Origin of the sequence: Oxalicibacterium faecigallinarum (genome assembly GCF_014635705.1) — a bacterium.
GTDB lineage: Bacteria > Pseudomonadota > Gammaproteobacteria > Burkholderiales > Burkholderiaceae_D > Oxalicibacterium > Oxalicibacterium faecigallinarum.
The window spans coordinates 112,245-168,487 of the sequence record NZ_BMDI01000002.1 but is presented as its reverse complement, the minus strand read 5'-3'; the positions used below and the strand labels follow the sequence as shown (position 1 = coordinate 168,487).

Below are 56,243 nucleotides of genomic sequence, written 5' to 3'. Positions count from 1 at the left end.
CATGGGTCTGTATTACCGCATGAACAATGCGGCAATCAGCAAATAACTGACTTACCTCTACATTTGCCCATGTTTCACGCTCGCCCATCCATTGCACACACACCGGCATGCCTGATCGCATTGCTGGTGTTGGCACTGCTTTGTGCCCAATGGGCTGGGCTGCACCATCGCATCGAACATGCGGGACTGATTTCACCACACGTTCTGCAAACAATCGAGGCTGAAGACAATCATCAACCGGAAGCAACCCACTCGTGCATCCTGTTCGATGGCATTTCTCTGGCGGATGCAACACCCCTCTTGCCGGTCAGCCTGCCGCTGCTTCCCGGCGCACGCGTTCTCGCCTTGTGGCACGCGTTCGCCTCATGGGATGCCCCCCTGCTCTGCCATTTTTCTTCTCGCGCCCCACCCGCTCGACGCAACTGACTTACCGCCGTATTGCGCACACCGCCTCGTTTGATCGAGCGGTCGCTGCCGCACTTTGTCATTGTTATTCGAGGATTCTCCATGATTGCCCAACGTACCCTGCTGGCGAGCGCCGTATTGTCCGCGCTTGCCACCATGTCTGCCCCTGTTCTTTCACAGCAAACAAGCCAGACCCTGCCTGCCGTAACGGTTACCGCCACACCTTTCAATGATGGTGTCGAAAACCAGATTCTGGCACCAGCCACCGTCCTGCGCGGCGATGAGCTGCGCAACAAACTCGGCAATACCCTCGGCGACACGCTATCGCAAGAACTCGGTGTTTCTGCCTCGTCATTCGGCCCGGGTGCATCCCGCCCGATCATTCGCGGCATGGAAGGCCCACGCGTCAAGATTCTGCAAAACGGCATGTCGGTACTGGATGCCTCCACGTTCTCCAACGATCATGCGGTTGCCGGTGAAGGAGCCACGGCTCGCCAGATCGAGATCCTGCGCGGCCCGGCTGCCTTGCTGTATGGTTCGGGCGCGATCGGCGGTGTGGTCAACATTGTCAACGACCGCATTCCGACCACGCTGGTTGGCAAACCGACCGGCGAAGCCGAAGTGCGTTACAGCAGCGTCGATCATGGCAAACAGGTATCGACCTCGGTCGATGGCTCCACCGGCAACATCGGCCTGCATCTGGATGGCAACTTCCGCGATGCCGACGATTACAGGATTCCGGGCAATGTCGTCTTGGGCGATGCTTCCAGCGGATCCGGCACCTTGCCGAACTCGTTTACACGTGCCGGCAGCCTTGGCTTTGGCGGCAGCTACATCCAGAATTGGGGACACATCGGTGCATCGGTCGGTGTCAATGACGATCGCTATGGCATTCCTACCGAAGAACGTTCCTACATCAAACTCAAGCAGACACGTTTCGACATCGATGGCCTGATCAAGGAGCCGTTTGCCAATTTCGAATCCTTGCGCTTCAAAATCGGCAATACCGATTACGAGCACGCCGAGCATCACGAAGATGGCGATACCGCCGTGACCTTCAAGAATCGCGCGCTGGAATCAAGACTCGAACTGACCCACAAACCATTCGCCGGCTGGCACGGCACATTCGGTCTGCAAACCGAGAATTCGGAGTTCTCTGCGTTGCCTGCCGATGATCACGGCCATGGTCACAGCCATGCCACGGTTCCGCTGACCAAGACAGAATCGATCGCTGCCTTTCTGGTAGAGCAAAAGGATTTTGGCCCGGTACGTGCCAGTGCAGGAGCGCGTGTCGAATCGATCAAACGCAAGCCGGATGCAGCGTCCGGCAACACGAATCGCGACTTTACGCTGGGCTCGTACTCGGTTGGTGGCCTGTGGACCTTCACACCGGGCTATGGTCTTGGCCTGACCGGATCGATCGCGCAACGTGCACCTTCGGTAGAAGAACTGTATTCCGATGGTGCGCACGAAGCGACCGCCACGTTTGATATCGGCGATGCCAATCTGCGCAAGGAAACCTCGCGTAATATCGAGCTCAGTCTGCAAAAGACCGAAGGACTGTTCCGCTGGAAAGCCAACGTCTTTCACAACAGCGTCAAGAATTACGTTTATGGCGAAATGGGCGGACTGGTCGACGATCATGGCGATCCGGATCCAATCGGAGGTGAATATAGAGAACGCACTTGGTCGCAAAACGATGCGCGTATTCGTGGCGCGGAAGTCGAAGTCAGCTACAACCGCTTTGGCGAAGGCATTGGCCTGCGCGCGTTTGCCGACACCTCGCGCGGCAAGCTGACGGACGGACTTGGAAACCTGCCCTTGCAACCCGTCACGCGTTACGGCGGCGAAGTCAGCTATCGCCAGGGCAACTGGCAATCCGGCGTAAGCGTCCTGCATGCAGACAAGCAGCGTCGTCGGGCCAGCTTCGAGGACTTTGCAACGCCGTCTTACACCAAGGTTGACGCCAGCCTGTCCTACACGCAACGCACGAACAGCATGCCGATCACCTGGTTTGCAATGGTGAAAAACCTGCTGGATGAAGATATTCGTCTGTCAACATCCGTGCTGAGTGAGGTCGCCCCCCAATCCGGCCGCAATCTGATTGTCGGTATGCGTACACGCTTCTAATGCTTGTTCACAAAATTTGGGAAATTCCCGACACGCGTGTTTAATTCCTGTCACGTCTTTGTGTTACCTTTTAGCAGTTAAAGGGCTGGCCTGTATTTTGCTGCAGGTCAGCAATCATTCTGGCCCGTTGCCCACTGCGAACGGTGCCATCGCTGATCAGGAAACACGTGGGAATTTTTTCGTTATTCCGCAAAAAGGACAACAAGGCTCCGGTTCGCAAGACCGCCGGAGCCGCGTCGCGTAGCGAAGCACCTGTCGTGCGCAAGCCATCGCGCGTCACTGCCGACAAGATCGACGCCATCGAATCGGAAATGTCGTCCGAATTCGTGCAACCTTTGCCATTCAGCGGCAACACTCTGCCACTTTCGCCCGATCAGCTGTTCGGCAACACCAATCCTGCCAGCAGACCGCTGACACCACCCATTTCCGCTGCACGCACAACCGCACTGGATCAGGCAACCCTGACACAAGGCTCGACTACCGCGCTGCTGATGAGCAGCGAAACGAAACCCGGCCCGATTGCCTTGTCGGAAGCCGCCCCTGTCGTCGAAGAAGCAGCCATCCTGTTCGCCAACGGGCAGACCGACATGATCGAGCCGATTTTGCGGCATGCCATCGAAGACGACATGCTGGGCAGCATGCCACTGGCCGTTTGGGGCATGCTGTTCGATCTATACCAGATCACCGGTGAACGCGACAAGTTCGAAAATCTGGCCATCGAATATGCCAGCCGCTTTGAACGCTCGCCTCCCGCATGGCTTGATCGCGAACAAAACATCGAGCAAAACAACCTGCCATTACGCAAAGGGCTGCCACCAAGCGTTGCCTTCACAGACAAACTCGACAGCAGCATCGTCAAGCAGATCGAACGATTGCAAAATCTGTCCGGCATGAGCGAAACCCTGCGCCTCGACTTTACCCGAGTCACCGACGTCGATCCGGTGGGCTGTGGCCTGTTGTTCAACATCCTGATGCGCCTGCAAAAATCCGGACACCGACTGGCGCTGCTGGGCGCGGAGGAACTAACGGAAAAAATCCGGGCGATCCTCGCTGTCGGACGACGCGATGAAACCGAGGCACCCTGGTTATTGCTGCTTGAACTGCTGCGCCTGCTCAATCGTGAAGCAGACTTCGAGGAAACCAGCATCGATTACTGCATCACGTTTGAAGTCTCACCACCGGCCTTTACCGCACCACGCGATGCGGTCCTCGAGGAAACCGACGCATCAGTCGATATGCTGCACGATGATGAAGCAACAACGCGTTTCATGATGCCAGCCATCGTCGGCAACAAAACCGACTCCCTGTTGCCACAGATCATTGCTTTTGCGGAAATCCATCAGCCAGCCATCCTCGATTGCACCCAGCTGGTGCGCATGGATTTTTCTGCGGCCAGCCAGTTATTCGGCGGTCTCATGCCTGTGATCGCAGGCGGAAAAATCATCGAACTCCACAACGCCAATCATTTCGTGGCGGCACTCTGTCACGTCATGGGATTTCACGAAGTCATCCGCATCCTGCCACGCAAGACCTGACAAACCCCACGTTTTATCGGATCATCGCACGACGGCTTCGATCTTGCCGATTCTGATCTTGCATTTCGGCGCCTTGTCCCCACTTGCTCAGAAAAATCACGTCGTCACCTCAAAGTGATGCACTCGGGCGGATCGTCCAACGATCCGCCACTCCAATTCACAAACTGATTACAGAGACACGCATGGAACAATTTCACGGCACTACCATCCTGTCCGTTCGGCGCGGAAACAGCGTCGCACTTGGTGGCGATGGTCAGGTCACGCTCGGCAACATCGTCATGAAGGGCACCGCACGCAAGGTACGCAAGGTCTACAACGGCAAGGTACTGGTCGGCTTTGCCGGCGGCACCGCCGACGCGTTTACCTTGCTGGAACGCTTTGAGGCCAAACTGGAAAAACATCAGGGCAATCTGATGCGCGCCTCGGTCGAACTCGCCAAGGACTGGCGCACTGATCGCATGTTGCGCCGGCTGGAAGCCATGCTCCTTGTCGCCGATCGCGAGACCACACTGGTCATTACCGGCAACGGCGACGTGCTGGAACCGAACGACGGGATTGGTGCCATAGGCTCCGGCGGCACCTACGCGCAATCGGCCGCCAAGGCGCTGCAAGAGAATACCGATCTGTCGCCTGCGGAAGTCGTCAAGAAATCGCTGACCATCGCCGGCGAACTCTGCATCTATACCAATCTTTCGCACATCATCGAAACGCTCGACTGAGCGCGGCGATTTCAACCAAGACAAACATACGCCATGAACATGACTCCACAGGAAATCGTTTCCGAACTCGACAAGCACGTCGTCGGCCAGGGCAAGGCCAAGCGTGCCGTTGCCATCGCCCTGCGCAACCGCTGGCGCCGGCAGCAAGTGGCAGAGCCGCTGCGTCATGAGATCACCCCTAAAAACATCCTGATGATCGGCCCGACAGGTGTCGGCAAAACCGAAATCGCACGGCGCCTCGCCAAACTTGCCGACGCGCCCTTCATCAAGATCGAAGCGACCAAGTTCACCGAGGTCGGCTACGTCGGTCGCGATGTCGACACTATCATTCGTGATCTGGTCGATATCGGCATCAAACAAACCCGCGAGGTAGAAACCCGCAAGGTACGCGCACGCGCAGAAGACGCGGCAGAAGACCGCATCATTGACATTCTGGTACCGCCCGCACGCGATTTTGGTTTTACCAACGGACAGAACAATGCTGCGGCCGACGAAAAGAATGGCAACAGCACGCGCCAGACCTTCCGCAAGCGTTTGCGCGAAGGCAGCATGGACGACACAGAAATTGAAATCGAAGTGGCCGAAGCCGGCCCGACGATGGAAATCATGGCGCCTCCCGGCATGGAAGAAATGACCGAACAGATCAAGAGCATGTTTTCGGGCGTTAGCGGCAATCGCAAGAAACCGCGCAAGGTCAAGATCAAAGAGGCGATGAAGCTGCTGATCGACGAGGAAGCTGCCAAGCTCGTCAACGAAGATGAACTCAAGCAAAAGGCGATCGCCAACGTCGAGCAGAACGGCATCGTGTTTCTGGATGAAATCGACAAGATCGCCACGCGTTCGGAACACGGTGGCGGCGATGTCTCGCGTGCCGGTGTGCAGCGCGATCTGTTACCGCTGGTAGAGGGCACGACGGTCAATACCAAGTACGGCATGATCAAGACCGATCACATCCTGTTCATCGCATCGGGCGCTTTCCATTTGTCCAAGCCATCGGATCTGATCCCGGAGCTGCAAGGTCGCTTTCCGATTCGTGTCGAACTGGAGTCACTGTCGATTGCCGATTTTGAGCGCATTCTGACCAGCACGGACGCCTGTCTGACACGCCAGTATGAAGCCTTGCTGAATACCGAAGGGATTCAACTCGTGTTTGAAAAAGAAGGCATTCAGCGCATGGCCGAGATCGCCTACTCCGTCAACGAGAAGACGGAAAACATTGGCGCGCGCCGTCTGTACACCGTCATGGAAAAATTGCTGGAAGAGATTTCGTTCTCCGCCAGCGAAGGGAGTGAGAAGGAACTGCGCATCACCGCCAATTATGTGGATGAACGTCTCGGCGCCCTGGCCGTCGACGAGGATTTGTCGCGCTACGTACTGTAGTTCTTATCGCATTTCGTACGGCAACCGTCACAAGGAAGGCGCGTGTTTCTGACAGAAGCACACGCCTGATCACATGGCAAACAAGGCACTCGCAAAACGTCAGAGAATGACGATCCGACAGGAGCCTTCACAAAAGGCACCACGCAATCCGTTTGCGCTTGCCGCCAAACAACGGGCGGCAGGGCCGCATCAACCCGCAAAGCTGTCACAACGACCTGGCAAGAAACAATTGCTGGATCTGCTGCTGCAAAATAGCAAAGACGATTGACGTCGCCCTCTCGGTCAGGTGTATGCTACCGGCATGCCGACGCGTTATGGCACCCATGTACATCGTTGAGGAGAACATGATGGCGCTACCACATGCAACATCCGGACAATTGATCGACATCCTGCCACTTGGCCCGCGTATGGAGGAAGCCCATTCCAACGCCCTGTTCAAAACATCCCAGCTCGAACTGATGCGTCTGGTCCTGCCACGCGGCAAGGGCTTGCCCGAACACAAGGTGCCCGGGGCCGTGACGATCCAGTGTATTGAAGGTGAAATCGAACTTTGCGCGCACGGCAAGTCGCAGACCATGCAACCAGGACAACTGGTTTATCTGGCAGGTGGCGAACCGCATTCTTTGCACGCGCTGCAAGATGCCTCCGTGCTGCTGACCTTGCTTTTCCCCAGCCAGTCGCAGGACGCTGCGCGCAGTTAGGCGTCAGCCGTTTTCCACACGCGGATCGCGTGACAGCAGATGGGTAAGAATGTCACGCGGCGACTCCCCGTCAAACAGCACGGCAGCCACGGCATGCGCAATGGGCATGTCGACGCCCAGTCTGTCCGACAGGGCGCGTACAGCCTGGGCACAACGCACGCCTTCGGCCACATGCCCCAGCTCTGACACGATTTGCTGCAAAGGCTTGCCTTGTGCCAGCCCCAACCCGACCCGACGATTACGTGACAAGTCGCCGGTACAAGTCAGAATCAGATCGCCCATGCCAGTGAGACCGGTAAAGGTTTCTGCACGCCCGCCAAGCGCAACACCGAGCCGCATGATTTCAGCCAAGCCACGCGTCATCAGCGCTGCACGCGCATTGAGGCCAAGGCCAAGTCCGTCGCTCACGCCGGTTGCAATCGCCAGAATGTTTTTGACCGCCCCGCCCACTTCCACGCCGACCAGATCGTCGGTTGAATAGATGCGCAAACTACGACCATGCAAAGCGTCCACAACCCGCTGGCACAGCGCCGCGTCGCTGGAGGCAATGGTCAGCGCGCACGGCAAACCTTGCGCCACTTCCTGTGCGAACGAGGGGCCGGACAAGGCGCCGGAAGGAATGGCATCGCCCATTACTTCGCGCACGATCTGATGCGGCAGCAGATAGGTGTCTTCTTCAAAGCCTTTGCACAGCCAGACGATATTGGGAATCGCACAGGCCTTCAATCGCGCTGCCATCGGTCGCAGCCCCGACAGGGACGTGGCAATGATCAGCAAACCATCCTGCCCCACATGCTGAACGGCCATCTCGAAGTCGGCCGTCATGGTCACACCATCCGGCAAGGCAAATCCGGGGAGGTAGGCCGGATTTTCGCGCCTGGCCTGCGCCTCGCGCATGACGTCGGCTTCGCGGCCCCACAACACGACAGCATGAGAGGACGCAAGCGAAATCGCCAGCGCGGTACCCCATGCGCCCGCGCCAAGAATGGTGATATTCATGAAAGGATTCTACTCACAGAAGAAAAACGATGATTCGATCATGGGATGTCTACCGCGCATTCTAGTCGCCCCAGACTTCGGCCGTACGCACATAACCGCCGGTGCCATCCTCATGCATGACCTTGACCCATCCGCCGGACGCTGGTGCCTGCATCGCAAACAGTACGCCTTTGTCAGCGGTTGCCACAATCGGTGCTGCATCGGCATTGGCAGACAGCACACTGGCTCTAACGGCGGTCACCACCACCGTTCGTCTGTCCGACAAGGCGCCACTTTGCACCCAAGACAAGTCGCCGTCGGCGTCGCGGATCTTGCTCCAGCCTTCCTGATTGAGGATCAGCTCGACCGGCATGCCGCGCGGCGCGATGAACACCTTGCGCGCACGCTCGGTCGGGGCATTGTAGAGAATCGCCGCCTCACTACCGACGGACTTGTACTCCGCCGCCTGAGCCGTGCCATGGAGCAGCCAGCAGACAAACAGGGCAACCACACGTAGCATGGCTGCCCTGCTGCAGGGAAAAACAGAATGCGGCGGATTGCACACGCCGCGTTGCATTAGTGTTTGGCGGTCGATGCCGTCGAACCGTCCGCCATCACCAGACCGGCGCCTGCTTCTTTTTGCTGTTCGGCAAATGCCTGCAGACGCTGTTGGTAGAACAGTTCGAAATTGATCTCGCTCAGATGCACAGGCGGGAAGCCGGCACGCGTGATCATGTCGGCGATGTTAGCGCGCAGGTACGGATAGATCACGTTCGGGCAACCGATGCCGAGCAACGGGTCGAACTGCTCATCCGGAATGTTACGGATTTCGAAAATACCAGCCTGCTTGCCTTCCACCAGAAACGCGGTTTTTTCCTTGACCTTGGCAGTCACCGTGATCGTCACGGTCGATTCAAAAATGCCTTCTGCCAATGGGCGTGCACCCACATCCACGGCCACTTCGATAGCTGGCGCTTCCTGCTCGAGGAAAATTTCCGGAGAATTTGGTTGTTCCAGCGACAGGTCTTTCAGATAAACACGTTGAATCTGGAATACGGGTTGGAGATTTTCGTCAGCCATGAAGCTCTTTCAAATAATGATTGTGATTAAAAGGAAGGCGGACATACGTCCGCCTGAGTATTGCCAAACCTTGGATGCTGCCTGATTCTTCGACCTGATCTTTCGCGTATCAGGCACCTTGCAGCAGGCTATCCAGCTTGCCTGCGCGCTCCAGCGCGTTGAGATCGTCAAAGCCACCTACATGGGTGTCGCCGATATAAATCTGCGGCACGGTACGACGACCGGTTTTCTCCATCATCAAGGCGCGTTGCTGCGGATCGAGATCGACACGGATTTTCTGGACGTCGTCGATGCCTTTTGCCTTCAGCAGACGCTCTGCCATCACACAATAAGGGCAAACGCCCGTGCTGTACATCGTTACCGTGGCTGTCATGCTGCCTCCTTCTTCTTGCTGACCGGCAGGCCGGCGGCCCGCCATGCTTCCATTCCGCCCAGAAGGCTGCTGCTTTCAAAGCCTTCTTTACCCAAAAGTGAGGCCGCCTTGTTTGATTGCAAGCCCCGGTCGCACACCGTCACAACCGTGCGGCCCTTGGCCTTGTCCAACTCGCCGACGCGCTCTTTCAATGCCGACAAAGGAATATTTTTTGCATCTTTGATATGTCCGGCAGCGAACTCTTCTTCGCTACGCACGTCAAGGATAAAGCCCTTGTTCTGATTGAGCAGTTGGGTAGCTTGCAAAGGAGAAACCTTTGCACCGACCTGTCGCAAGGTATGCGCAACCAATGCACCGCCAGACAGGAAGACAATCGCCAAAAGGACCAGATTATTGATGTCAGAAAAGAAATTCACAGCGTTCCAGTGGGTAGAAAGAATGTTCGCATTATAAAATAGACGGCCGAAACCGATCCGGATTCGGCATTTTGCATCAAAAACTCATTACCACCTATCTGACTCATGTACAAAATCGTATTGATGCGCCATGGCGAGTCCACATGGAATCTCGAAAACCGTTTCACAGGCTGGGCCGACGTTGACCTGACCGAAAAAGGTTGCGCTGAAGCAAAAAAGGCAGGGGTCCTGCTGCGTGAGGCCGGTTTTACCTTTGACCTTGCCTACTCTTCCATGCTCAAACGTGCGATCCGCACGCTGTGGATCACGCTGGACGAAATGGATTTGATGTGGATTCCGATTGTCTGCGACTGGCACCTCAACGAGCGTCACTACGGCGCCTTGCAAGGCATGAACAAGGCAGAGACCGCGGAAAAATACGGTCAGGACAAAGTCATGCAGTGGCGTCGCAGTTTTGACATTCCGCCTAGCCTGCTGGAGGAAAATGACGAACGCACGTCCTATGGCGATCCACGCTACGTCGGTCTGAAGCGTGAAGAAATTCCACTCGGCGAATGCCTGAAGGATACGGTGGAACGCGTTGTTCCCTACTGGAATGACACAATCGCGCCGCAAATCCGTGCCGGCCGCAATATCATCATTTCAGCCCATGGCAACAGTCTGCGCGCGCTGATCAAAATGCTGGACGAGATCAACGATCAGGACATCATCACATTGAATATTCCAAACGGCCGCCCGATCGTGTACGAGCTGGATGCCGATCTGAAGCCGATTCGTCATTACTATCTCGGCGATGAGGGCGCCACTGCGCATTCGAAATAAACGTGCCGTTCGTCTTGCTGCCCACCCGCCTCTTCCGTCGCATGTCCATCATCGATCACAAGGGTCTGCTGCGTTTTGCTGTCGCCGGCTTGTGCGCTGCCACGCTGCTGGCGGGGCCTTTAGCACATGCGCAAAAACAGACCGACCGCAGCAAGCAGAAGCAGGCTGCGGAATCCGAGCGTGCCGAACTGCGCCGCAAGCTGAGTACGCTGAAAAGGGATATCGATCGTACCGAAAGCGCGAAAAGCACCGCGGCCGATGCCCTGTCCGAATCCGAGGCAGCCATTTCCGATGCCAAACGCAATCTGCGTGATCTCGCTAGCGAACAACGCGATACGGAAGCCAAGCTGGCAGAGTTGGCCCGGAAGATGGCGGCCTTGGAGAAAGTCGTCCATACACAGCAGAATCAATTGGCCAAACTGCTGCGCGATCATTACGTCGCCGGCAACGAGGATCGCATCAAACTGCTGCTTTCGGGCGACAACCCGAACCGCATCAACCGCGAGTTGCAATACATGGGCTACGTGTCGCGTGCCCAGGCCGCGCTCATCGAGTCCTTGCGCGCCAACCTGAAAACGCTGGAAGAAAATCAGGAAGACATCCAGAACGCCAAGGCGGAACTGGATGAAATCGCCGCGGAAGCGCGCGAACAACATGCGGTGCTGCAAAAGGAAAAAGCGCAACGCGCCAACCTGCTGGCACAACTTTCCAGCAAACTGGCCAGTCAGCGTAAAGAAGTCGGCAATATCGAGCGCGATGATCGTCGCCTTGGCACGCTGGTCAATCGACTCAATGTGCTGATAGAAGAACAACGCAAGGCCGAAGCCGCTGCTGCGGAGAAACGTCGTCAGGAACAACTGGCACGCGCCAAGGCAGAACGCGAGCGTCGTGCGGCAGCCGCCGCAGCAGCACAAGCAGGCAAAACACCGCCATCGGGCAGCGCCAGCAACCGCATGCGCAATCCGGATGCCATCGAGGATGACGAGCCACCACCGGCACAAAGCGTGGCGCGTAACAGTCTGACACCGCAGCCGGGCATGCCGGATGGCGCTTTCGCCGCCCTTCGCGGGAAGCTGCGCCTGCCAATTGCCGGCGACCTGACCGCACGCTATGGCAGCAAGCGCGGCGATGGCCCGACCTGGAAAGGCCTGTTCATCCGCGCACCCGAAGGAACGGAAGTCAAAGCAATTGCCGGCGGCCGGGTCGTGTTTGCCGACTGGTTGCGCGGTTTTGGCAATCTGATCATCGTCGATCATGGCAGTCAGTACATGACGATTTATGGCAATAATCAGTCGGTTCTGAAACGGCCGGGAGACATAGTCAAATCGGGCGATATCATTGCCAGCACAGGCAATAGCGGCGGCAACGATCAATCAGGTTTATACTTCGAAATGCGACATCAGGGTCGCGCGTTTGACCCGCTCGGGTGGGTAACTATCAGGTGAACATGGGAACGAAACTCAAAAATATCGCTTTGGTTGGTCTGGGCATGATCGCCGGCGCAATCGGCATGGGCACTCAGCTCGACGCGGTTGCACAAAAGAACACCGCCGGTTCACCGTTACCGCTTGAAGAATTGCGTCAGCTAGCCGATGTGTTCGGCCTGATCAAATCGGATTACGTCGAGCCCGTAGAAGACAAGAAGCTGTTGACCGAAGCCATCTCCGGCATGGTCTCCTCACTCGATCCGCACTCTGCCTATCTCGACAAGAAAGCCTTCAAGGAACTGCGTGAAGGCACGCAAGGCAAGTTTGTCGGCCTCGGCATCGAAGTCGGCATGGAAGACGGCTACGTCAAAGTGATCTCGCCGATCGAGGATTCGCCAGCCCACAAGGCAGGCGTCAAGGCCGGCGATCTGATCACGCGTCTCGATTCCACGCCGGTCAAAGGCATGACGCTGGACGAAGCCGTCAAGCGCATGCGCGGCGAACCCAACACCAAGATCACCCTGACCATCGCCCGCAAGGATGAAGACAAGCCTGTGATCGTGACCATCACGCGCCAGGAAATCCGCGTACAGAGCGTCAAGTCCAAGATTGTCGAACCCGGCTATGCATGGCTGCGTATCGCCCAGTTCCAGGAACCGACCGTGGATGACATGGCCAAGAAGATCGCCGCTCTCTATGCGGAAGATCCAAACCTGAAAGGTCTGGTGCTCGATCTGCGTAACGATCCGGGTGGCGTCTTGCCGGGCGCCATCGGCGTATCGGCGGCGTTCCTGCCGAAGGATGTCGTGATCACGTCGACCAATGGTCAGTTGCCGGACTCGAAGCAAACCTTCTATGCACGTCGCGAGTTCTACGCGACGCGTGCCGTCGGTGATCCGCTGGCCAAACTGCCGGAAGCGCTGAAGAAAATCCCGATGGTCGTTCTGGTCAACTCCGGTTCGGCGTCGGCTTCCGAGATCGTGGCTGGCGCGCTGCAGGATCACAAACGCGCCATCATCATGGGTACGCAAACCTTTGGCAAAGGCTCGGTACAGACGATCCGTCAATTGTCGGCCGATACCGCCGTCAAGCTGACGACCGCACGTTATTACACGCCAAGCGGCCGCTCGATTCAGGCGCGCGGCATCGTGCCGGACATGCTGGTCGATGAAACAGCAGAAGGCGACGGCCTCAATGGTCTGCGTCTGCGTGAAGCCGATCTGCAAAAGCATCTGATGAACGACAAGGACAAGTCGCCTGAAGTGCATGCCAATACCGTGGATGAGCTGGAAGAAGAGCAGCGTCTGATCGCATTGGAGAAGAAACGCAAACCGCTGGAATTCGGCAGCAAGGATGACTTCCAGTTGCAACAGGCACTGAATCAGTTGAAGGGTCTGCCAGTCACGCTGTCGAAATCGGCCAAGGTAGAAAACAAGAAGGAACCAACCATCAACGAGCCGAAAGCCGGTGAGAAGAATGGTGAAAAACCGGGCGACAAGAAATAAGGCGGTTTCGCCCGTAAAAAAGCCGCAGTGATGCGGCTTTTTTAATAGGCACACAGGCATTCATTGCCCGCACGTATGTTGAAGCATTACCCTGAATGAACATGTCATGAACGACCAACAGCTGCTCCGCTATTCACGTCATATCCTGCTTGATGAGATCGACATCGAAGGACAGGAAAAACTGCTGGCCGGTCACGCCCTGATCATCGGTGCCGGCGGCCTCGGCTCGCCTGCTGCGCTCTATCTCGCGTCAGCCGGTGTCGGCACGCTGACGCTGGTGGATAACGACACGGTTGATCTGACCAATCTGCAACGGCAAATTCTGCACACGACGTCGCGTGTCGGCCAGAACAAGGTGGACTCCGGCAAGGAAGCGCTGGCGCAGATCAATCCGGATGTGCGTGTCATCGCACTCAACGAAAGAGTGGAAGGAGCGCGCTTGTCCGAGCTGGTCGCGCAAGCGTCGGTCGTACTCGATTGCAGCGACAACTTTGCCACGCGCCATGCCGTCAATCGCGCCTGTGTCGCACATCGCGTGCCACTGGTTTCCGGTGCTGCAATTCGCTTCGATGGTCAGATCAGCGTATTCGATTCCCGCACTGATACGCCATGCTACTCGTGCCTGTTTCCGGAAGATCAGCAATTCGATGAAATCAACTGCGGCACGATGGGTGTTTTCGCACCGCTGGTCGGCATCATTGGCAGCATGCAGGCCGCCGAAGCGTTGCGACTGATTGCCGGCATCGGCGAATCGCTGGCCGGGCGGTTGCTACTGCTGGATGCGCGCTCCATGGACTGGAGCAGCATCAAGGTTGCACGCAATCCAGGCTGCGCCGTGTGCGGCAAGGCGCACTAGACCAGGCGCTCAGACAGGACGTTAACCGACCTGTTCGTACATGCCGGTAATGCGATCCATGGTTTCCAGAATGCGCTCACTGGTCGTCGCCACATTGGTGGCAAAGCGCTTCTTGCTTTCGACGGTGGTGGCGCTCGAACGTAATGCCTGATCGAAGAAGAACCACTGCTGCTGCGCCAGCTCGAGCTCTGAAGCGATCGTCCGAGTGTTCTTGGGCGAATCCGACAATTCCTTCATTGCCGTCAAAAACTCGGTGCGCGACTGGGCCAGTTTTCCCAGCGCATCTGTCGGTGCCACGCCCCAGCTGACCGCCTGATAAAACTTGGCCATGCGCTGCGACAGCATGCGCTGACGCCCCGCCACATTGACCAGATGACCGGCTGCCGTGCCGGAGACTGCTTCCAGCTGTGTTGTCGACGCATGTGCAAGCACCAGCACTTCCTCACTGAGCGCCATGACAGACCTGGCGTCACGCGCGTTGGGTTTGCCGGTCAGCAGCACTTCGCGGTAACCCAGCCAGGCCTTGCGCAGCTCGGCCAGCGTCGCCTTGTTCTCTGCGTTGGGTGCAAAATTCTGCAACTCATTCAACTGGCGCTCGAACAGACTGATGGAGTCGGTAAAGATCTTGTCGGAGCGTGGCTGATCAATCGCCTGTCCGATCTGCAAATAGCTCTTCGCCATGCGTTGCGACAGCATGCGCTGGCGCCCCGATTTGTTGATGGCATCGTTGATGTGGCCAACCTGTGCCCATGCCGGGCCCAGTATCAGCAGAGATCCGCCTGCTGCGGTCATATGAAGAAAATGGCGCCTGTCCATGGAAATGTCCTTGCTCAACATGCGATCGGAACTGACACCTACCGGCACACTGCACGGGTCCGTCAGCACCGCACTTTGCAGCAAAAAACATACCAATAAGCAATACAGGTAATCCGTCGAACGCCGTTGGCGCAAGCCCATTCCGGTGCGAAAGTTGGCAAACCTGCACCGACCAACGACAGAACGCCGCTTTACATTACTTTACCGCGTCAAAGCGATCACGCAACAGTGGACGCCTACAGTGACACCATGCCAGCACCACTTAGCGGGCACCACTGAAAGGAGTTCACATGAACAACCAACAAGCACGCAACAACGCCGTCACCATTGCAGACCAGACTTCCGCCTCCGCGCGCGGTCGCCGCCTTCTGATCGCCGGCGCAACCGCTGCCATCGTCGGCAGCATGTCGCTGATCGGTGTCAGTCATGCACAGGTAGATCAAAAGCCTGTGCCGACGGCGCAGCAAAAACAGGAGCGTCATGGTGATAGAGATGAACGCATGAGCCCGGAAAAGGCAGAGAAGCGCTTTGATCGCATGCTCGAGCGTCTGGTGCCGGACGCCTCGGCAGAGCAGAAAACCAAACTGAAAGCGATATCGCAATCCGCTTTTAAAGAGCTGCATCCGCTGCATGAAAAAGCCCGTGATGCACGTGAACAGCGCATGAAGCTGTTGTCGGCACCAACGATTGATCGTGCGGCAATTGAAAAGGCACGTGCAGCCGAACAACAACTCGCGGATCAGCGTTCGCGCATTGTCACCAAGGCATTCACCGATGCTGCCGAAGTCCTGACGCCAGCACAACGCGTCAAGGCGGCCGAGCAGATGAAAAAACATCGCAAGCATTTTGGTGAGCACGGCCTGCGTCATGGCGGCAAGTTCAAACCGGGTTCCGACCAAGCACCGCCAGCTGCACCAAAAGCGCCTTAACACCGGCGATCAGGCAGCATCAAGGCAAGTTGACTTGAACGAGGCGATCGACACGGAGAAATCCGTTCGGTCGCCCTCGCACTTGCAGATACGCACGCAAATCGACACACTACGCACATGACACAACATCTCCTCATGATCGAAGATGACCAGCGGCTTGCCACCATGGTCGCGACTTATCTGCGCCAGAATGGCTTCGATGTACAGCATTGCGACACCGCAGCAGCCGGTCTCGACAAACTACGTCATGGCGACAGCCAGGCATTCTCGATCGTCTTGCTGGACCTCATGCTGCCGGATGCCGATGGTCTGGATGTCTGCCGCCAGATTCGCGCCTTTGCACCGCCACTGAATGCCATACCGATCGTCATGCTAACTGCAAAAGGTGATCCGATGGATCGCGTCGTCGGCCTTGAACTAGGCGCCGATGATTACGTACCCAAGCCATTTGAACCACGTGAACTGCTGGCCCGTCTGCGCGCCGTACTGCGTCGTCAGCAAGGTGGCATTCCGTCATCGGAAGATCGCGTCCTGCGCTTTGGCCGATTGGAAGTGGATCTGGATGCACGCATGCTGCGGCTGGACGATCAGGAGCGCCCTGTCACTGCCTATCAGTTCAATCTGCTGGCCGCGATGGCCGAACGCGCCGGACGCGTGCTCTCGCGCGAACAATTGATGGATATGGTCAAAGGTGAACCCCTAGAAGCGTTTGATCGCTCCATTGACGTCCATATTGGTCGCCTGCGCGCTGCCATTGAAGATGACCCGAAGCAGCCAAAGCGCATCATCACCGTACGCGGTGCGGGTTACGTTTTCGCAAAAGCACAAGATGTCTGACGCAAAGAAAAGCTGGTTTGCATGGCCGAACCGCTTGTATGTCCGCATCTATCTGGCGGTCATCATCAGTCTGGTCATTGGCGGCCTGCTGGTTGTGACTGCATGGCGCTGGAACGCCGAGTATCGTCAGATCGGCCCAAGCCTCGAATCCTTTGCGGCCATTGCTGCCGATGTGCTGCCGCCCGCTTACGCCACCAACGAAGAACAGTATCGTGCATTGCGTCGGTGGCAATCGCGCATGCGTGCCGACCTCACGCTGTATTCTGCCGAACGCGAAGTAATTGCCTCCATCGGCAAACCATTGCCGCCGCTCGACGATGAACAGACAACGAGTGGCTGGCTAGGCGGCACACCACCTTTTTATGCTGTGAAACTGCCTGACGGTCGCTGGCTGGTCGGTGAACGCTCGGAACGCGGCGAAGGTCGTCGTCGCCCACCACCTTTCGGCTTTGTCACGACGCTGGCACTGATCGGTCTGGTGATCGGCATTGGCTGTTACCCGATCGTTCGTCGCCTGACACGCCGGCTTGAGCGCCTGCAAACCAGTGTCGAAGCGCTCGGCGCCGGTCAGCTTTCCACACGTATCGCTGTTGAAGGACGCGATGAAGTTGCCAGCCTGGCCGCCAGCTTCAATCGCTCTGCGACGCGCATTGAAGCCTTGGTCAATGCGCAAAAGACTCTGCTGGCCAACGCTTCGCATGAACTACGCTCGCCGCTGGCACGCATTCGCATGGCGGTCGAACTGACGGCTTCCGATGCTCAGCCGGAAATCCGTGATGAACTCAAACGCAACATTGCCGAACTGGATCAGTTGATCGATGAAATTCTGCTAGCCAGCCGCCTCGACGCCACAGCCGATACCGCACAAGCCTTTACGCCAGTGGATCTGACCGCACTGGTTGCCGAGGAATGCGCGCGTATTTCAGCCGAATTCGATGCAGAACTGGATAGCGACACACTGGAATTGCCAGGCGATGCACGTCTGTTGCGACGCATGGTGCGCAACCTGCTGGAGAATGCACGGCGTTATGGCAATGGCACGCCGATCAACGTGCGTCTTACCCGCGCTGCCGGCAACAAGATCGTATTGCAGGTGTGTGATGGCGGTCCCGGCGTGCCGGCAGGCGAACGCGAAAACATCTTCGAACCTTTCTATCGCCTGTCAGGTGCCAGCGAGCGCGAAGGGGGCGTTGGCCTGGGCCTGAGTCTGGTTCGTCAGATTGCGCGTCGCCATGGTGGCGAAGTGATCTGCGTCGGTCGGGATGAGCCGGGCAGTTGCTTTGAAGTGACCTTGCCAGCCTAGGCGCAGAAAGACTGTACTCAGCCGTCTTTCTGCAAGATGGCAGGCATCACGCCGCGCAAGGCATTGCACACCATGATTTCTTCCGCCTGCAGGAGGTCTTCTCGCGTCAAGGTTTGTTCGGTAGCCTGCCATGCGGGATCCTCCAAGACGATGGCACGCATGACACCGGGCAGCAAGCCATCACGCAAAGGCGGTGTCACCCATTTGCCGCGCAAGCGCAGGAACACGCTGCTGCGCCCGCCCTCAGTCAATGCGCCTTCTGTATTGAAGAACAACTGATCGAACGCACCATACGCTTCCGCCTCGCGCCATGCCTTGTCGTAGTGCGCTCTGACCGTGGTCTTGTGTCGCGAGAACAGGTCATCCGCATCGGTTACCTCCGCCGACAACATCAATTTGACGGGATAAGACAGAGGTGCCAACGGCGCCCAGCCGATCTCCAGCCTGCCATCTTGCGACAATGCCAGACGTACACGATGCAAGGCCCCCTCGGCAAAATCGGCACACTGCTGCATCACTTCTGCACGAATACGCGTTTCATCAAAGACGAAACCGAAGTAGTTTGCCGACGCTTGCAACCGCTGCAGATGTCGCGTCAGATGCGGCACGTTGGTACCGACACTTCGCATGGTTTCAAACAGCTGAAAGTCTGTCGGCAGCCCTGTCAGAAAGCGAGCCTTGAGCAGACATTCCGCGTATTCATCAGCCGCCACACTATCATGCACGATACCCGCACCGACACCCATTTCTCCGTGCCTGACACCATGAACCGGCGCTTGCAGTTCCAAAGTTCGAATCGGCACTGACAGACAGAAACTGGCCATTGCCGAAGATGTCACGGGATCGAACCAGCCAATCGCGCCGGTGTAAACACCACGGGGACTGGCTTCCAGCTCCCGAATGATCTGCATGGTGCGACGCTTGGGCGCGCCTGTAATCGATCCGCAAGGATAAAGTGCGGCAAACAGATTCGCCAAAGTCGCATCGCCGCGTAAAGCGGCATGCACGGTGGATGTCATCTGCAACACGCTTTGATAACGCTGCACTTCGAAAAGTCGCTCGACCTGTACGGAACCGACCTCCGCAACACGACCGAGATCATTACGCAGCAGATCCACGATCATCAGGTTCTCAGCCCGATTCTTCACATCCTGTGCAAGCGTCTGCGCGGTCGCCCCATCCTGTACGACATCACCCGTTGCGGCAGCTGTGCCCTTCATCGGCTGCACCGTCAGTCGTCCCGCATCATGGCGCACGAACAATTCGGGCGACAAGGACAAAATGCCGGCACCATCCGGCATGCCGATCAGCGCGCCATACGGCACCGGCTGACGTGCGCGCAAACGTGCATACAATGCTGCGAGCGAACCAAATGCATCGAAGCGCAAACGATAGGTGTAGTTGACCTGGTAGGTGTCGCCCGCCTCGATATAGGCATGAATCCGCTGCATTGCCTCATCAAAAGCCGCCTGATCGATATCGGCATGCAGATTGGCGATGCCGGCGGCTTGTGATTCTCCAGCAGTCGCCTCGACCAGCCATTTTGTGACAGCCTGTGAATCCAGTCGCTCACACCGTTCAAACAGAAGAACACTGGCAAGTGCAGAACCCGTCGCCTGTGGTGCGATGCCATGCATGACCGCGCCCAGCTCGTAATTGAAAACGGCGACGGCAAATCGGCCATGCGACAAGGCCTGCTGCAAGGCATCAAGGAAATCCGCAAACTGCGCCACACCCGTGCAGGTCAGTTTGCCGACATAGCGGGAGTACAGGCGGGAACGTGGCGTGTCCGCATCCGCATTGCAATCATCCAGCAATGCGAAACAGGCGTCGGCAGAATCGGCAGGAAAAAACATGAGAAAAAAGACGCCAGCAGGCTGATCAGACGCTATTGTACGTCGCCCGCACGCACAGCGGGCAGCATCGCCGTGCCAACCGATCAGCTCAGCAAGATGGCGATCTGCCCCTGCACATTGACGGAAGGGTTGTGTGCAAAGCCGGTCTTGGCGTAGCGCTGCCAATGCCCGACAACTGCACTGACGATCAGATTGGCACGCAAGGCAATCTCCACATCGCCTGGCGCGGTTTGTTGCTGGCTGGCGGCGATACGCAGCGATTGCTTCACAGCCAGCTCAACCCGTTCCACAAACTGGTTCATGCGTGCCTGCAAGCGGTCATCCTCGTTGACGAGCGCATCACCGATCATTACACGCGTCATGCCCGGATTACGTTCGGCAAAGTTGAGCAGCATGACGACCGTGGCCTGTACCTGCGCCAGACCATTGTCTTCCTGCTCGGTGATTTTGTTGATCAGACCAAATACCGTGGATTCGATGAACTCGATCAGTCCCTCGAACATCTGCGCCTTGCTGGCGAAATGCCGATACAAGGCGGCCTCCGACACGTCCAGACGTGCCGCCAGTGCCGCGGTCGTGATCTTCTCCCCCTTAGGCTGTTCCAGCATCGTTGCCAACATCTGCAGGATCTGGAGCTTGCGTTCGCCAGTTTTTGTGGTTGCCATGAATTTTTATAGAAAGATAAGCAATCGAACTAACGCAATCGGTGCAACTGTCTGAATAGTTGCCCAACGGATTTTACTTTGACATCGACGTAAATTGGGCGTTTTGTGCTTTTGGTTGTTGCGCGCACGCCCGCAATCGCCTGTCGGCTGGAATCCATGCTCAGATACTGCGTGATCCAGGCCGTCCGCAAACCCAGCGTTTTCGCGCCCTTCAGATTTTCAACCGTATCTTCAATCAGGATGCAATCCCGTGGCCTCAATCCCTCGGCCGCCATGAGTTTTTTCAGCATCAACTTCGATGGCTTGGGACGCAAACGACCATGTACGCGCATCGCCTCAATCGGCACATGCCGCGCAAAATGTCGATGCAAGCCCAGATGACGCATCACATCATGCGAATAAATGCGTGGTGCATTCGTCAACAAAATCTTGCGGCCCGGCAGCTTATGCAGAATGCGCGCCAGATTACGCTCGGCACGGATCATGTCGTGCAGATTGTCGAAACGATGCGCTTCGCGCAAAAAATCATCCGCCTTGACCTGATGGTGATGCACCATGCCAAGCAGGGTCGCGCCATAGCGCTGCCAATAACCGATCCGCGCCTCGTCCACCGCTGCGGTATCGCAAGGCAACCCGCAGGACTGCAGCACCTTGGCGATATAGACATTCATGTTTTGATGAATCGCGGGAAAAATCGCATGCGATGCATCGTGCAAGGTATTATCGAGATCGAACAGCCAGGTCAGCCGCTTTGCCTTTTGTCGCATCGTCATTCGTCTATCAATCTGGAAAATCACCACTTGGCGACCATTCTACCTACTCCATTGATTCATCCGACTTCATCTGGCGAATCGGGACAGGTAAGATAACTGTTTGCATCCATGCATTCCGGCGTCGCATCCACGCTCAATGAACAGAAAACGGATTGCGCCAACCCATTCATCAGGACTTTCATGACGTTCACACGTAACTCGGCTGCCTTCTTTCGGACACGATTTTTTGCACTGATTGTCACTGTGCTGGTCGCGCTATTCATGTGGGCGCAGGCACCGAATGCACATACTCAGAACACGAGCAGTCAAAACAAGGTCACCGGCAATGTCGCCCCATTACGCGGGACGTTGTACCGGATCGACCATCAGAATCATTCCGCGTGGCTGTTTGGCACGATCCATGTCGGCCATACCGGCTTTTATCCGCTGGAACCACAGGTCATGCGGGCATTGCACGAAGCGGATACGCTGGTGATCGAAGTCGATATCCGCAAGGTTGATGCACTGCAGAAAGCCATGAAGGAGTACGCCTTCTATCGCGATGGCAAAAATCTGAGCAATCAACTTTCGCATGATGCGCTGCAGAAGCTCAAGGATGGTTTGCGCGAGGCAGGCGTTCCCTTCGATGCGGTCATGACCATGAAACCGTGGATGATCGCCAACGTCCTGATCATCCAGTCCATGGCGCAAAGCGGTTATCCAGCCGAGCAGGGAATCGAGCAGTATTTCCTCTCGATTGCCACCCAAGAGAAAAAAAGCGTACTAGAACTGGAGACCGCCGATTACCAGCTCGCGCTATTCGACAGGATGACGCCAGCGCAGCAGGAAGCGTATCTGCTCGACACGCTCAAGGATTTGAAGAGCGGTACAGGCGTACAAAAAGGCGTGAGTCTGATTCAGGCATGGTCTCGCGCCGACGGCCCGGCGATGGAATTGCAGAAACGTCAGATGGTGGAAGAAGATTCGGCCTCGGCCAGATTCACGGAAAATGTTTTGCTGAATGAACGCAATCCCGACATGGCAAACGGCATCGAAAGATTAATCAGGAACAAACAAAAGATATTCATGGCGGTTGGCACCCTGCACCTGCTCGGTGACAACAGCGTGCCCGCCCTGCTCAAACAGCGTGGCTATCGTGTCACCAAAATCTACTGACAATCGACCAACACCCCAGAATCAACAACATGACAACGCTCGCCATTCGTCCGGCGCACAGCACGGATATCGACCGCATCATGGAACTGGAAAGGCATGGCTTTCCGGCGCCGATTCGTGAAAGTCGCGCCGTCATGCAACACCGGCAAGAACATTTTCCTGCAGGATTTCTGGTGCTTGAAAGCGATGCCGGCGAGGTGATCGGCTATTTCTGTTCCGAGCTGTGGGATCGCGACGCTGGCATTGATGCAAACAATTTTGCGGTCGGTCACGATATTCGTGACGTGCATCGCGCAGACGGCAACCGGCTCTATGTATCCTCCATGACCATCGATCCGCATCATCGTGGCAATGGCATGGGACGACAATTCTTTACGCAATGTCTTGCACACGTGCGCTGCGCCATGCCGCAAATACGGCATTCGACCCTGATGCTGAGTGCCGAATGGACCGGCGCACATCGCATCTATCGGCAAGCAGGTTATGCCGAAGCGATCCGACTCCCCAACTTCTTTTCCAGTATTGCGCATCACGATGCCGATGCCATTGTGATGCATAGGGACTTTGCATGATACGTTCGCTCTGGCTGATCTTGATCGTTGCATGGGGTATTGCCCACGCCGCGGACGTACGCGTCGTGCCCATCACCATCCTTGATAAGCAGCAGGATGGTCCGCTTTATCCACGCTCATTGCGCATGCCATTCATCACTCTGCCTGATGCGGCAGTCGCTGCCGACATCAATGACAGACTGTTTATTGGGCAGCTCAACGGCCTGGCACCGGCAAAACTAACCGACACACTCGACAGCATCAACCTGCGACTGGATGGATTGGCCGAACAGGATTTCGAACTGGTGCGACTGGACAGACGCATCCTGTCCTTGCGTTTTGATGCAGAAGGTTGTGGTGCGTATTGCGAAAGCTATAGCGTCGCCTACAGCTTCGATCTGAAAACAGGACGCAAACTGAATCACACGGATTTATTCACGCCCTCCGGCATGCACATGGTCGCCGAAAAAATGCGCAGGGAAAAACAGCGCTTGTACAGGAATCAGATTGCCGCCCTGCAAAAAACATTCAAAGCAGAACAGAGGAAATCGACGCCCAATCCTGACGAACTTGCCGATTTGCAGGAGCGACTGGAACTGAACAGGGAATGTGCAGAACGCATCCACGAACAAAGCGATGATCGCGCTGCATTTCACTATAGATGGAGCTTTTTGCCGCAACACGCCAGTCTCCACGCCGGACGTTGCAGCAACCACGCCAGCCGTGCACTGGATGATGTCGGCGATATCGAATTGCCTTTACACTACGCCACGCTGCGGCCGTATATGACGGCCTATGGAAAAAGCATTTTGCTAGACGAAGGCACTGTCGATATCCATAACGTCTACGGACAAGTCTTGCGTGGCAATCTGGGGAAACAACCGGTTGTGATGCTGCTGGAAAGACACGAAGATAGTTCGATTTCCGGCACTTACTTCTATAGCAAATACCGCAAAGCCATTGATCTGTATGGGCGCGTCAACGGCAAACGGATTGAACTGGATGAGCGTGATCCCGAAGGCAAGATCATCGCCCGCATGCAACTGCACATGGACGGCAATCGCCTGCGTGGAACATGGCAGCAACACGACCTGCTGCCCATCGATTTGCATGCGCCCTGACATCGGCTGATACTGGCATCGCGACATCAAATAAAAAAGCGCATCGCCTTGCGGCCGATGCGCCTTTAACTAGTCTTTGCTGAATTAGTGCGAACGGATCATCGTGCCAAAAGCCTGTTCGGTCAGCACTTCCAGCAGCAGCGAATGTTCGATACGGCCATCGATGATGTGGACGGTATTGACGCCGGATTTTGCCGCATCCAGTGCCGAAGAAATCTTTGGCAACATGCCACCGGAAATCGTGCCGTCGGCAAACATCTCGTCAATTTCACGCGCCGACAGATCGGTCAGCAATTCGCCCGCCTTGTTCTGCACGCCGGCAATATTGGTCATCATGATCAGCTTTTCGGCTTTCAGGATTTCTGCAATCTTGCCTGCGACCAGATCGGCATTGATGTTGTATGCCTGACCATCATCGCCAAAGCCGATCGGCGAAATGATCGGAATGAACGCATCGTCCTGCAAGGCTTTGACAACCGCCGGATTGATCGCCTCGATCTCGCCGACAAAACCGATATCGAGAAATTGACCTGGCTTTTCCTTGTCCGGCATCTGCATCTTGCGTGCACGGATCAGACCACCGTCCTTACCAGTCAGACCAACGGCCTGGCCGCCGTAGTGATTGATCAGCATGACGATGTCCTGCTGCACCTCGCCCCCCAGAACCCACTCGACCACTTCCATCGTTTCTTCATCGGTGATACGCATGCCCTGCACGAACGTACCTTGCTTGCCGATTTTCTTGAGTGCGTTATCGATCTGCGGACCGCCACCATGGACGACCACCGGATTCATGCCAACCAGCTTGAGCAGAATCACGTCGCGTGCGAAACCATGTTTGAGGTGCTCCTCGGTCATCGCATTGCCGCCGTACTTGACGACAATCGTTTTGCCGTGAAACTTGCGGATATACGGCAGCGCTTCGGCCAGAATTTCCGCCTTGCTTTGCGGTGAAACGCCAGTGAGATCAACGGTAGAATCGGTCATGTCAGGTCCTGAAAAACAATGCCCGCGATTTTACAGGGAATGCCGATTGTTTTCTGTACGCTGCGGTAAATTACCGATTATTGCGCGACGATGTTGCACAAAAGTCATAAGCCGCGCTCATCACCCCCAACCCATTCACCTGTCTCATGAGTATTTGCCCGCAATGCCATACCGCCTTTCTTTGCGGTGTGGTCGATACCGACAAGCCGGCGGCCTGCTGGTGCATGGACTCGCCACGCCAGCCGCCTGCGGATACAACAATCGTCAGTGAAAATCTGGCCGGAAAAAGCTGCCTTTGTCAGGCATGTCTTGGCGCCTTGCGCGCCACCCGTCCTGCTACCGTACCGACAGAGAGCAAGTAAGACTCAGGCACACTCGCGCCATTGCTGACGCGGGAACGCCTCTTTAATACGATCGATATTCTGCTTGAGGGGCGCATCCATGCTGCGCAACTGAAACGCTACGCGCACAGCGCCGGTGCCATGCATGCCGACACGTGCCGTACGTACGCCCTTTTGCGTTAATGCGGCAAGATGATTGCGCGCCGATTCTTCGGTGCGGAACACGCCAAGGGAGATGCCCCACTGCAAAGGAGAATTGTCCTGAATCACAAAATAATCCGTCACGCCCAGCTTGGTCAGCTCGCTGCCTTTGCGGTCGGCCGCATCCTTGTTGCCCAGCGGCGGGATATACACAATGTGACGCATGTTGTCTTGCACCTCGCGCCGCACCAACCTCTCCCCCAGTGCCAGCGAGGCAAGACGTGACTCAAACCGTTGTGCTTCTGCCGTATCGAAAGTGCCGATTTCAGTACAGGCCACGACTGCCGACGGCGTCGCGGCATTGGCTGCAGTTGGTGCTGCAGTCACTGCTTCGGGTCCCGGCTCGGCGGGCGCATCCGTCGCCGGCACCTCCGTTTTTTGCACCGGCGGCGTCGGTGCAATGATAGTCAGTCGCTCCGGATGCAATTGCTGGGACAGGCGTGTCGGCTCGTGATTTTTCTTCACGCCTTCAAACCAGCCCTGCTGATACGCCAGCAAGCCGCCATTGATCACCAACAAGAGCCCGAACAGAATTTTCAGCATGAGGAAGTCGCTACCGTTTGCAGACCAATCAAAACCAGATTATCGATGCGTTCGAACGGAATCGACAATTGGGGGGCGATCAAGTCTGCCGCGCCGCCCGCCAGAATGCAAGTCACGTTCTCTGCGCGCGTCTCATTGCGCAGCGCCGTCACTGCGCGCTCAATCGCACCAGTTTGCGCCATCAGGCAGCCACTGACGATCGCCGCATCCGTATGATCGGCAAAAGGCTGGGCATGCGTTTGCAAGGCAACTTGCGGCAACTGCGCCGTATGCTGTGCCAATGACGCGGTCATCAAAGCGATCCCCGGCAAAATCATGCCACCAACGAACACACCATCTGCGGACACCGCATCGATCGTCGTTGCCGTCCCGCAAGTCGCCACGATCAGGGATTCATCCGGCCGCATTGCCCGCGCTCCGATGGCTGCGGCAAACCGATCACAACCCAGTTGCGCGGGATTGCGATAACGATTGCGCACACCTGCACGCTCAGCGGAAGAAGCAAACCACTCAACCGGCACGTGCGGCTCCAACACTGTATTCAGCACTTCCTGCAAGGCCTGTCGCAAGGCTGTGCCAGCCACATTGGCGATCAGTACGCGCCCGATCGCCGCATGCGCCCAGATCGCTTGCACGGAAGGCAGTTCAGCATGCGACACACTGCCTGCGGCGTCCCATTTTCCTGGCTGATCAGAAAGCGAAGCATCCACCAGCGCCCATTTCACACGGGTATTACCGGCATCGATCAGTAACAACATGCTCTCAATCCTCCGCCATGCGCAACGAGACATCGCCAGCGATCACGGCCACTTGACCCTCTGGCGTATCCAGCAGCAGACGTCCTTCCGCATCGACACCCGCTGCCTGCCCCTGATATAAGACACGGCCCTGATCCACGATCTTCACATCCTGTCCGGCATACGCATCCAGTGCATTCCACCGCGCCACGAATGCAGCAAACCCGTCACGTTCAAACTGTTGCAGCATCGCGCTCAAACCACCCAGCAACGCGCCCATCCATTCTTCCCTGTCGTAATCAACATCGCTGGCATCGGCCACGGCACGGGAAAGTGTCTGACTCAGCTCGCCCGAACGCGCCAGATTGATACCAACACCGATCACGACCCACACTGCATTGCGATCATTGCGATCGACCGCCGTTTCGATCAGCACGCCGCCCAGTTTCGCACCATGACGCAATACATCGTTAGGCCATTTCAATCGGGTATCAAGACCAAATGTATTCAATTGTTGCGACACCACGCAGCCAATTGCCAACGACAAGCCGCTCAACGCCTGCAAAGGCAAGGCCAGTTTCCATGCCAGTGAAAAGGTCAATGCACCGTTTTCGGGCGCAAGCCATGCGCGCCCCGCACGACCTTTGCCCGCCGTCTGCTGCAGGGCCCAACGCACTGTCGGCTGTGCGAGTGTCGTGGCACGCGCCAACAGATCCGCGTTGGTGGAACCGGTTTCGGCAACGATTTCGATCGCGACATCGCGTGCCGCCAGTCCGGCCAGCGTGGCCACGCGCACAGAATCAGGGAGAGCTTGCATGTGCGCATTGTAGCCGAGCGGCCTGATGACACAACGCAGACAGATGCGTCCGTGCGGCAACGCACGTGACGAAGAAATGTTTCTCCCTTACACTTGGCCGCATGCCCGATCACGTTGCCCCTTCCCTTGGCCTTAGTCAGGACGACCACGCCACTGCGACCGCCAGTGGGTCGTGGCATGTGCGTGCGCTGACAGAACCGCAAACCATGGCGCGCATCAACCTCGCGTTGAAGACCGCTGGCTCGTCCAAAACGCAACACTGGGATCTATCGCAGATCGAGGCGCTGGATTACATCGGTGCGCAATTGCTGTGGAACGCATGGGGCAAGCAACGTCCGACCGATTTGAAACTGGCACCGCAACACGAGGATTTTTTCGAACGTCTGGAAGAAACCGGCACGCTCGATATGCGCAAGGCGCAGAAGAAGCATTGGTATTCGCTGGACGCCATACTGCAGCGCAAGCTGAATCTGGTCGATCACCTGCTTGGCTTCGTGACACTGATCGGTCAACTGACCATCGATTTCGGCCGCTTCTTGCGTCAGCCGCAACGCGGACCATGGAAAGAAATTTCCGCCAACATCTTTCATACCGGTTATCAGGCACTCGGCATCACGGCACTGGTCGGCTTTCTGATTGGCGTGGTGCTCTCCTATCTGTCAGCACAGCAACTGCACCAGTTTGGCGGCGACATCTATCTGGTCAATATTCTTGGCATGGCAGTCATCCGTGAACTCGGGCCGCTGCTGGCAGCGATTCTGGTGGCCGGCCGCTCCGGATCTTCGATTACGGCGCAACTTGGCGTGATGCGTGTGACGGAAGAACTGGATGCCATGCTGGTAATGGGCATGCCACACGGTTTCCGGCTGATCCTGCCCAAGGTCATCGCGCTGGCGATATCGATGCCGCTGTTGGTCGTCTGGACCGACGCAATGGCCCTGATCGGTGGCATGGTGGCCGCCAATCTGGAACTCGGCATGAGCTACAAATATTTTCTGCGCGAACTGCCGGACGCTGTGCCGCTTGCCAATTACTGGATCGGCCTTGGCAAAGGCGTAGTCTTTGGCGGTCTGATCGCGTTGGTGGCCTGTCACTTTGGTCTGCGCATCAAGGCCAATACCGAAAGTCTGGGGCAGGGCACCACGATCTCGGTTGTCACGGCCATCACAATCGTGATTCTGGCCGACGCTGTGTTTGCCATCATTTTCACGGGGGTCGGATTTTGAACGAATGCGATCCGATTGAGCCCAAGGAAGGGAAAGAGCCGATCATCGAGATCGAGAACCTGCGTACGCAATTTGGCGATACGGTTGTGCATCAGGATTTGAACCTGACCATTCATCGCGGCGAGATCGTTTCGTTGGTAGGCGGTTCAGGCTCCGGCAAGACAGTCCTGCTGCGTCAGATGCTGGGGCTGACGCGACCCGCAGCCGGCTCGGTGCGCGTGTTTGGCGAAGAGATCAATCGCATCAGTAGCGACCACCTGCAACAATTGCGCGCGCGCTGGGGCATGCTGTTTCAGCACGGTGCCTTGTTCTCGGCGCTGACCGTATTCGATAACGTGGCACAGCCATTGCGCGAACTGCGCGTGCTGCCCAAGGAAGTGGTGCGCGACGCGGCGTTGCTGAAATTGCAGATGGCAGGGATCGGCCCCGAACATGCGCGCAAGATGCCGTCCGATCTGTCTGGCGGCATGATCAAGCGTGTCGCATTGGCACGTGCTCTGGCGCTCGATCCGGACCTCGTTTTTCTGGACGAACCGACCGCTGGTCTGGATCCGAATGCCTCGGAAAGCTTTGTCGATCTGATCCGCGAACTGCACCACGAAATGAAGCTGACCGTGGTCATGGTGACGCACGATCTCGATACGCTGTTTGCGCTGTCATCGCGCGTCGCGGTACTGGCTGACAAGCATATCATCGCGTATTGCGCGCCGGACAAGGTGGTGGAGTTCAAGCATCCGTTCATTGAAACCTTCTTCCGCGGTGAACGCGGGCAGCGCGCATTTGAGGCGTTGCCGGAGAATCAGGAATATAAGAAAGAGCACGAATAACTGGCAGCGCATTATGGAAACGCATCATGGAAAATAAAGCTCATGCACTGATGGCCGGGATCTTTACGATCGCGCTGCTGATTGCCGCCGCGCTGATTGCGATGTGGTTCAACCGCGATCGCGAAGAACGCATTCCCTACGAAATCGCCACCAATCTGTCTGTTCCCGGACTCAATCCGCAAGCCGCCGTGCGGTATCGCGGACTGGATGTCGGACGCGTCAACGAGGTTCTGTTCGATCCGGAACAACCGGGCCGCATCCTGATCCGCTTTGGCGTCTCCAAGAACACGCCGATTACCAATTCGACTTTTGCCACCCTGAGTTACCAGGGCGTCACCGGTCTGGCGTACGTCCAACTGGATGACACCGGCAGGGATCCCACCTTGCTGCCATCATCGAAAAACAAGGTGGCACGCATTGAATTGCGCCCCGGCCTGCTCGACACGCTGCAGTTGCGGGGACTGGCGATCCTGAGACAGACAGAGGAAGTTGCACAGAAACTCAACACCTTCCTCTCCGATGACAACCAGAAGAAGATGATTGCCGCCTTTACGGATGTCAGCGAAGCTGCCGACAAAATCGCTACCATCCCGGATAAATTGCAACCGGCACTGGATGAATTCCCGGCGCTGACGCGCAATGCGAATCAAATGGTCATTTCGCTCAACAAACTGTCGGATGACGCTACCGTCCTGACCGGCAACCTGAATACCTTTGCAACCAGACTGAACGCCGAGGATGGTCCGCTGGCCGGCTTCAGCGGCGCGGTCGACAATGTCGGCTCGGCTGCTTCGGTCATCGAATATCAGGCCGTGCCGCTCATCAATGAAACCAAGACCTCGATGCGCGCCCTCAATCGCACTCTGGAAAATTTCAATCAGCGGCCGCAAAGCATTCTGTTCGGCAACGGTGCGCCACAACCGGGACCGGGCGAACCCGGCTTCAGGGCTCCATAACATGTACGGTCATCTGGGAAGGATCTCGACGATGTTTTCAACACACACCACGATGCAGTTACGCCGCCTGTCGATTGTCTGTCTGCTGAGCGCTGCACTGGCTGGTTGCGCCAGTGATGTGCCACGCACCACACTGCTTGACCTGGGCCCTGTCCGTACACAAGCGACGACGGCCACAACCCTGCCGGCCATCAGTCTGGCCGATGTGCAGGCACCGGCATGGCTTGATAGCCAGATGATGTTCTATCGCCTTGACTATGCCAACGATCTGCAACCACGCGCGTACTCGGCCAGTCGCTGGAGCATGCCGCCCGCCCAGTTGTTTGCACAACGCTTGAAAGCCAGCCTGAGTCGCGCCGGCGGTACCGTGATCGCGGCCTCCGACGGTGCGATCAACCTGCCGACGCTTCGGCTGGACATCGATGAGTTTTCGCAGCGTTTCGACAGCGCGTCGAAGAATCATGGCGAAGTTGCTGTTCGTGCCTCGCTATTTGACGGCCGTGTTCTGCGCGCGCAGAAAATGTTCATGCATAAAGTCCCGTCGTCATCCGCTGACGCACAAGGTGGCGCGGCTGCTTTGGCCGCCGCCAGCGATGCCGTCATTGCTGACATGAGCACATGGCTCGCGACCCTGCCGCCGAAACGCTGATCCAGCAGCTGCCACCCGCACCGCCGCGCGAACCTTCGGTTTTCGCGCGCGGTGTGCTGCTTGCCTATCTGGCGCTGATCATCTATGCCAGCTTGTATCCGTTTTCAGGCTGGGAACGCATGGGTATTCCGCTCGAAAACTATCTGTTCGAGCAGATACCGCCGCGTTACTGGACCGGCTTTGATGTCGTCACCAACATCCTTGGCTATGTGCCACTTGGCGTGCTTGCGGTGTATGCGTTTTATCCGACCGTTCGCGGCGTCGCTGCGTTACTGCTGGCAGCATTGCTCGGCATTCTGGTGTCGGGTTCGATGGAAGCGCTGCAAAGTTTCTTGCCAACGCGTGTCACGTCCAATCTTGATTTTCTGACCAACAGCGCGGGCGCTCTGATTGGTGCTGTCATCGGTGCCTTTACTTACCATCAGGTGCTGGAACGCAGCGGTCTGCGTCGCATCCGCCATCGTCTTTTCACGCCGCAGGCAAGTCGTGGCATCGTGGTGCTGGCCTTATGGCCGTTGGCACAAATCTATCCGCAGAGCTATCTGTTTGGCACCGGACAATTGCTGCCGGTTATCTCGGACTGGGTTTCGATGCTGACCGATGCACCGATCGATTTGAGTGCGTGGCTGCGAAACGACATGCCGCTGTCCGCAACGCAATACTGGCAAGTTGAAATTCTGGTCACCAGTTGCAGCACGGCTGCGGCGCTGCTGGCCTGGTTTCATATCCTGCGCGAAAAGGCGCCGCGCATCCTGTTGGTCATCGCCATGCTGGCAGCCGCATTGGCAGTCAAGACCTTGTCCATGGCGCTGCTTTTCAAACCGCAGAACGCATTTGCCTGGTTATCGGAAGGCGCGCAACTGGGCTTGCTGGCCGGCGTTGTGATGGTCGCGGTACTGATCTGGCTACCGGCACGTCTGCAGCGCTATCTGTCGATCACGCTACTGGCCATCGCCTTCGTCGTCATCAATGTGGCGCCAGCCAATCCCTACTTCATCGCGACACTGGAAAGCTGGGTGCAGGGCAAGTTCCTCAACTTCAATGGCGCGGCACAATTTCTGTCCCTGATCTGGCCGTTGCTGGCCTTCTGGTTTCTGTTTCACCGCACGCATCGCCTGAAACGAAGCTGACGGCGGTGTATCATTTGGCTCTTTGACGCGAGCCCCGTAATGACCGAGAACAAACAGCATTTTGGCCAACATCTGTTCATTTGCATGAACCAGCGTGACGACGGCCGCGAATGCTGCGCAGAGAAAGGCGCTGCCGCTGCCCAGCAGCATCTGAAAGCACGCGTCAAGGACCTCGGCCTCAGCAAAACCGGTGCCGTACGTGTCAATCAGGCCGGCTGCCTGGGCCGCTGCGAAGTCGGCCCGGTCATCGTCATCTATCCGCAAGGCACGTGGTACACCTACGTCGATCAGGAAGATATCGACGAAATCATCGACGAACATCTGGTCAACGGTCGCGTGGTCGATCGTCTGGTCATCTGAGCCCGGAATCACGCATGAACGCGCAAACCCACTATTTCTCTCTCGACGGCGTCGCCGGCCTCATTGAATGTGCGCTGGACCTGCCCGCAGACAACCCCCCCGTTGGCGTCGCCCTGATCGCCCACCCCCACCCGCTGTTTGGCGGCACCATGGACAACAAGGTCGTGCATACGCTGACACGTTCATTTGTCACCTTGGGTTATGCCGCATTCCGCATGAATTTCCGCGGTGTCGGCAAGTCGGGCGGCGAATACGATGAAGGCCGTGGCGAAACCGACGATATGGCACAACTGCTGGCACACGCACGCGAACAGTATCCCGATCTGCCGTTTGCGCTGGCCGGTTTTTCGTTCGGCACTTTTGTGCAGACCCAACTGCAGAAACGACTGGAAGAAGCACAAACACCGGCAGAGCGTCTGGTACTGGTCGGCTCTGCGCCGGGAAAATGGCCATTGCCGACCGTGCCGAATGATACGATTGTGATTCACGGCGAACTGGACCACACAATTCCCCTGAGCAATGTTTTCGAGTGGGCGCGCCCGCAAGACTTGCCAGTACTCGTTGTCCCGGGCTCCGACCATTTTTTCAATCGAAAATTGCAACATATCAAGAATCACGTAGTCCAAATGTGGCGCCGCCCGGCCTGACCGGCGCGCCTCTCTGACAAACCCTGTTTTACCTGTCTATCCATCTATTTATTCACCGACGCATACCAGTCGGTATGCGCCTCCAGAAAGTCCGATGAAAAATCTATTTGCGCTGCTTGCCGCCACACTCTTCTCCATTTCCACCGCCTTTGCTCAAGCTGTTCCGTCGCCGACCATCAACGCCAAATCGTGGTTGCTGCTCGATGCAACGAGCAATCAGATTCTGGCTTCGCAAGAAGCCAATATGCGCATCGAACCCGCATCGCTGACCAAGCTGATGACCGCTTACGTGGTATTCAACGCGTTGAAGGAAAAGAAGCTTGACCTCAACCAGATGATCAACGTGTCCGAACACGCATGGCGCGTCGATCCAAGCAGCTCCAAAATGTTCATCGAACCGCGCGTGCCTGTGTCGGTCAACGATCTGCTCTATGGGCTGATCGTGCAATCCGGCAACGATGCCGCCGTTGCGCTGGCCGAAGCCGTGGCCGGCACCGAAGACGTATTCGTTTCGCTGATGAACCGCGAAGCCGAACGCATGGGCATGACGTCGACGCGCTTTGCCAATCCGCACGGTCTGCCGAGCGAAACCAACTATTCGACCGCGCGTGACCTGTCGATTCTGGCTTCGCGTCTGGTGATTGATCATCCGCAGTATTTCGCGACCTATTACTCCACCAAGGAGTTCACGTACAACAACATCAAGCAGCCAAACCGCAATCGTTTGCTGTGGCTGGACCCGACCGTGGACGGCATGAAAACCGGCTACACCACCGGCGCCGGTTTCTGTCTGATTTCGACAGCCAAACGCCCAGCTGGCAACGGCGAACGTCGTCTGATCTCGGTCGTGCTTGGCACCACCTCGGATCAGGCCCGCGCACAGGAAAGCCAGAAACTGCTGAACTGGGGCTTTCTGAACTTTGATGCAGTACGTCTGTACGCCAAGGATCAGGCCGTCGCAACGCCGAATGTCTGGAAAGGGACGCAGAACAGCGTGAAGATCGGCTTTACCCGCGACCTGTGGGTCACGGTACCGAAAGGCACGGCAGACAAGATCAAACCGGTTCTGCAACGCAAAGACCCACTGGTTGCACCGATCGACAAGAACAGCAAGGTCGGCACGCTCAAGATCGAGATCGACGGCCGCACCACTGCAGAACTGCCTGTCGTGGCGCTGGAGCAGGTTGGCGAAGCCGGCATGTTTGGCCGCGCGCTGGATTCGATCCGCCTCTGGCTGCACTGATCGCACCAGAAGCAATCCTCAAAAACGGCAGGTGCGTGCAAGCGACCTGCCGTTTTTTTTTAAATTCACGTTGCCGTTTAAGCAATCAAAAGCGGGATTCCGGGCACGTCGCCTTCGTCCTGTCGCCATTCCCGCTATCATGTCGACTTGGCCGTTTGCACGTTGCAACGGCATGCCCTACACCGATTGCCATGACAGAACAAATTGACCCGAGCGAAAGCCTGATCGAATATCCGAGCGACTTCCCTATCAAGGTGGTCGGCATCATGCACGACGATTTCTCACAAGCGATTGTCGAGGTCGTGACCATACACGACCCGGAATTCCATACCGGCAAAGTAGAAATGCGTCCTTCGTCCGGCGGCAAGTACCTGTCGCTGACCGTGACCGTCCGCGCCACCAGCCGCGAACAGCTCGACAATCTGTATCGCGATCTGTCGGGCCATCCGATGGTGAAGTTCGTTCTCTAAACAGCATCCGGCCCCGCGCATGCACTCCGTCGCCGATCGTCTCGCGCCTGTCATCCGGCAGCGTGGCGTCGAGTCGTATGACATCACGTTTGCTGCCATGCGCGCGTTCACGGATGCGCGTCATGCCGGCACAGCCGATGAGATCTGGATCGTCGAACATCCGCCGGTATACACCCTTGGTCTCGCCGCCGATACGTCGCACGTGCTCGACGCACACGATATTCCGGTCATTCAGACCGACCGTGGCGGCGAAGTCACCTATCACGGCCCCGGACAAGTTGTTGTCTACTTAATGCTTGATCTGCGTCGCAATCATCCGGATGCGCGACTCTTTGCGCGCGAGCTTGTCCACCGCATCGAGCAGGCGGTCATCGACACGCTGGCGGCGTATAATCTGGCTGGTGAACGCCAGTCAGGCGCGCCGGGCATTTATCTGTCCAACGGACCGGCACAGGGTGCCAAGATCGCCGCACTGGGATTGAAGATTCGTGGCAACGGCTGCACCTATCACGGGGTATCCCTGAATGTCGCAATGGATTTGCAACCGTTTTTGTGGATCAATCCGTGCGGTTACGAAGGATTGCAAACCATCGATATGCGCAGTCTCGGCATCGAAGCGAATCTGCAAGACGTGCAGCAAACCCTGACGCAGTTTTTGATTGCGAGCCTGTTCCCCTAGGCTCGCATTTGTATTTATCGGTAGTACAACGAATTAAAAGAACATTTTCATGATTGCGGCAAAGGCCACGCGCCGGCGCCGCCTGTCGTCATCCTGCACCGTGACCCGGTGCTTGTCTGGCGACTACAAACGGAGCGACCAGCCCAATGAGCATCGATAGCCAAGCCCAAAGCACAACACCCGCATCTGCCTACAATCCGAACGAAAAGCAGAAAGGTGCCGCCAAGACCATCCGCATTCCGATCAAGGTGGTGCAGGCCGAACGTCTGCCCAAGCCGGACTGGATTCGCGTGCGCGCCGGCTCGCCATCGACCCGCTTCTACGAAATCAAGGACATCCTGCGCGCCAACAATCTGGTGACCGTGTGTGAAGAAGCCAGTTGCCCCAACATCGGCGAATGCTTCGGGAAAGGTACGGCGACCTTCATGATCATGGGCGACAAATGCACGCGCCGCTGCCCGTTCTGTGATGTTGGTCATGGTCGTCCTGATCCGCTCGACGTCAACGAGCCGGAGAATCTGGCCAAGACAATCGCCGCATTGCGCCTGAATTACGTCGTCATCACTTCCGTCGATCGTGACGATCTGCGCGATGGCGGCGCCGGCCACTTTGCCGAATGCATTCGCCGCGTGCGCGAACTGTCACCGAATACGCGCATTGAAATTCTGGTGCCGGACTTCCGCGGCCGCATGGATCGTGCGCTGGAAATCCTCAATGCCTCGCCACCGGATGTGATGAATCACAATCTGGAAACTGCGCCGCGCCTGTACAAGGAAGCACGTCCTGGTTCGGATTACGAATACTCCTTGAACCTGCTCAAGCGCTTCAAGGATCTGCATCCGAACACGCCAACCAAGTCCGGCATCATGGTCGGCCTCGGCGAAACGGATGAAGAGGTGCTGCAAGTCATGCGCGACATGCGCGCACACAACGTCGACATGCTGACCATCGGCCAGTATCTGATGCCGAGCGGAGATCACCTGCCGGTGCGTCGCTATGTGCATCCGGATACCTTCAAGATGTATGAAGAAGAAGCGTACAAGATGGGCTTTGCGCATGCAGCCGTCGGTGCCATGGTGCGCAGCTCCTACCACGCCGATCAACAGGCGCATGGCGTGACCGCCACCATTGGTCTCGCCAGCCAGCCCACCTAACCCCTGCTTCAGGGAAGAAAGAACACGCAAGATGAGCACCACGCATGCCGCAGACGCCGGCTTCAAGCAAGTCAACTCCAAGGCCAACGTCCTGTTTGCCAGTCTGATCGGCACCACTATCGAGTTTTTCGATTTTTATATTTACGCGACGGCGGCGGTACTCGTTTTTCCTCACCTGTTTTTCCCTTCATCCGATCCGACCGCCGCGATGCTGCAATCGCTGGCGACGTTTGCAATTGCCTTTTTTGCGCGCCCGGTCGGCTCCGCCGTGTTCGGACACTACGGTGATCGTATCGGACGCAAAGCCACGCTGGTTGCGGCCTTGCTGACCATGGGCTTATCAACGGTCGCGATTGGCTTGCTGCCGACTTATGAAGCGATTGGCTGGCTGGCACCGGCGCTGCTGGCCTTGTGCCGCTTCGGCCAGGGCCTTGGTCTTGGCGGTGAATGGGGTGGTGCCGTCTTGCTGGCAACCGAGAATGCGCCACCGGGCAAGATTGCCTGGTATGGCTGCTTTCCGCAGTTGGGTGCACCGATCGGTTTCTTCATGTCCGGCGCGATTTTCCTGATCCTGACGGAGACAATGACCAACGAACAGTTTTTCAGCTACGGCTGGCGCATCCCTTTCCTTGCCAGCGCCGTACTGGTTTTGGTTGGCTTGTACGTGCGTCTGAAAATTACGGAGACGCCGGCCTTCCAGAAAGTCATCGATCACGAAGAGCGTGCCAAGGTACCGCTGGTCACGGTGTTCTCGCAACATGGCAGCATGCTGGTGGTGGGTACGCTGATTGCGCTCGCGACCTTCGTGCTGTTCTATCTGATGACGGTATTCGCGCTGAGCTGGGGCACGACCGGTCTCGGCTATACGCGCCATGATTTTCTGATCGCGCAGCTGTTCGCTGTATTTTTCTTTGCACTCACGATTCCGGCATCGGCATTGCTGGCCGATCGTTATGGCCGCCGCATCACGATGATCCTGGTCTCGATTGCGATGATCCTGTTTGGCCTGTTGTTTGCACCGATGTTCGTGGCAGACAATCTGCTGGGCGTGACGATTTTCCTGTCGCTGGGACTGGCACTGATGGGTATGACCTACGGTCCGCTCGGCACCATGCTCTCCGAACTGTTCCCGACGGCGATCCGTTATACGGGCGTCTCACTGACGTTCAATCTCGGCGGGATCCTTGGCGCCTCGCTGGCACCGTATGTCGCCACATGGCTGGCGACGCATCATGGCTTGCAATACGTGGGCTATTACTTGTCGGGCGCGACCTTCCTGACGCTGATTGCCTTGCTGCTGGCGAGAAAACCCGTCGAATCGTGATCACACAATGCGCTCCACGATCACGTGAAACGCATTGACACATTATCCAATCGAGGTCGTTTCTTCTTCGGCCTCTTCTCCCAGAAAACCGCCACTCTGGTGCGCCCACAGGCGTGCATAGAGCCCGCCTTGCGCCAGCAGTTCGCTGTGCGTGCCTTCTTCCACAATCCTGCCCTTATCGAGCACGATCAGTCGATCCATTGCTGCAATCGTCGAGAGTCGATGCGCAATGGCCACCACCGTCTTGCCCTCCATCAGATCGTACAAGCTGGCCTGAATCGCGACTTCCGCTTCCGAGTCCAGTGCACTGGTGGCTTCGTCGAGCAACAGAATCGGCGCATCCTTCAGCATGACACGCGCGATCGCAATGCGCTGACGCTGCCCTCCCGACAGCTTCACGCCGCGCTCGCCAACATGCGCGTCATATCCGGTACGTCCTTTGGCATCGCTCAGTGTCTGGATGAAGTCGTGTGCCTCAGCGCGCTGCGCGGCTGACAGCATGTCCGCATCGCTGGCGTCAGGGCGACCGTACAGAATGTTGTCGCGCACAGAACGATGCAACAAGGATGTATCCTGCGTCACCATCCCGACCTGGGCACGCAGCGAATTTTGCGTCACGTGCGCAATATCCTGTCCATCGATCAGGACACGACCACGCTCGATATCGTAGAAGCGCAGCAGCAGATTGACGATGGTGGACTTGCCTGCACCGGAACGCCCGACCAGACCGACCTTCTCGCCCGGCCGGATCGTCAGATTGAACTGATCAATCACATCGCGCGATCCACCGTAGCCAAAGCTCACGTTCTCAAAAGTCAGTTCGCCCTGCGTTACCTTGATCGGTTTTGCATCCGGCGCGTCGGTCACGGCATGCGCGCGCGACAAGGTATTGATGCCGTCCTGCACGGTGCCGACCTGCTCGAACAGACTGGCCATTTCCCACATCACCCAGTGCGACATACCGTTCAGCCGCAAGGCCATGGCGGTCGCAGCCGCCACGGCGCCCACACCAATCTGGCCATGGCTCCACAACCACAATGCCATGCCCGCGGTGCCAAGGATCAGCAACATGCTCAGTGCGTGATTGACGATCTCGAAACCGCTGACGAGACGCATCTGTCCATGCACCGCCACCATGAATTCCTGCATCGCACCACGCACATAACCCGCCTCGCGTCCGGCATGGGAGAACAGCTTGACGGTACCGATATTGGTATAGGCATCCGTGATGCGTCCCGTCATCAGCGAGCGCGCATCGGCCTGCTTGCGCGACACACGACTCAGACGCGGAATGAAATAACGCAAGGCAATCCCGTAGGCAGCTGCCCAACCCAGAAACGGCACCAGCATCCACGTATCGAAACTACCGACCACTACAGCCATCGTCACGAAGTAAATCAGGACAAAGACCAGAATGTCGCCGGCAATCATGCAGACATCACGCACTGCCAGTGCCGTCTGCATGACCTTGGTCGCGATACGGCCGGCAAACTCATCCTGATAGAAACCCATGCTCTGGTTGAGCATCAGGCGATGGAAATTCCAGCGCAATTGCATCGGGAAGTTACCCGCCAGCGTCTGATGCTTGAAGAAAGTCTGCAACGCCACCAGCACCGTGCTGCCCAGAATCAATACAACGAGCAACACAATGCTGCCGCGCTCCTGCTCCCACAGCGACGCCGGCTCGACTTTCGCCAGCCAGTCCACCACACGTCCCATCATGGCAAACAGCAGGGCTTCGAACGCACCCGTCAGCGCCGTCAGCAAGGTCATCGCGACGATATAGCGACGTGCGCCCTTGGTACACGCCCAGACAAAGGCAACAAAACCGGTCGGCGGGGTGGCAGGCCGCTCTTCTTTATACGGGTACAGCAGATTTTCAAACCAGCGCAGCATGCATTTCTCCAAATCGATCCGGTTCGGGAATTTTTGTCGCTTCTCGCGTACTAAAAGGCAAAACGCCTATGCAATGGCACAAGTCCTGCATGTAGAACGGAAGACGTACAGCATCCGGAAAACGGACAAGGCGAAATTTTTGCATATCCGCGCATTTCACGTATTGGTGAGCCGCCCGGATCATGCAATGGCAAAACAAGCGCCCGCCTTGCTTATGCCTTTTATTGCAGGTAATTGCGTTTATTTAAGGTAATTACGTATAAGCATCTTGCCGAGTCTGGTATGATGCGGAGGTTATTGTTCGATGGAAAGGCGCCTGCGCTGCCATCGCTCGTTCATGCAGCCATTCGCTGCGTGTCTCGTCAGGTCGAAGTGTGCTGTTGATGTTCTGTCGCAGCGCTGCTTTTGCTGACAATACCACCGCCTTTTTTGAAGAGAGTGCCCCTGTCAGGGCAGCGCTCCGCAGAGAGGGGGGCGCAAGATTCGCCAGATAAGTTGTATCGGGCAGAAGGCAATTCGCTTGCCTCCTATCCGCCCGAAGCGGCCTTACCTGGTTTGTACGTCATCACACGATGTCGATTTTCTAAGGAAAGGGGTGACCTGCAAACACAATCAGACTGGAACAGTCCGGAACCTGGAGCTAACGCCCCGGCATTTGCTCCGTTGCTGACTCTCGGTGGAATTCATTCCCTGATCCGAATCTCGTAAAACCCGATGGTTGCCATCTGCCGCTGTGGCTGTATGGCGGTTATCCCTGAATGTTTTCCTGCGCATGCAAATACCTGTCACCGAATCCCTGCTGCTTCTTTCACTGATCGTGGTTCCCTTTTTGGGAAGTGTGGTTGCCGCCTGCATGCCGTCGAATGCGCGCAATGCCGAGTCATTTCTGGCCGGCGGCGTTGCCCTGTACGGACTGGCCGTCGCCGTTTTCCTGTATCAGTATGTCGGCGCGGACGAAGCGGTGCGTTACCACGCCGAATGGATGCCGGCCTATGGCCTGGCCTTCATTTTGCGCATGGATGGGTTGGCGTGGCTGTTCGTGATGCTGATCACCGGGGTCGGTCTGATGGTCGTGCTGTATGCGCGTTACTACATGTCGGCCGAGGATCCGGTGCCACGCTTCTTTGCCTTCCTGCTGGCCTTCATGGGCGCGATGCTGGGCGTGGTGCTGTCGGGCAATCTGATTCAACTGGTGATTTTCTGGGAACTGACCAGTATCACCTCCTTCCTGCTGATTGGTTACTGGCATCACCGTATCGATGCCCGCCGTGGCGCACGTATGGCGTTTACCGTGACGGCAACCGGCGGACTGTGTCTGATGTGCGGTGTGCTCGTATTGGGGCACATCGTCGGCAGCTACGATCTCGAAACCGTGATGGCAGCCGGCGATCTGATCCGTGCCCATCCGCTGTACCTGACCGCACTGATCCTGATCGCACTTGGCGCCCTGACCAAGAGCGCACAATTCCCTTTCCATTTCTGGCTGCCGCACGCCATGGCGGCCCCGACGCCGGTGTCGTCGTATCTGCACTCGGCCACCATGGTCAAGGCCGGCATCTTCCTGCTGATGCGTTTGTGGCCGGCGCTGGCCGGTACGGAAGAATGGACATGGATCGTTGCGGGTGCCGGCGTGTGTACGCTGCTGATCGGCTCCTTCATCGCGATCTTCCAGCATGACCTCAAAGGTTTGCTCGCCTATTCGACCATCAGCCATCTGGGCCTGATCACAACCCTGCTCGGCATCGGTTCGCCGCTCGGGGTGGTTGCTGCGATCTTCCATACGCTGAATCACGCGATCTTCAAGGCCTCGCTGTTCATGGCGGCCGGCATCATCGATCACGAAACCGGCACCCGCGACATGCGCGTCCTGCGCGGCTTGCGCAAGGCTTTGCCGATCACGGCCACCCTGGCGATTGTCGCCAGCGCCTCGATGGCAGGTGTACCGCTCTTGAACGGCTTCCTGTCCAAGGAAATGTTCTTTGCCGAAACCCTCCTGGTCGGTGGTAACGATAACTGGTGGATGTCGATCGCCGCGGTCGCGATGGGCATTTTCAGCGTGGCTTACTCGCTGCGCTTCATCAGCGTCTTCTTCGGCAAGATGCCAAGCGATCTGCCGCATGAACCACATGAGCCGCCGCACTGGATGCGCCTGCCGGTCGAGCTGCTGGTGCTGCTCTGTCTGGTGGTCGGCATCATTCCCGGATTAAGCGTCGGCCCGTATCTGCACAGCGCCGTGCATTCCGTCATGGGTGCGCAGACACCCGAATACAGTCTGGCGCTCTGGCATGGTTTCAACATGCCGCTGGCAATGAGTTTTGTTGCCTTGGTCGTCGGTGTGATTTTCTACATCGTCTTGCGCAAATTCTTTACGCTGCAGCAACGTACGGATGCGCCCGTACTGCATCGCCTGAGCGGTGCGCAAGCCTATGAAACAGCCATGCTGCGCCTGACTTCCTTCACAGGACTGGTGTTGCGCTGGTTCAGCACGCAGCGTCTGCAGCCGCAGCTCTTCCTCATGATGCTGGCGATGATTGCGGTACCGTGGTTATTGACCGGCGCCATGCCGGCATTGCAATCGCCGACGATTGATACCTTCAATCCATTCTTTGCCGTGATGTGGGTGATCGGGTGTGCCTGTGCGCTGACCGCGGCATGGCAAGCCAAGTATCACCGCTTGGCCGCACTGATTCTGGTCGGTGGTGTCGGCGTCGTGACCAGCATGACCTTCCTCTGGATGTCGGCACCGGATCTGGCATTGACGCAGCTGATGGTCGAAACCGTCACCACCGTACTGATCCTGCTTGGCCTGCGCTGGCTGCCGCGCCGTCTTGCACCAAAGGAGATGCTGGACCTGCAAGTGCCGCGTTCGGTCTGGTTGCGTCGTTCACGTGACTTCGTGCTGGCCGTGATCGGTGGCACGGCGATCGCTGCCATCAGCTATATCGTGCTCATGCATCCGCAACCGGACAGCATCGGCGATTACTTCCTGTCACGTGCCTTGCCGGAAGGCGGCGGCACCAATGTCGTCAATGTGCTGCTGGTCGATTTCCGTGGCTTCGATACGATGGGTGAAATCACCGTGCTGGCGATTGTCGCGCTGACGGTCTATGCACTGCTCCGTCGCTTCCGCCCGGCGCAGGAAAGCATCACCATTCCGGAACAGCAAGTCAACGATATCGATCCGGCTGTCCGTCAGACCCAGACCGAACAGGTCGAAAAAGGCTATCTGCATATCCCGAGCATTTACCTGCGCTTCCTGCTGCCTTTGATGGCAGTGGTGGTGATCTACTTCTTCATGCGGGGTCACAACCTGCCGGGCGGTGGTTTTGTGGCAGGCCTGATTTTCTCGGTTGCCATCATCGTGCAATACATGATCTCCGGTACGCACTGGGTTGAAACACATATTTCGTTGCGACCGCTGCGCTGGATATCATGGGGTCTGCTGATCGCCTGCGCGACCGGTGCCGGTGCGATGGCACTGGGCTTCCCGTTCCTGACCAGCCACACCGCGCATCTGACCCTGCCGATCATCGGCGAAATGCATGCACCGAGCGCATTCACGTTCGACCTTGGCGTATTCATGGTCGTCGTCGGCTCCACCATGCTGATCCTGATTGCACTGGCGCACCAAAGCCTGCGCTCGCGCCGTCCGCAAGGCAGTACACCGGATACTGTTGTTTTACCTAAAAAAGGGAGCGCCTGATGGAAGCCACCATCTCGATCGCCATCGGCATCCTGTTCGGCTCGGGCATCTGGCTGATCCTGCGTCCTCGCAGCTTCCAGGTACTGACCGGACTCATGCTGATGTCCTATGCGGTCAATCTGTTCATCTTTATCATGGGTCGGCTGTGGATCGACAAACCGCCGCTGACACTGACTGATGGTGTGGTCGATCCTGCCATGTACGGCGACCCGCTGCCGCAGGCGCTGGTACTGACTGCAATCGTGATTGGCTTTGCAACGACGGCTTTGTATCTGGTTGTGATGATCGGTTCGCGCGGCCTGACCGGCACCGATCACGTCGATGGTGAGGAGCCGGATCAATGAGCAGTCTGAGCTGGAACCAACACCTGATCGCTTTGCCGATCCTCGTGCCGCTGATCTGCGGCGCGTTGCTGATCATGATCAACGAAAGCCGCCACCAGTTGAAGTTCTTCATCAATCTGGTCTCGGTGATGGTGCAGTTCGCCATTGCCGTCAGCCTGATGAAGCTGACGGACACCGGCATCTGGGAAGGCAACATCGGCATCTATCTCGCAGCCAACTGGTCGGCGCCGTTCGGTATCGCGCTGGCAGCAGACCGGCTGTCGGCGCTGATGTTGCTGCTGACATCCATCATGGGAGGCGCCGCGCTGCTGTATTCGGCCATGCGCTGGAGCCGGATCGGCGTGCACTTCCATTCGCTGTTCCAGTTCCTGCTGATGGGCATCAACGGCGCCTTCCTGACGCACGATCTGTTCAATCTGTTCGTGTTCTTTGAAGTCATGCTGGCCGCTTCCTATGGTCTGGTTCTGCATGGCTACAACACCACGCGCATCCGTGCCGGCATGCAGTACATCGCGATCAATCTGGCAGCATCGCTGCTGTTCCTGATCGGTGTCGCACTGATCTACGCCAGTACGGGCACGCTGAACATGTCGGATCTGGCGGGCCGTCTTGCAGGCGTGCAGGGCGAGGATTTGTTCCTGCTGAAAATCGGTGTGGCGATTCTGGCGATTGCGTTCCTGACCAAGAGCGCGATGTGGCCGCTTGGCTTCTGGCTGCCGACGACCTATTCCGCGGCATCACCACCCGTCGCTGCCATGCTGGTGCTGATGACCAAGGTGGGTGCCTATGTGGTGTTGCGCTTGTGGCTGCTGGTGTTTTCAAACGAGGCTGGCGAAGCCGCAGGCTTCGGCTATCAGGCCTTGCTATGGGGCGGCATGGCGACCATTCTATTTGGTGCGGCAGGCATGCTGTCGAGCGAAGGTCTGGGCCGCATGGCGGGTTACGGCGCGATCGTGTCGTCCGGCACGCTGCTGGCCGTAGTCGGTTATGGACAGGCGTCCGTCGTCACTGCCGGTCTTTACTACCTGCTCGGATCGACGCTGGCGATGGCTGCGTTCGTGCTGCTGATCGAACTGATTGAACGCATTCGCAAACCGGGTGCGTCGATCCTGGCACTGACGATGGAAGCGTTCGCCGTGGATGAAACACCGGAAGAAACCGCCGGTGTCGGCATTCCCGGCGCGCTGGCATTCCTTGGCCTTGCCTTTGCTGCCTGCGCGCTGATCATCGCCGGCATGCCACCGTTGTCGGGATTCATTGCCAAGTTCACGATTTTCCACGCCTTGCTGAATCCGGATACACCGGCGATCTCGATCACCATGACCACCTGGATACTGATCGCCCTGATCGTGTTCTCTGGTCTGACCGCCATCATTGCCTTGATGCGTTTTGGCGTGCGGACGTTCTGGGCTTCCGGCGCCATCACCGCGCCCAAACTGCACGTGACCGAGGTCGCCTCGATCACCTTGCTGCTGGCGCTGTGTATCGCCCTGACACTCAAGGCCGGTCCGATGTTTGATTATCTGGAACGCACGGGTCAGGATCTGCATCGCCCTGCGCATTACATCGAAAAAATCCGCTCGGCACCGGTTGTGCCCGGCGTCGTCCAGCCGGGAGAAATGCCATGAGTCGCCTCTTTCCTTTCCCGTTGATGACCATCACGCTGACGCTGTTCTGGCTGATACTCAATGAAAGCGTTTCGCCGGGCAATATCCTGCTGGGCGCCGCCATCGGCATCGTGCTGCCTATCATCGCGCGCCCGATGGTACCGGAGGGTTATCCGCGCATCCGCAATCCATGGAAATTCTTCCGCCTGATGAGCTTTGCCGGCGTGGAAATCGTGCGTTCCTGTCTGAACGTCAGCTGGGTCATTCTGACGGCAAAGAAGGAAGGCCTGAATTCGCAATTCATCACCGTGCCGCTCGATATGCGCAATCCGTATGGGTTGATGCTGCTGTCCTGCCTGATCAATTCGACTCCGGGCACCGTCTGGGTCGAGATTCTGCCGGGCCGCGATGAACTGGCATTGCACGTCTTCGATCTGCACGATGCGCAATGGTGGGTCGACACCATCAAAACGCGCTACGAACAACCGCTGATCGAAATCTTTGAAGAGAAGGAGATCGCCAAATGATGACCGTACTCAATCTGGCTATCGGCTATGCATTCATTTGCGTGCTGCTCGCCATGGTGTTCTGCACCGTTCGGCTGTTGCGTGGCCCGACCGTACATGATCGCGTGCTGGCGCTGGATACCTTGTGGATGTGCGGCATGCTGCTGTCGCTCATGCAAGGCATCCGCTTTGGCAGCATCATTTATTTCGAGGCAGCCATGCTGATCGCGCTGGTTGGCTTCATCTCCACGGTTGCGCTAACCAAGTTCATGATGCGCGGGGAGATCATCGAATGACCGACCTCCTGCACCTCCCGCTCTGGGCCGTCATTCCGGTCAGCCTGCTGCTCGTTATCGGCGGCAGCATCATTCTGATCGGTGCGCTGGGCCTGCTGCGCCTGCCGAGTTTTTATCAACGCATTCACGGCCCGGCGATCACGGTGACATTGGGAGCCGGCTGCCTGCTGGTGTCTTCGATGATTTATTTTTCGGCACTGCAGTCACGCTTTGTTTTCCATGAGATCATCATTTCGATTTTCCTGTTGCTGACGGCACCGGTAGTCGCCATGCTGATCATGCGGGCTGCCGTGTATCGTGATCTGCGTGCCGGCAAGAAGGACGCGGGTGCCACCGCTGGCGGCATCTATCACTTCCCTGACGAAGATAAAACCTGACCTTCTTTTTCTGCGAGAACAGCCATGTATCTAGCCAAGTTTCTGCATATCCTCGGTTTTACCATCTGGGTCGGCGGCATGTTCTTTGCCCATAACGCACTGCGTCCGGTCGCCGCTGTCACGCTCGAACCGCCACTACGCCTTAAACTGCTGGTCGGCATCTTCACCAAGTTTTTCATGTGGGTGTGGATCGCCATCGTGCTGATCTTCGGCAGCGGCGGTTACATGATGTCGCTGATGGGAAAACCGCCACTGCCAGTGACCATCATGTTCGTCATCGGCACCGTGATGATGCTGATCTACGCACACATCTTCTTTGCGCCATTCAAACGTCTCAAGCGTGGCGTCGCTGCCGAAGACTGGCCAGCCGCCGGTGCAGCGATGGCATCCATGCGCAAGCTGGTGCTGGTCAACCTGATTCTCGGTCTGCTGACGATCTGTATCGGCGCCCTCGGACCGCTCTATTACTGATCCGACCTACTTCGTAAAAAGTCCGGCCTGCTCGCCGGATTTTTTATTCATTCGAGCATAGTAGAACGACAACACAAACAAACCAGCGCTGGTAGAATTTCCGCACGTCCATACTATACGGCGCTCCCATGTCCAGCTTCGTCTCCCGTTTGCCATCCTCCCTCAAACAGGTTTCGCGCAAGCCGGTGGTCAAGCGAAGTCTGATCGGCATCGTCGTCTTTTTCATTCTGCTTGGCCTGTTCGGCTTCTTTGCGCTGCCCGGCATCCTCAAATCGCAAGCCGAACAGCAACTGACAGAAAAGCTGCATCGCCAGACCACGATCGAAAAGATCGAAATCAACCCCTACACCATGCGCCTGACCGTGCACGGCATGCAGATGAAGGAACCGGACAGCGATACGGTCTTCGCCAGCTTCGATTCCATGCTGGTCGATCTGTCCTTCAAGTCACTGTTCCGCTTTGCGCCGGTAGTCGAGCAGTTTTCGCTGACCACCCCTTACGTCCATCTGGTACGCAAGAACGAATCGCAAACCAACATCGACGATCTGCTGGAACTGGCCAACAGCCAGCCACCATCGGACAAACCCGCACGCTTCTCGGTTTTCAATATCGAAATCAGCGGTGGTCGTATTGAACTCGACGATCAGGTTGCCGGCACCAAGCACAAGATCGATGCACTCAAGCTCGGCATTCCGTTCATCTCTTCCCTGCCCTCGCAAATCGACGTCTTCGTCGAGCCGCTGCTCAGCGCACACATCAATGACACGCCACTGCTGATACAAGGCAAGACCCTGCCATTTGCCGATCCCAAACAGGCGGTCATGGATATCGACATCGACGCGCTCGACCTGACGGATTATCTGCGCTACATCCCCGGCACACCACGCTTCAAGGTGCCGAGCGCCAAGCTTGATCTGAAGCTCGTCGCCAATTTTCAGCAAAAAACCGGTGCAGCCCCCACCGTGCTGCTGAACGGCGACATTCACCTCAAATCCCTGCAGGTCAACGACACCAGCGACAAGCAGCTCGTTAAATTGCCGGAACTGACTGTCACCCTGAAAGATGCCAAGCCGCTCGATAACAAGCTGGACATCGCACGCATTGCGCTGAACGGACTGGAAGCGGACATTGCCCGCCATGCCGACGGCAGCCTCAATCTCGACAATTTGCTGCTGCCGCCTAAAGCAGCAACGCCAGTCGCAGTGAAAAAGGAAGCGGAAGTCAAAACTGTTGACAACAAATCGGCGGACACCAATCCGGCCGCACCCTCATCAGCCAAAGCCAGTGCCAATGCAATACAGATCGCCATCGGCGAAGTCGCCTTGCGCAACACACGCATCGGCTTTGACGATGCACAAGCCACACGGCCGATGAAAGCCGGCATCGACAAGTTCGACCTGACCGTGCGTGATATTGCCGTCGATACCGGCAAGAAAACCGTCGACGTGCAGGACGTCACCTCGTCGCATGCCGAACTCTCGCTGCAACAAGGCAAGGCAATGCGTACCGCATCCGCCACCAAACCTGCCACATCAGGCAAGGCCGGCAAACAGGAAGAAGCCGGCTACACCATCCAGCTTGGCAAACTGGCGATCAGCGACTGGTCGGCCCGCATGGAAGATCGCTCATTGCCGCGTCCTGCCGTGACCACGATTGCGCCACTGGCATTGACGGTGGAGAAGCTGTCGACGGCTGCCAATGCACGCGCCAGCATCGATTTGCGAGCCGGGGTGAACAAGGATGGCAAGCTTGCCGTGAAGGGAGTGCTCGGCATGGCACCACTGCATGCCGATCTGGATCTCGACTTCAGTCAGGTCGACATCATGCAGGCGCAACCTTATTTCACCGACCAGATCAACATCCTGCTGACGCGCGCGAATGTCTCGGGCAAAGGCGCGCTCAAATTCGAACAGGGCAAGAACGATACAGTCACCGGCGGTTTCAAGGGCAATCTGACCGTCGGCGATCTGGCCACGGTCGACAAGCTGAGCACCAACGATTTCCTGCGCTGGAAAACATTGAGCTTCACCGGCATGAACGTCAAGTTTGCACCGCTTGCCTTGAACATCGATCAGGTCGCACTGAATGACTTTTTCGCGCGCGTCATCATTGATCCGAACGGTCGTATCAACCTGCAGGATGTGCGCCGCCAGCCGGAGGAAGAAGCGAAAAGCGTGACCGAAGCGCAACCGGTGGTCGAACGCGACAAGAGTCTGCGCGGCACCAACACCGCACAAGCCGTCGTGCCAAGCACGCCCAAACCGGCCAGTGATATTCCGCCGATCAAGATCGGCAAATTGCTGCTGCGCGGTGGTCAGGTGCGCTTTACCGACAACTTCATCAAACCCAACTACACCGCCAACCTGATGCGCTTTGGTGGTGCCGTGTCCGGCCTCTCATCCGATCCAAACAGCCGCGCCAAGGTTGATCTCAAAGGTCTCGTCAACAGCGCGCCGCTGACGATTGCGGGTGACATCAACCCGCTCAAGGGCGATCTGGAACTGGACCTGAAAGCGGAAGTGCGCGGCATGGAGCTCGCCCCGCTGTCACCCTACTCCGGCCGCTACATCGGTTATGGCATCGCCAAAGGCAAACTGTCGTTTGATGTCGCCTACAAGATCGAAGACCGCGTGCTCAGCGCACAGAATCGTCTGATCCTCGATCAGCTGACACTCGGCGACAAGATCGAAAGCCCGACCGCCACCAACTTGCCCGTACGCTTTGCACTGTCACTGCTCAGCGATCGCAATGGCGTCATCGATATCAACCTGCCCGTCGGCGGCTCGCTCGATGATCCGCAATTCTCGATCGGCGGCCTGATCGTCAAGGTCATCGTCAACGTCATCACCAAAGCGGTGACGGCGCCGTTCTCGCTGATCGGCTCGCTGTTCGGTGGTGGTGAAGAAATGTCGCACATGGTGTTTGATGCTGGCCGCGCCCGCATCCAGCCGTCGGAAGAAGAAAAACTCAAAGCCGTCGCCAAGATGCTCGAAGACCGTCCTGCCCTCAAGCTGGAAATCACTGCCCGCGTCGATCCCGAAGCAGATCGCGAAGGCCTGAAACGCGCATCGATTGACCGCAAGGTTCGTGCACTCAAGCTCAAGGACATGGTCGGCAAGGGCCAGTCCGGCGATGCCAATAGCATCACCGTCTCCGAGCAGGAATATCCGGCACTGCTCAAGCGCGTCTACAAGGATGAAAAATTCAAGAAGCCACGCAACCTCGTCGGCCTGCAGAAAGACATTCCTGTACCCGAGATGGAAACACTGATGATCGAGAACGCCGAAGTCAGCGATGACGACCTGACCGTCCTCGGCAATCGCCGTGCGCAGAACGTAAAGGACTGGCTGCTCGAACAAGGCAAGGTCGAAGATGCACGGGTCTTTATTCTGGCAACCAAGCGTGGCGGGGATAAGGATGCGGAAGGAAAGGAAGCGAAAGTGAGTCGAGTGGATTTTTCATTACGCTAACTACCAAAACTTCCTTTCTCTTAATTCAAGAAGGAAGTTATCAAGAAAATTAAAAACTATTTCGATCTAATCGAATAATAAAAGTCTATCTCTTAAGTAGATTTAATTTCCATGGCTATTCCATCACGTATAGAGATTAAGCAACAGCTCATAGAACTACTAAAATCTAATGGAGCTCTAAAAACATCCAAAGTCTATGAGCTTCTTTCAGCACAATGGGGCCTTACTTCATCCGAGGAAAAGAGCGAACGTGGCGGAAGACCGCTATTTCAGAACGAGATTCGCTGGGCTAGGCAAGAATTAGTCATTGAGGGAATCATTGATAGACCATTTAATTCTGGCCGCGCAATCTGGCAACTAGCTAATACAACGACAATTTCACCAGAAGAGTACGATGATGAGGGCGAGAATTATGACGAGGGTTCAGTAAAGACAATATCGGTCAATGCCTATGAGCGCAGTAAGAAAGCTCGAAATGCCTGCTTAAAGGAACACGGTTACAACTGCGTAGTCTGCAATTTCAATTTCGAGAAGCGCTACGGAGATGCTGGAAAAAATTGTATTCACGTTCACCATCTCGTAGAGATAAGCACTATCGGTAAGAAATACAAGATTAATCCGACCAAGGACTTAGTGCCCATTTGCCCAAACTGTCATTATTTGGCCCATAGACGCAAACCCGCATATACAATTTCTGAATTACAAAAGATGTTGATGGAGAATAGTTAGTACAAACGTAGTACCACATCTTAGATTTTTTATCGTCCTGTCAAGACTGACACTTCCCGCCTGAATTGCGTATCATCTAGCGCTTCGTTTCACCAATCTGGAAGTTGTCATGTTGCCCTCCATCGAACAACGCCTGGCTGCCGAACTGGCGGCTCGGCCTGCGCAAATTCAAGCTGCCGTCGCCTTGCTCGACGAAGGCGCCACTGTTCCCTTTATTGCGCGTTACCGTAAAGAAGTCACCGGCGGTCTCGACGATACGCAATTGCGTCTGCTAGAAGAACGCCTGCGCTATCTGCGTGAACTGGAAGATCGTCGTGCGGCGATCATTTCGTCCATCAACGAACAGAACAAGATGACGCCTGAGCTGCTGGATGCGATTACGCATGCGGAAGACAAGACGCGTCTTGAAGATCTGTATCTGCCGTACAAACCCAAGCGTCGCACCAAGGCACAAATCGCAGCCGAAGCAGGCCTGACCGAACTGGCCGATGCGCTGCTGGCAAACCCTGCACTGAATCCTGAGGAAGAAGCAGCCAAGTATCTGAAGCCTGCGTTCAAGGTCGATGATGTGGAAAATCCGGGCGTGCCGGATACCAAGGCGGCGCTCGATGGCGCACGCCAGATTTTGATGGAACGTTTTGCGGAAGATGCAGAACTGTTGCAAACCTTGCGCGAGTACCTGAACGAGCACGGCATCGTCGAATCGAAAGTAGCCGATGGCAAGCAGGAAGCCGGAGCAAAATTCTCCGATTACTTCGATTACTCGGAAACACTCTCGACCATTCCATCGCACCGTGCACTCGCACTGTTCCGCGGCCGTCGCGAAGAGATGCTGAATGTGAATCTGCGCCTCGATAGCGAGGAAGAAAAGCCCAAGTGGGATGCGCCGCACAATCCGTGCGAAGGCCGGATTGCCTCGCGCTTCGGCATCAGCAATCAGGGGCGCTCTGCAGACAAGTGGCTGGCCGATACCGTGCGCTGGACCTGGCGCGTGAAGGTGTTCATGCATCTGGAAACGGAGCTCATGACAAGCTTGCGCGAAAAGGCGGAAGTCGAAGCAATCAACGTCTTTGCCCGCAACCTCAAAGATTTGCTGCTGGCTGCACCTGCCGGCCCGCGCGCCACGATGGGCCTCGATCCGGGCTTGCGTACCGGCGTCAAAGTTGCGGTGGTCGATGCGACTGGCAAGGTGGTCGATACCGCGACGATTTATCCACACGAACCGCGCCGCGACTGGGAGGGCTCGCTGCACACGCTGGCGCTGCTGGCGGCCAAACACAATGTAGCGCTGATCTCGATCGGCAACGGCACCGCCTCGCGTGAGACCGACAAGCTGGCGCAAGACCTGATCAAGAAGGCACCGGAGCTCAAGCTGACGAAGATCGTCGTGTCCGAAGCCGGCGCATCGGTGTATTCGGCATCCGAGTTCGCGTCGCGCGAATTGCCGGATCTGGATGTGTCTCTGCGCGGTGCCGTCTCGATTGCACGCCGTTTGCAAGACCCGCTGGCGGAGCTGGTGAAGATCGATCCGAAATCGATTGGCGTTGGTCAGTACCAGCACGACGTCGGTCAGTCACAACTGGCACGCTCGCTGGATGCCGTGGTCGAGGATTGCGTGAACGCGGTGGGCGTGGATGTAAATACAGCGTCGGCGCCGCTGCTGGCGCGTGTGTCCGGACTCAACAACAGCGTGGCGCAAAGCATCGTCAGCTATCGTGACATGAAGGGCATGTTTGCCTCGCGCGCTGATCTGATGGCGGTGCCGCGTCTGGGCGAAAAAACCTTCGAACAGGCAGCCGGCTTCCTGCGCGTGATGAATGGTGCAAATCCGCTGGATGCGTCTGCCGTTCACCCGGAATCGTATCCGCTGGTCGAGAAAATCCTGTCCGACATCAGCAAGGATGTGAAAGGCATCATCGGCGACAGCAAGCTGCTGAAGTCGCTGAATCCGGCCAAGTACGCCGACGACAAATTCGGCGTACCGACCGTGACCGACATCCTGAAGGAACTGGAAAAACCGGGTCGCGATCCGCGTCCCGAGTTCACGACCGCAACCTTCAAGGAAGGGGTGGAAGAAATCCGCGATCTGCGGCCGGACATGATTCTGGAAGGCGTGGTCACCAACGTCGCGGCCTTCGGTGCCTTTGTCGATATCGGCGTGCATCAGGACGGCCTCGTGCACATCTCGGCGCTGTCCAACACCTTCGTGAAAGACCCGCACACGGTGGTCAAGGCCGGTCAGGTCGTCAAAGTGAAGGTTCTGGAGGTGGACGAGAAGCGCAAACGCATTGCGCTGACCATGCGTCTGTCCGACAGCGCGCCGCAACCCGGCTCGCAACCGCAGCAACGCAGTGACCGCAACGACCGCAGTCGCATGGCGCAGCATCAGCAGTCGCGCCAACCGGAAGCAGCGGGTGCCATGGCAGCAGCGTTTGCAAAATTGAAAGGTTGATGCCAAAAACAGACCCTTTTCGGCATGCCGGGACGGATTTTTCTATAATGGCGGCAATCATTCTTCGCAATGACCCGACGCAGGTTCAACCAACACTTAGAGGCATCAAATGAGCGACGACGTACAAAACTGGATCAAACAAACCGTGACCGAACATCCGGTCGTGCTGTTCATGAAGGGCACCGCCCAATTCCCGCAATGCGGCTTCTCCGGCAAGGCGATCCACATCCTGAAGGAAAGCGGCGTCAAGGATCTGATCACGATCAACGTGCTGGAAGACGCAGAAGTCCGTCAAGGCATCAAGGATTACTCGAACTGGCCAACCGTACCGCAGTTGTATGTCAAAGGCGAATTCATCGGTGGCTCGGACATCATGACCGAGATGTTCGAATCCGGCGAACTGCAAGCACTGTTCAAGGACTGATGTGAGTCAACAGGCAGATGCTGCACCGACACGCCTGATCGTCGCCATTACCGGCGCGACGGGTGTTGCTTACGGTGTGCGTCTGCTGCAGGCCTTACGCACGCTGCAGGTCGAAACGCATTTGATGATCTCTGATGCGGGCGTCCTGAATCTGCATCAGGAGCTGGATCTGAATCGCAAGGACGTCGAAGCCATGGCTGACGTGGTGCATAACGTGCGCGACATTGGCGCTGCGATTGCCAGCGGTTCGTTCCAATCCCACGGCATGATCGTCGCACCGTGTTCCATGCGGTCACTGGCTGCGATTGCACATGGCCTGTCCGACAATCTGATCACGCGCGCGGCCGATGTGATTCTGAAAGAACGCCGCAAGCTGGTATTGATGGTGCGCGAGACGCCGTTCAATCTGGCGCATCTGCGCAACATGACGGCTGTGACGGAAATGGGCGGCGTGATCTTTCCACCCTTACCCGCCTTTTACCACCGCCCTGCTTCGATCGACGAGATGGTCGATCACACCATCGGACGGGTACTGGACCTCTTTCATTTGCAGCACACCCTGACACCACGCTGGCAAGGGATGTAATCCTGCCACCTTACAAAAAAAGCCTGCTTCTGATAAGGAAGCAGGCTTTTTTGTTATGCGATCCACTCAACTCGAGCGGGTAATCAGTGCGCGCAGCTTCTTCAGCTTGGGCGACACGATCGGCACCGTCAGCATGGTACTGGCCACCGCCATCAACAGCAGCGCCGTGAAGGTTTCGTTGGTGATGACTTTTTTATCGAGCAGGATATTGGCGAAGATGATCATGATCAGCGCCTTGGTCTGCAGCAGCCAGCCGATGATGGACGCTTCGCCCTTCTCCCACTTCAGAATTTTGCCCGCCATGTGCACACCGGCGAGCTTGCCGGTAACCGACGCCACCAACAGCACCGCCGCTGCGCCAAACACCATCACACCGCCGACGCCCCAATTCGTGCGCAATCCTGTGCTCAGGAAGAATACCGGCATGATGACGAGCAAGACGTGATGACGCAGCAGATCCATTTTTTCCTGATCGAACCATTCCGAATCCATGACCGCACCCGCGAGAAAGGCACCGACCATGTAATGCAAACCCGCCCAGTCGGCCGCCAACCCGCACGCTGCCAGCCAGATCAGCGAGACATACCAGCGGTCACGTTCCTGCAGGCGCACCATCAGCTTGCGGAAAACCAGGGTGGCAATGATGAACACGAGAAGGAAACCTGCCTGACGCCCCACGCGCGTCCAGTCGAGCAGGATGATTGCAAGCACACCCCAGATCGCAATATCGTCCAGACTGGCGTAGCGCAGGATACGCT

General features: G+C 57.0%; 58 protein-coding genes (2 of these 58 cut by a window edge). 43 read left to right on the top strand and 15 right to left on the bottom strand.

Annotation, left to right across the window (positions count from 1 at the left end; genetic code table 11):
• From IEV29_RS10805 to IEV29_RS10770, 8 genes are all read left to right on the top strand, one after another.
• On the top strand, positions 1 to 46 hold the 3' end of the coding sequence (locus IEV29_RS10805) for a DUF3299 domain-containing protein (protein ID WP_188381313.1). 455 nt of this gene lie to the left of the window's left edge; only the last 46 of its 501 coding nucleotides appear in the window; the start codon falls outside the window, past its left edge; it ends in the stop codon at positions 44 to 46.
• A 23-nt stretch (positions 47 to 69) separates the two neighbouring features.
• Positions 70 to 426, top strand: coding sequence for a hypothetical protein (locus tag IEV29_RS10800; protein WP_188381312.1), 357 nt, complete (start codon positions 70 to 72; stop codon positions 424 to 426).
• A gap of 81 nt (positions 427 to 507) precedes the next feature.
• Positions 508 to 2,535, top strand: coding sequence for a TonB-dependent receptor (locus tag IEV29_RS10795; RefSeq protein WP_188381311.1), 2,028 nt, complete (start codon positions 508 to 510; stop codon positions 2,533 to 2,535).
• A gap of 167 nt (positions 2,536 to 2,702) precedes the next feature.
• On the top strand, positions 2,703 to 4,070 hold the full coding sequence (locus IEV29_RS10790; protein ID WP_229726353.1) for an STAS domain-containing protein: 1,368 nt from the start codon (positions 2,703 to 2,705) through the stop codon (positions 4,068 to 4,070).
• A gap of 182 nt (positions 4,071 to 4,252) precedes the next feature.
• Positions 4,253 to 4,789 (top strand): ATP-dependent protease subunit HslV, encoded by a 537-nt coding sequence (gene hslV / locus IEV29_RS10785; RefSeq protein WP_188381310.1) that lies wholly within the window; start codon positions 4,253 to 4,255, stop codon positions 4,787 to 4,789.
• A 33-nt stretch (positions 4,790 to 4,822) separates the two neighbouring features.
• On the top strand, positions 4,823 to 6,169 hold the full coding sequence (gene hslU / locus IEV29_RS10780; RefSeq protein WP_188381309.1) for an ATP-dependent protease ATPase subunit HslU: 1,347 nt from the start codon (positions 4,823 to 4,825) through the stop codon (positions 6,167 to 6,169).
• 73 nt (positions 6,170 to 6,242) lie between these two features.
• Positions 6,243 to 6,437 (top strand): hypothetical protein, encoded by a 195-nt coding sequence (locus tag IEV29_RS10775; RefSeq protein ID WP_188381308.1) that lies wholly within the window; start codon positions 6,243 to 6,245, stop codon positions 6,435 to 6,437.
• 79 nt (positions 6,438 to 6,516) lie between these two features.
• Positions 6,517 to 6,870 (top strand): cupin domain-containing protein, encoded by a 354-nt coding sequence (locus IEV29_RS10770; RefSeq protein ID WP_188381307.1) that lies wholly within the window; start codon positions 6,517 to 6,519, stop codon positions 6,868 to 6,870.
• A gap of 3 nt (positions 6,871 to 6,873) precedes the next feature.
• Here the strand turns inward: IEV29_RS10770 and IEV29_RS10765 are convergent, their stop codons facing one another.
• From IEV29_RS10765 to IEV29_RS10745, 5 genes are all read right to left on the bottom strand, one after another.
• On the bottom strand, positions 6,874 to 7,869 hold the full coding sequence (locus IEV29_RS10765) for an NAD(P)H-dependent glycerol-3-phosphate dehydrogenase (protein ID WP_188381306.1): 996 nt from the start codon (positions 7,867 to 7,869) through the stop codon (positions 6,874 to 6,876).
• Between the two features lie 61 nt (positions 7,870 to 7,930).
• Positions 7,931 to 8,368 (bottom strand): SH3 domain-containing protein, encoded by a 438-nt coding sequence (locus IEV29_RS10760; RefSeq protein WP_188381305.1) that lies wholly within the window; start codon positions 8,366 to 8,368, stop codon positions 7,931 to 7,933.
• 56 nt (positions 8,369 to 8,424) lie between these two features.
• Positions 8,425 to 8,928, bottom strand: coding sequence for a protein-export chaperone SecB (gene secB, locus IEV29_RS10755; RefSeq protein WP_188381304.1), 504 nt, complete (start codon positions 8,926 to 8,928; stop codon positions 8,425 to 8,427).
• A gap of 109 nt (positions 8,929 to 9,037) precedes the next feature.
• Positions 9,038 to 9,301: a glutaredoxin 3 gene (grxC, locus tag IEV29_RS10750; protein WP_188381303.1), complete on the bottom strand. Its 264-nt coding sequence runs from the start codon at positions 9,299 to 9,301 to the stop codon at positions 9,038 to 9,040.
• Positions 9,298 to 9,717: a rhodanese-like domain-containing protein gene (locus IEV29_RS10745; protein ID WP_188381302.1), complete on the bottom strand. Its 420-nt coding sequence runs from the start codon at positions 9,715 to 9,717 to the stop codon at positions 9,298 to 9,300. The genes grxC and IEV29_RS10745 overlap by 4 nt, the downstream gene beginning before the upstream one ends.
• Positions 9,718 to 9,822: 105 nt before the next feature.
• Here IEV29_RS10745 and gpmA point away from each other — a divergent pair, with 105 nt between their 5' ends.
• From gpmA to IEV29_RS10725, 4 genes are all read left to right on the top strand, one after another.
• Positions 9,823 to 10,539, top strand: a complete 717-nt coding sequence (gene gpmA, locus IEV29_RS10740) for a 2,3-diphosphoglycerate-dependent phosphoglycerate mutase (protein WP_188381301.1) — start codon at positions 9,823 to 9,825, stop codon at positions 10,537 to 10,539.
• Between the two features lie 41 nt (positions 10,540 to 10,580).
• Complete coding sequence (locus IEV29_RS10735) at positions 10,581 to 11,984, top strand: murein hydrolase activator EnvC family protein (protein ID WP_188381816.1); 1,404 nt, start codon at positions 10,581 to 10,583, stop codon at positions 11,982 to 11,984.
• A 2-nt stretch (positions 11,985 to 11,986) separates the two neighbouring features.
• Positions 11,987 to 13,471, top strand: a complete 1,485-nt coding sequence (locus tag IEV29_RS10730) for a S41 family peptidase (protein WP_188381300.1) — start codon at positions 11,987 to 11,989, stop codon at positions 13,469 to 13,471.
• Positions 13,472 to 13,577: 106 nt separating this feature from the next.
• The gene (locus tag IEV29_RS10725; RefSeq protein WP_188381299.1) at positions 13,578 to 14,327 is read left to right on the top strand and encodes a HesA/MoeB/ThiF family protein; all 750 of its coding nucleotides are present in this window, start codon (positions 13,578 to 13,580) and stop codon (positions 14,325 to 14,327) included.
• A 21-nt stretch (positions 14,328 to 14,348) separates the two neighbouring features.
• On the opposite strand, the gene IEV29_RS10720 is transcribed toward IEV29_RS10725, so the two are convergent.
• Entirely contained in the window at positions 14,349 to 15,143 is a 795-nt protein-coding gene (locus IEV29_RS10720; RefSeq protein ID WP_188381298.1) for a type IV pili methyl-accepting chemotaxis transducer N-terminal domain-containing protein, read from the bottom strand.
• Between the two features lie 290 nt (positions 15,144 to 15,433).
• On the opposite strand from IEV29_RS10720, the gene IEV29_RS10715 reads away from it, so the two are divergent.
• The 3 genes from IEV29_RS10715 (at position 15,434) to IEV29_RS16370 (ending at position 18,212) form a co-directional block, all read left to right on the top strand.
• Positions 15,434 to 16,072, top strand: a complete 639-nt coding sequence (locus tag IEV29_RS10715) for a Spy/CpxP family protein refolding chaperone (RefSeq protein WP_188381297.1) — start codon at positions 15,434 to 15,436, stop codon at positions 16,070 to 16,072.
• Positions 16,073 to 16,189: 117 nt separating this feature from the next.
• Positions 16,190 to 16,909 (top strand): response regulator, encoded by a 720-nt coding sequence (locus tag IEV29_RS10710; RefSeq protein ID WP_229726352.1) that lies wholly within the window; start codon positions 16,190 to 16,192, stop codon positions 16,907 to 16,909.
• Positions 16,902 to 18,212: a sensor histidine kinase gene (locus IEV29_RS16370; RefSeq protein ID WP_188381296.1), complete on the top strand. Its 1,311-nt coding sequence runs from the start codon at positions 16,902 to 16,904 to the stop codon at positions 18,210 to 18,212. The genes IEV29_RS10710 and IEV29_RS16370 overlap by 8 nt, the downstream gene beginning before the upstream one ends.
• A 17-nt stretch (positions 18,213 to 18,229) precedes the next feature.
• On the opposite strand, the gene pabB is transcribed toward IEV29_RS16370, so the two are convergent.
• The 3 genes from pabB to IEV29_RS10690 form a co-directional block, all read right to left on the bottom strand.
• On the bottom strand, positions 18,230 to 20,068 hold the full coding sequence (gene pabB, locus IEV29_RS10700) for an aminodeoxychorismate synthase component I (RefSeq protein WP_188381295.1): 1,839 nt from the start codon (positions 20,066 to 20,068) through the stop codon (positions 18,230 to 18,232).
• A gap of 83 nt (positions 20,069 to 20,151) precedes the next feature.
• Positions 20,152 to 20,733, bottom strand: coding sequence for a nucleoid occlusion factor SlmA (slmA, locus tag IEV29_RS10695; protein WP_188381294.1), 582 nt, complete (start codon positions 20,731 to 20,733; stop codon positions 20,152 to 20,154).
• A 29-nt stretch (positions 20,734 to 20,762) separates the two neighbouring features.
• Entirely contained in the window at positions 20,763 to 21,500 is a 738-nt protein-coding gene (locus IEV29_RS10690; RefSeq protein WP_188381293.1) for a pyrimidine 5'-nucleotidase, read from the bottom strand.
• Between the two features lie 186 nt (positions 21,501 to 21,686).
• On the opposite strand from IEV29_RS10690, the gene IEV29_RS10685 reads away from it, so the two are divergent.
• The 3 genes from IEV29_RS10685 to IEV29_RS10675 are packed head-to-tail and all read left to right on the top strand — an operon-like array spanning position 21,687 to position 24,333.
• Positions 21,687 to 22,661, top strand: a complete 975-nt coding sequence (locus tag IEV29_RS10685; RefSeq protein WP_188381292.1) for a TraB/GumN family protein — start codon at positions 21,687 to 21,689, stop codon at positions 22,659 to 22,661.
• A 29-nt stretch (positions 22,662 to 22,690) separates the two neighbouring features.
• The gene (locus tag IEV29_RS10680) at positions 22,691 to 23,233 is read left to right on the top strand and encodes a GNAT family N-acetyltransferase (protein ID WP_188381291.1); all 543 of its coding nucleotides are present in this window, start codon (positions 22,691 to 22,693) and stop codon (positions 23,231 to 23,233) included.
• Positions 23,230 to 24,333, top strand: a complete 1,104-nt coding sequence (locus IEV29_RS10675; protein ID WP_188381290.1) for a hypothetical protein — start codon at positions 23,230 to 23,232, stop codon at positions 24,331 to 24,333. The genes IEV29_RS10680 and IEV29_RS10675 overlap by 4 nt, the downstream gene beginning before the upstream one ends.
• Before the next feature lie 84 nt (positions 24,334 to 24,417).
• Here the strand turns inward: IEV29_RS10675 and argB are convergent, their stop codons facing one another.
• Positions 24,418 to 25,320: an acetylglutamate kinase gene (argB, locus tag IEV29_RS10670; protein WP_188381289.1), complete on the bottom strand. Its 903-nt coding sequence runs from the start codon at positions 25,318 to 25,320 to the stop codon at positions 24,418 to 24,420.
• Positions 25,321 to 25,466: 146 nt separating this feature from the next.
• On the opposite strand from argB, the gene IEV29_RS10665 reads away from it, so the two are divergent.
• Positions 25,467 to 25,682 carry a cysteine-rich CWC family protein gene (locus IEV29_RS10665; protein ID WP_188381288.1) on the top strand — a complete coding sequence of 72 codons (216 nt, stop codon included), beginning with the start codon at positions 25,467 to 25,469 and terminating at the stop codon, positions 25,680 to 25,682.
• Positions 25,683 to 25,685: 3 nt separating this feature from the next.
• Here IEV29_RS10665 and IEV29_RS10660 read toward each other — a convergent pair whose 3' ends face one another.
• From IEV29_RS10660 to IEV29_RS10650, 3 genes are read right to left on the bottom strand one after another with little or no spacing between them, the layout of a single operon-like run.
• Positions 25,686 to 26,405, bottom strand: a complete 720-nt coding sequence (locus IEV29_RS10660; RefSeq protein WP_188381287.1) for an SPOR domain-containing protein — start codon at positions 26,403 to 26,405, stop codon at positions 25,686 to 25,688.
• The gene (locus IEV29_RS10655; RefSeq protein WP_188381286.1) at positions 26,399 to 27,163 is read right to left on the bottom strand and encodes a type III pantothenate kinase; all 765 of its coding nucleotides are present in this window, start codon (positions 27,161 to 27,163) and stop codon (positions 26,399 to 26,401) included. Before IEV29_RS10655 ends, IEV29_RS10660 begins: the two co-directional genes overlap by 7 nt.
• 4 nt (positions 27,164 to 27,167) lie before the next feature.
• On the bottom strand, positions 27,168 to 27,959 hold the full coding sequence (locus IEV29_RS10650) for a biotin--[acetyl-CoA-carboxylase] ligase (RefSeq protein ID WP_188381285.1): 792 nt from the start codon (positions 27,957 to 27,959) through the stop codon (positions 27,168 to 27,170).
• 101 nt (positions 27,960 to 28,060) lie between these two features.
• On the opposite strand from IEV29_RS10650, the gene IEV29_RS10645 reads away from it, so the two are divergent.
• The 12 genes from IEV29_RS10645 to IEV29_RS10590 all read left to right on the top strand — a co-directional run bounded on the left by IEV29_RS10645 (position 28,061) and on the right by IEV29_RS10590 (position 38,624).
• Complete coding sequence (locus tag IEV29_RS10645; RefSeq protein ID WP_188381284.1) at positions 28,061 to 29,185, top strand: MlaE family ABC transporter permease; 1,125 nt, start codon at positions 28,061 to 28,063, stop codon at positions 29,183 to 29,185.
• Positions 29,179 to 30,012 (top strand): ABC transporter ATP-binding protein, encoded by an 834-nt coding sequence (locus tag IEV29_RS10640; protein WP_188381814.1) that lies wholly within the window; start codon positions 29,179 to 29,181, stop codon positions 30,010 to 30,012. Before IEV29_RS10645 ends, IEV29_RS10640 begins: the two co-directional genes overlap by 7 nt.
• A 26-nt stretch (positions 30,013 to 30,038) precedes the next feature.
• Entirely contained in the window at positions 30,039 to 30,968 is a 930-nt protein-coding gene (locus tag IEV29_RS10635) for an MlaD family protein (RefSeq protein WP_188381283.1), read from the top strand.
• Positions 30,969 to 30,999: 31 nt separating this feature from the next.
• Positions 31,000 to 31,617: an ABC-type transport auxiliary lipoprotein family protein gene (locus IEV29_RS10630; protein WP_229726350.1), complete on the top strand. Its 618-nt coding sequence runs from the start codon at positions 31,000 to 31,002 to the stop codon at positions 31,615 to 31,617.
• Positions 31,587 to 32,747 carry a VanZ family protein gene (locus IEV29_RS10625; RefSeq protein WP_188381282.1) on the top strand — a complete coding sequence of 387 codons (1,161 nt, stop codon included), beginning with the start codon at positions 31,587 to 31,589 and terminating at the stop codon, positions 32,745 to 32,747. The genes IEV29_RS10630 and IEV29_RS10625 overlap by 31 nt, the downstream gene beginning before the upstream one ends.
• 39 nt (positions 32,748 to 32,786) lie before the next feature.
• The gene (locus IEV29_RS10620) at positions 32,787 to 33,107 is read left to right on the top strand and encodes a (2Fe-2S) ferredoxin domain-containing protein (protein ID WP_188381281.1); all 321 of its coding nucleotides are present in this window, start codon (positions 32,787 to 32,789) and stop codon (positions 33,105 to 33,107) included.
• A gap of 14 nt (positions 33,108 to 33,121) precedes the next feature.
• Complete coding sequence (locus IEV29_RS10615; protein WP_188381280.1) at positions 33,122 to 33,754, top strand: alpha/beta hydrolase; 633 nt, start codon at positions 33,122 to 33,124, stop codon at positions 33,752 to 33,754.
• A gap of 94 nt (positions 33,755 to 33,848) precedes the next feature.
• Positions 33,849 to 34,997, top strand: coding sequence for a D-alanyl-D-alanine carboxypeptidase family protein (locus IEV29_RS10610; RefSeq protein WP_188381279.1), 1,149 nt, complete (start codon positions 33,849 to 33,851; stop codon positions 34,995 to 34,997).
• 191 nt (positions 34,998 to 35,188) lie between these two features.
• Complete coding sequence (locus IEV29_RS10605) at positions 35,189 to 35,467, top strand: HP0495 family protein (protein ID WP_188381278.1); 279 nt, start codon at positions 35,189 to 35,191, stop codon at positions 35,465 to 35,467.
• Positions 35,468 to 35,486: 19 nt separating this feature from the next.
• Positions 35,487 to 36,146: a lipoyl(octanoyl) transferase LipB gene (lipB, locus tag IEV29_RS10600; RefSeq protein WP_188381277.1), complete on the top strand. Its 660-nt coding sequence runs from the start codon at positions 35,487 to 35,489 to the stop codon at positions 36,144 to 36,146.
• Between the two features lie 146 nt (positions 36,147 to 36,292).
• Positions 36,293 to 37,300, top strand: coding sequence for a lipoyl synthase (gene lipA / locus IEV29_RS10595; protein ID WP_188381276.1), 1,008 nt, complete (start codon positions 36,293 to 36,295; stop codon positions 37,298 to 37,300).
• A gap of 31 nt (positions 37,301 to 37,331) precedes the next feature.
• Complete coding sequence (locus IEV29_RS10590) at positions 37,332 to 38,624, top strand: MFS transporter (protein WP_188381275.1); 1,293 nt, start codon at positions 37,332 to 37,334, stop codon at positions 38,622 to 38,624.
• A 42-nt stretch (positions 38,625 to 38,666) separates the two neighbouring features.
• Here IEV29_RS10590 and IEV29_RS10585 read toward each other — a convergent pair whose 3' ends face one another.
• Positions 38,667 to 40,520 (bottom strand): ABC transporter ATP-binding protein, encoded by a 1,854-nt coding sequence (locus IEV29_RS10585; protein ID WP_188381274.1) that lies wholly within the window; start codon positions 40,518 to 40,520, stop codon positions 38,667 to 38,669.
• 772 nt (positions 40,521 to 41,292) lie between these two features.
• Here IEV29_RS10585 and IEV29_RS10580 point away from each other — a divergent pair.
• The 12 genes from IEV29_RS10580 (at position 41,293) to IEV29_RS10525 (ending at position 55,485) form a co-directional block, all read left to right on the top strand.
• Positions 41,293 to 44,223 carry a monovalent cation/H+ antiporter subunit A gene (locus tag IEV29_RS10580; RefSeq protein ID WP_188381273.1) on the top strand — a complete coding sequence of 977 codons (2,931 nt, stop codon included), beginning with the start codon at positions 41,293 to 41,295 and terminating at the stop codon, positions 44,221 to 44,223.
• Positions 44,223 to 44,567 carry a Na+/H+ antiporter subunit C gene (locus IEV29_RS10575; RefSeq protein WP_188381272.1) on the top strand — a complete coding sequence of 115 codons (345 nt, stop codon included), beginning with the start codon at positions 44,223 to 44,225 and terminating at the stop codon, positions 44,565 to 44,567. Before IEV29_RS10580 ends, IEV29_RS10575 begins: the two co-directional genes overlap by 1 nt.
• A complete protein-coding gene (locus IEV29_RS10570; RefSeq protein WP_188381271.1) occupies positions 44,564 to 46,195 on the top strand; it encodes a monovalent cation/H+ antiporter subunit D in 1,632 nt (543 codons plus the stop codon). The genes IEV29_RS10575 and IEV29_RS10570 overlap by 4 nt, the downstream gene beginning before the upstream one ends.
• Entirely contained in the window at positions 46,192 to 46,701 is a 510-nt protein-coding gene (locus IEV29_RS10565) for a Na+/H+ antiporter subunit E (RefSeq protein WP_188381270.1), read from the top strand. The genes IEV29_RS10570 and IEV29_RS10565 overlap by 4 nt, the downstream gene beginning before the upstream one ends.
• Entirely contained in the window at positions 46,698 to 46,976 is a 279-nt protein-coding gene (locus IEV29_RS10560; RefSeq protein WP_188381269.1) for a K+/H+ antiporter subunit F, read from the top strand. Before IEV29_RS10565 ends, IEV29_RS10560 begins: the two co-directional genes overlap by 4 nt.
• Positions 46,973 to 47,353, top strand: a complete 381-nt coding sequence (gene mnhG, locus IEV29_RS10555; protein WP_188381268.1) for a monovalent cation/H(+) antiporter subunit G — start codon at positions 46,973 to 46,975, stop codon at positions 47,351 to 47,353. The genes IEV29_RS10560 and mnhG overlap by 4 nt, the downstream gene beginning before the upstream one ends.
• A 24-nt stretch (positions 47,354 to 47,377) precedes the next feature.
• A complete protein-coding gene (locus IEV29_RS10550; protein WP_188381267.1) occupies positions 47,378 to 47,824 on the top strand; it encodes a CopD family protein in 447 nt (148 codons plus the stop codon).
• Between the two features lie 128 nt (positions 47,825 to 47,952).
• Positions 47,953 to 51,294 (top strand): DUF748 domain-containing protein, encoded by a 3,342-nt coding sequence (locus IEV29_RS10545; RefSeq protein ID WP_188381266.1) that lies wholly within the window; start codon positions 47,953 to 47,955, stop codon positions 51,292 to 51,294.
• A 111-nt stretch (positions 51,295 to 51,405) separates the two neighbouring features.
• On the top strand, positions 51,406 to 52,023 hold the full coding sequence (locus tag IEV29_RS10540) for a winged helix-turn-helix domain-containing protein (protein ID WP_188381265.1): 618 nt from the start codon (positions 51,406 to 51,408) through the stop codon (positions 52,021 to 52,023).
• Between the two features lie 109 nt (positions 52,024 to 52,132).
• Entirely contained in the window at positions 52,133 to 54,475 is a 2,343-nt protein-coding gene (locus IEV29_RS10535) for a Tex family protein (RefSeq protein ID WP_188381264.1), read from the top strand.
• Positions 54,476 to 54,584: 109 nt separating this feature from the next.
• Entirely contained in the window at positions 54,585 to 54,899 is a 315-nt protein-coding gene (gene grxD / locus IEV29_RS10530) for a Grx4 family monothiol glutaredoxin (RefSeq protein ID WP_188381263.1), read from the top strand.
• 1 nt (position 54,900) lies between these two features.
• The gene (locus tag IEV29_RS10525) at positions 54,901 to 55,485 is read left to right on the top strand and encodes a UbiX family flavin prenyltransferase (RefSeq protein ID WP_188381262.1); all 585 of its coding nucleotides are present in this window, start codon (positions 54,901 to 54,903) and stop codon (positions 55,483 to 55,485) included.
• Positions 55,486 to 55,551: 66 nt separating this feature from the next.
• On the opposite strand, the gene IEV29_RS10520 is transcribed toward IEV29_RS10525, so the two are convergent.
• Positions 55,552 to 56,243, bottom strand: partial view of a cation:proton antiporter gene (locus tag IEV29_RS10520; RefSeq protein WP_188381261.1) — the 3' portion only. The gene runs 517 nt beyond the window's last position; only the last 692 of its 1,209 coding nucleotides appear in the window; its start codon lies beyond the right edge, outside the window — the gene reads right to left on this strand; it ends in the stop codon at positions 55,552 to 55,554.

What these genes read in the sequence shown, in the direction of transcription:
- IEV29_RS10800 (WP_188381312.1), top strand. Translation starts at nt 70, where the DNA reads ATGTTTCACGCTCGCCCATCCATTGCACACACACCGGCATGCCTGATC.
- IEV29_RS10795 (WP_188381311.1), top strand. Translation starts at nt 508, where the DNA reads ATGATTGCCCAACGTACCCTGCTGGCGAGCGCCGTATTGTCCGCGCTT.
- hslV (WP_188381310.1), top strand. Translation starts at nt 4,253, where the DNA reads ATGGAACAATTTCACGGCACTACCATCCTGTCCGTTCGGCGCGGAAAC.
- hslU (WP_188381309.1), top strand. Translation starts at nt 4,823, where the DNA reads ATGAACATGACTCCACAGGAAATCGTTTCCGAACTCGACAAGCACGTC.
- IEV29_RS10775 (WP_188381308.1), top strand. Translation starts at nt 6,243, where the DNA reads ATGGCAAACAAGGCACTCGCAAAACGTCAGAGAATGACGATCCGACAG.
- IEV29_RS10770 (WP_188381307.1), top strand. Translation starts at nt 6,517, where the DNA reads ATGGCGCTACCACATGCAACATCCGGACAATTGATCGACATCCTGCCA.
- IEV29_RS10765 (WP_188381306.1), bottom strand. Translation starts at nt 7,869, where the DNA reads ATGAATATCACCATTCTTGGCGCGGGCGCATGGGGTACCGCGCTGGCG.
- IEV29_RS10760 (WP_188381305.1), bottom strand. Translation starts at nt 8,368, where the DNA reads ATGCTACGTGTGGTTGCCCTGTTTGTCTGCTGGCTGCTCCATGGCACG.
- secB (WP_188381304.1), bottom strand. Translation starts at nt 8,928, where the DNA reads ATGGCTGACGAAAATCTCCAACCCGTATTCCAGATTCAACGTGTTTAT.
- grxC (WP_188381303.1), bottom strand. Translation starts at nt 9,301, where the DNA reads ATGACAGCCACGGTAACGATGTACAGCACGGGCGTTTGCCCTTATTGT.
- gpmA (WP_188381301.1), top strand. Translation starts at nt 9,823, where the DNA reads ATGTACAAAATCGTATTGATGCGCCATGGCGAGTCCACATGGAATCTC.
- IEV29_RS10735 (WP_188381816.1), top strand. Translation starts at nt 10,581, where the DNA reads ATGTCCATCATCGATCACAAGGGTCTGCTGCGTTTTGCTGTCGCCGGC.
- IEV29_RS10730 (WP_188381300.1), top strand. Translation starts at nt 11,987, where the DNA reads ATGGGAACGAAACTCAAAAATATCGCTTTGGTTGGTCTGGGCATGATC.
- IEV29_RS10725 (WP_188381299.1), top strand. Translation starts at nt 13,578, where the DNA reads ATGAACGACCAACAGCTGCTCCGCTATTCACGTCATATCCTGCTTGAT.
- IEV29_RS10720 (WP_188381298.1), bottom strand. Translation starts at nt 15,143, where the DNA reads ATGGACAGGCGCCATTTTCTTCATATGACCGCAGCAGGCGGATCTCTG.
- IEV29_RS10715 (WP_188381297.1), top strand. Translation starts at nt 15,434, where the DNA reads ATGAACAACCAACAAGCACGCAACAACGCCGTCACCATTGCAGACCAG.
- IEV29_RS10710 (WP_229726352.1), top strand. Translation starts at nt 16,190, where the DNA reads ATGACACAACATCTCCTCATGATCGAAGATGACCAGCGGCTTGCCACC.
- IEV29_RS16370 (WP_188381296.1), top strand. Translation starts at nt 16,902, where the DNA reads ATGTCTGACGCAAAGAAAAGCTGGTTTGCATGGCCGAACCGCTTGTAT.
- pabB (WP_188381295.1), bottom strand. Translation starts at nt 20,068, where the DNA reads ATGTTTTTTCCTGCCGATTCTGCCGACGCCTGTTTCGCATTGCTGGAT.
- slmA (WP_188381294.1), bottom strand. Translation starts at nt 20,733, where the DNA reads ATGGCAACCACAAAAACTGGCGAACGCAAGCTCCAGATCCTGCAGATG.
- IEV29_RS10690 (WP_188381293.1), bottom strand. Translation starts at nt 21,500, where the DNA reads ATGCGACAAAAGGCAAAGCGGCTGACCTGGCTGTTCGATCTCGATAAT.
- IEV29_RS10685 (WP_188381292.1), top strand. Translation starts at nt 21,687, where the DNA reads ATGACGTTCACACGTAACTCGGCTGCCTTCTTTCGGACACGATTTTTT.
- IEV29_RS10680 (WP_188381291.1), top strand. Translation starts at nt 22,691, where the DNA reads ATGACAACGCTCGCCATTCGTCCGGCGCACAGCACGGATATCGACCGC.
- IEV29_RS10675 (WP_188381290.1), top strand. Translation starts at nt 23,230, where the DNA reads ATGATACGTTCGCTCTGGCTGATCTTGATCGTTGCATGGGGTATTGCC.
- argB (WP_188381289.1), bottom strand. Translation starts at nt 25,320, where the DNA reads ATGACCGATTCTACCGTTGATCTCACTGGCGTTTCACCGCAAAGCAAG.
- IEV29_RS10665 (WP_188381288.1), top strand. Translation starts at nt 25,467, where the DNA reads ATGAGTATTTGCCCGCAATGCCATACCGCCTTTCTTTGCGGTGTGGTC.
- IEV29_RS10660 (WP_188381287.1), bottom strand. Translation starts at nt 26,405, where the DNA reads ATGCTGAAAATTCTGTTCGGGCTCTTGTTGGTGATCAATGGCGGCTTG.
- IEV29_RS10655 (WP_188381286.1), bottom strand. Translation starts at nt 27,163, where the DNA reads ATGTTGTTACTGATCGATGCCGGTAATACCCGTGTGAAATGGGCGCTG.
- IEV29_RS10650 (WP_188381285.1), bottom strand. Translation starts at nt 27,959, where the DNA reads ATGCAAGCTCTCCCTGATTCTGTGCGCGTGGCCACGCTGGCCGGACTG.
- IEV29_RS10645 (WP_188381284.1), top strand. Translation starts at nt 28,061, where the DNA reads ATGCCCGATCACGTTGCCCCTTCCCTTGGCCTTAGTCAGGACGACCAC.
- IEV29_RS10635 (WP_188381283.1), top strand. Translation starts at nt 30,039, where the DNA reads ATGGAAAATAAAGCTCATGCACTGATGGCCGGGATCTTTACGATCGCG.
- IEV29_RS10630 (WP_229726350.1), top strand. Translation starts at nt 31,000, where the DNA reads ATGTTTTCAACACACACCACGATGCAGTTACGCCGCCTGTCGATTGTC.
- IEV29_RS10625 (WP_188381282.1), top strand. Translation starts at nt 31,587, where the DNA reads ATGGCTCGCGACCCTGCCGCCGAAACGCTGATCCAGCAGCTGCCACCC.
- IEV29_RS10620 (WP_188381281.1), top strand. Translation starts at nt 32,787, where the DNA reads ATGACCGAGAACAAACAGCATTTTGGCCAACATCTGTTCATTTGCATG.
- IEV29_RS10615 (WP_188381280.1), top strand. Translation starts at nt 33,122, where the DNA reads ATGAACGCGCAAACCCACTATTTCTCTCTCGACGGCGTCGCCGGCCTC.
- IEV29_RS10610 (WP_188381279.1), top strand. Translation starts at nt 33,849, where the DNA reads ATGAAAAATCTATTTGCGCTGCTTGCCGCCACACTCTTCTCCATTTCC.
- IEV29_RS10605 (WP_188381278.1), top strand. Translation starts at nt 35,189, where the DNA reads ATGACAGAACAAATTGACCCGAGCGAAAGCCTGATCGAATATCCGAGC.
- lipB (WP_188381277.1), top strand. Translation starts at nt 35,487, where the DNA reads ATGCACTCCGTCGCCGATCGTCTCGCGCCTGTCATCCGGCAGCGTGGC.
- lipA (WP_188381276.1), top strand. Translation starts at nt 36,293, where the DNA reads ATGAGCATCGATAGCCAAGCCCAAAGCACAACACCCGCATCTGCCTAC.
- IEV29_RS10590 (WP_188381275.1), top strand. Translation starts at nt 37,332, where the DNA reads ATGAGCACCACGCATGCCGCAGACGCCGGCTTCAAGCAAGTCAACTCC.
- IEV29_RS10585 (WP_188381274.1), bottom strand. Translation starts at nt 40,520, where the DNA reads ATGCTGCGCTGGTTTGAAAATCTGCTGTACCCGTATAAAGAAGAGCGG.
- IEV29_RS10580 (WP_188381273.1), top strand. Translation starts at nt 41,293, where the DNA reads ATGCAAATACCTGTCACCGAATCCCTGCTGCTTCTTTCACTGATCGTG.
- IEV29_RS10575 (WP_188381272.1), top strand. Translation starts at nt 44,223, where the DNA reads ATGGAAGCCACCATCTCGATCGCCATCGGCATCCTGTTCGGCTCGGGC.
- IEV29_RS10570 (WP_188381271.1), top strand. Translation starts at nt 44,564, where the DNA reads ATGAGCAGTCTGAGCTGGAACCAACACCTGATCGCTTTGCCGATCCTC.
- IEV29_RS10565 (WP_188381270.1), top strand. Translation starts at nt 46,192, where the DNA reads ATGAGTCGCCTCTTTCCTTTCCCGTTGATGACCATCACGCTGACGCTG.
- IEV29_RS10560 (WP_188381269.1), top strand. Translation starts at nt 46,698, where the DNA reads ATGATGACCGTACTCAATCTGGCTATCGGCTATGCATTCATTTGCGTG.
- mnhG (WP_188381268.1), top strand. Translation starts at nt 46,973, where the DNA reads ATGACCGACCTCCTGCACCTCCCGCTCTGGGCCGTCATTCCGGTCAGC.
- IEV29_RS10550 (WP_188381267.1), top strand. Translation starts at nt 47,378, where the DNA reads ATGTATCTAGCCAAGTTTCTGCATATCCTCGGTTTTACCATCTGGGTC.
- IEV29_RS10545 (WP_188381266.1), top strand. Translation starts at nt 47,953, where the DNA reads ATGTCCAGCTTCGTCTCCCGTTTGCCATCCTCCCTCAAACAGGTTTCG.
- IEV29_RS10540 (WP_188381265.1), top strand. Translation starts at nt 51,406, where the DNA reads ATGGCTATTCCATCACGTATAGAGATTAAGCAACAGCTCATAGAACTA.
- IEV29_RS10535 (WP_188381264.1), top strand. Translation starts at nt 52,133, where the DNA reads ATGTTGCCCTCCATCGAACAACGCCTGGCTGCCGAACTGGCGGCTCGG.
- grxD (WP_188381263.1), top strand. Translation starts at nt 54,585, where the DNA reads ATGAGCGACGACGTACAAAACTGGATCAAACAAACCGTGACCGAACAT.